Origin of the sequence: Chitinophaga ginsengisoli (assembly GCF_003014595.1) — a bacterium.
Classification (GTDB): domain Bacteria; phylum Bacteroidota; class Bacteroidia; order Chitinophagales; family Chitinophagaceae; genus Chitinophaga; species Chitinophaga ginsengisoli.
This window is the reverse complement of the sequence record NZ_PYGK01000003.1, coordinates 1-57,671: the sequence shown is the minus strand read 5'-3', so window position 1 is coordinate 57,671 and position 57,671 is coordinate 1. Positions and strand designations below refer to the sequence as shown.

The following is a 57,671-nucleotide window of genomic DNA, read 5'->3' as shown; positions in this document are numbered from 1 at the left end:
CTTATTTCCCTACTATTACCTTGGCATGACGTATCAATTTGTCATTCAGGTAGTACCCTTTCTGCATATCGTCAATTACCTTTCCTTTCAGCTCTTCTGAGGGCGCGGGAATCTCAGTGATGGCATCGTGTAGATCAGGATTAAATTCGGTGTGCAAACTCTCCATAGGTTTAAGGCCCTTGGCTTGCAGGGTCGATTTTAATTTATTGAAAACCAGCGCAACACCATCTTTTACGGCATTGATATCGGTCGCATTTTCTATCTGCTTAGATGCACGTTCGCTATCATCCAGTACATCCAGCAAGGAAATGATCACTTCCTTGTTGGCGGTCTGCATCAGTTCGATCCTCTCTTTAGCGGTGCGTTTCTTGAAGTTATCAAATTCCGCAACCAGGCGAAGGTATTTATCCCTTATTTCGTTGAGCTCCTGTTGTTTCTTATCCAGTTCGCTTTCATCCGCCAAGGCATCGTTGAGGTGTGTGGTGCCGCTCATGTTCTCATCAGCATTAATATCCGGCATGCCTTTACCATTTTCGGTGTCCTGTCCGTTTGTCTGCATATCTATTGTATTTTCTTTTATGAAGTAATATTGTCTGCAAAGTTACGTCAGACAATTAACTTGCCAAGATAGAAAGAGGAGACAAATTGACACAAGCCGGAAGAATAGCGGCTGATATCGGTAGCGATAGTATACAGATAGTATACACCTTCCTACCTATAGGCGCTGTAGTCCTACATTACAGGCACTATTCTATAGCGATCGCTATAGGAAGTGCCTATAATGCTATAGTAGAGAGCCTATAGGATATAGCCTCTACCGAACCTCTATACTATCTATACGCTATCTGAAGGCCGTCCAGACCCTAAATTCCCCTTCTTAATCTCTAATTGCCTTACCTTTGCAGCCTGGAAAAAATTGCAATGACCAAAGTTTTTTTAAAGAAAAAGATACAAAACCGTGTGCTGCAGGGCCATCCATGGGTATTTGGGAACGAAGTGGGGACCATTGAGGGACCGGTGACCGCGGGCGATACGGTGGAAGTATTTACACATCAGGGCTTTTTCATCGGCAGGGGATATATCAATCCCCAATCCCAGATCCTGGTGCGTTTGCTTACGCGAGATAAGGATGAACAGATCGATGCTGAATTTTTTTACCGCCGCTTGCTGAAAGCGTGGAAATATCGCCAGCAGCTGGGATATGTGGAAAACTGCCGCCTCGTATTCGGAGAGGCAGACGAGATGCCTGCCCTGGTGATCGACAAGTTCAACGACCATTTTGTACTGCAGACACTGGCATTAGGAATGGACCGCTGGAAAGGCGCCATCGTGGACGCCCTGAACAGGATCTTCTCACCTAAAGGGATCTATGAGCGGAACGATGTACCGGTGCGTGAGCTGGAAGGCCTGGCCCAACAAAAGGGCTTTTTAAGCGCTCCTTTCGACACGAATGTAATTATCAATGAAAATGGCCTGAAGTTCCATGTAGATATCGAAAATGGCCAGAAAACAGGCTATTTCCTCGATCAGCAGGATAACCGCCGTGCCATCCAGCATATTGTGAAAGGGGCCGATGTACTGGAAGCATTCTGCTATACCGGTACCTTCTCCTGCCACGCTGGCCACTATGGGGCTAAAAGTGTATTAGGACTGGATATTTCCGAACATGCGGTAAATACTGCCCGCCGGAACGCTACCCTGAACAACCTGGAAGACGTATGTAAGTTCCAGGCAGTCAACGCATTCGACGTATTGAAACAATGGACCCGGGAAGAGAAGAAATTCGATGTGGTGATCCTGGACCCGCCTGCCTTTACCAAAAGCCGTGAGAACATTCAGAAGGCTATTACAGGATATAAGGAGATCAACCTGCGTGGTATGAAGCTGCTGAAGCCGGGAGGTTTCCTGGTAACAGCTTCCTGTACCAACCTGGTGCCGCCGTCCCTCTTCCTGGAGATCATCGATATGGCCGCAAAAGACGCCAAAAAGAAATTGCGTCAGGTAACCTTCCAGACCCAGGCGCAGGACCATCCGATCCTGTGGAATATTGAGAACACGACCTACCTGAAGTTCCTTATTGTAGAGGTGCAATAAGGGATCAGGTCAACAAATTAAGAAGGGCCGCATAGATCAGTTCCGTGTAAGGACGTTCGTGCGACTCTCACGACCACATTCTGTTTGGGCTGTATACCAGAATAGATATATCCAATTTCAGTCCCGGGATGCGTCGTGTATACGCCGTGTATACGTCGTGTATACGTCGTGTATGAAAGGCGTAGATATTGTGCCCCTCGGTGATAACCGGGAGATATAAAAAAGGGGCCCGTGTAACACGGACCCCTTTTTATTTATAAATAGTTAAAAGGAAATAGCTGATGAATTATTTGACTACGTTGAATTTACCCGACTCTACCAGGTTACCCTGACGATCTCTCAGCTGGAATATATATACCCCGCTATAATATTTATCCAATTCAACAGTAGTACGTGTATTCAGATTTTTGAACTGATCTATTCTCTTTCCCAGGAAGTTAAAGACAATAAGATCATAACCTTGGTCGTTATTGTTCTGTAATTCGAAATTAATCCTGCTGGTGGCCGGGTTGGGATATAGCTTCACGATCTTACTACCCCCATCAGAAAATGGAGAAGTTTTGGCGCTTTGTGCCCATCCCGTCAGGGATGCAAGGCATAGGAAGCAAGTAAGTAATAGTGTAGAGGTTTTCCACATACCCGTAAAGATAAAGATTTTTTCAAATATCACTCTATTTATTTCGCAATATCACCTACGTAAAATTAACAAATGGCGAGCCAAAAAGAAAGGCCCGCCATCACTTTTTTAAAAAATTTAACGCTTTTTGATAACTTTTATTGCAGATTGCTGAGCGCACTCTTAACTGCTTCAAAATCAGGTTGTTCACTGGCGTTTTCTAACACCTCCGCATATCTGATTATCCCTTCTTTATCCACTACAAAGGCTGCTCTTTTGGAAACACCTTTCAGACCCAGGGCAAAAGTCTCATAAAAAGCACCATAAGCTTGTGAAGCTTCCTTATTAAAGTCTGACAACAGCGGGAAATTCAGTTGCTGGTCCGCCTTGAACTTGTTCAGTGTGAAAGGCGAGTCAACAGATATTCCTACTATTGCTGCATTCAATCCATTATAGGTTGCTATATTATCTCTCATACTGCAAAGTTCTGCTGTACAGACACTGGTAAAGGCCATCGGAAAGAATAGAATGACCAGGTTCTGTCCCTTAAAATCCTCCAGGGAAACCGTCTGCTTGTCTGTGCTGACAAGTGAAAAGGCAGGGGCCTTGGCACCAACTGTTATGCTCATCTGTTTATCTGTTTACGTGATTAAAGTCAGATGTAAAGATAACAATTGGTGCTATAATCAGAAGTTGGGACAGCGGATACTTTCCAGCGTACTGTTTCTGCTGCGGAACCCTTTGAATACCAGCGATATTTCAAAACCGCCCATGCTGTGACTCGCGGTCTTCAGCTTTGAAATGTTCGCATCATAGGTCACGCCCACCTCGTACTTATCCATATCAAGACGGAAAGAGGGGATGATCGCATCCTTATAACGCATATAGGCGCCGAAATAAAAGGCTCTTGTACTTTCCAGTCCGTCGTCATACAGGCTGTAACCCAGTAATGCACCCCCCAAATATTCTGAGTAGGCGCCCATATGGATCTCATTGTATTGGGCAATGAATTTCAGCCTTTCCTGCAGCGGGAAGGTGATCCCCGCGTTAAAGGTGAACTTGGGGTCCAGCGCGATGGTCGCGTCCTTGTAGAAGGAGAGCTTTGGACGGTTAAAATGGAACAGGGCTGCACCGATATAATAGGTCACCTGCTCGTCTACTCCCAGGGTGCTGTTAAAGCTGAGACCCGCACCTGCATCCAGGTAAGAGTATCCGCGCAGCGCTATCCTGCCTTCTTCACCTGTAGATGCCGTCGGGTCGAACTGACCGCCGGTATACTGGTTGTTGAAGGTCAGCTTGGTAGCGTCGAACTGTCGCTGCACCATACCTCCGGTAAAACCTACCGACAGGAACATGCTTTTGTCCTGGCTCAGGGATTTGTGATAGTTGACTGCCGGTAACGCCTGTACCGATTGTAGACGGGCTGTACCCGCCCTGTCGTAGGTGAACTGTATACCCGCAGTCACAAAATCCTCACTGTTCCCAACGGGGAACTTCATTTCAGCGCTTAATGCGCCCGTCTGGTATGGTATAGTAACGCTGTTCCATTGGTTCCTGTATACAGCCTGTACACGGTAATCACCATTAAACAGGCCTATCAGTGCAGGATTACGTAATATCGGTGTCTCGTAAAACTGGGACAGGTGAATGTCCTGTGCTACCAGTGATTGTGTGCCACAAACGCACAATGCCACTAACAGGGTTCTACATTTCATTCTCATGCTGGCAAGTTTTTAATATTCATATGGTATTGATGGGATGCTGGCAGGTAAAACTTACCTTACCAGCATTACGTTTCCTTTAAGGGTGAAAGTTTCGTTTGAGTCGCAAACCAGTTCTGCTACGTAAATAAACACGTCCGGATCAACTGGCTGGCCATTCACACGACCATCCCATCCATATACCGGATCCTCCACATTAAAGTTGGTCCTTTCAAATACCTGCTGTCCCCAACGGTTATATATCCTGAAAGATTTGGCTGCTTTTACCCCCTTACCCCTGATGTAAAAGATGTCGTTCGCGCCGTCGCCATTCGGTGAGAAGGTGTTTGGCAGGAAGATAGCACCTGATGAACATACCAGCGTGATGGTAACATCATCAATAGTGGTACAACCATACGCGTTGGTCACTTTTACATGGTAGGTGGTATTTTCTCTTGGTGTCGCTACTGGTGCGAGGCAATCCACACAACTCAGCGAGGCGGCTGGCGACCATTCTATCTGTGTAATATCGCTGCTGCCTGTTACTGGTAACTGTACTACCGTACCTGTCGCAACCTCCATATCCGCGCCTGCATCTACAACAGGAGCCGGATGTACGGTAACGGTAGACGATAGGGTATCAGTAAAGCAATTGTCGTTACCAAATCCTATTACCTGATAAACAGTAGTCGAATCTGGCGTAGCTAATGGATTGGCAATATTCGGATTATTGAGGCCTGTTGCCGGGGTCCATTTATAGGTAACTGCGCCCTGGGCCTGTAACTGTACGGCTCCTCCGGGACAGATATCACCACTATTTACCTGTATCGCAAATGGCTGTGATACAGTAACCTTAACATCTCCCTGCGCGCTACAACCGGTAGCGTTGGTAACTACAACGTGATAAGTAGTATCCATATCAGGTGTAACAACAGGAGAGGCACTTTTAACGTCAGAAATGTTATAGTCTGTCCAGGTAATATCCACACCAGCCTGTGTATTTGTCTGCAGTGTAACAGACTGGCCGCGGCAGATGCTGGCTGCAATTGGTGTTGGCGACAAGGTAGGATAAGCATCTACCTGTACATTCTCAACAGCGGTATCCTTACAGAGACCACTGGCGGAGGTGATGATCAGTTGCGTAGGATAAATACCTGCCTGTGGATAAGTGATAGCCGGAAGTGTCTGTACATTATACTGTTGATTGTTGGTAGTCCAGTTCCAGGTCGTACCCGGCAGGCTCCTGGTGTCTGTTCCTACCAGTTGTACCGGCGTCCCGACACAGACTGAAGTAACAGGTGTTATCTGTGCTACAGGTTTCGCTTCTATTTCTATCTGCATAGTGGTATCCTTTACACAGCCATAATAGCTGGTAGCGGTCATTGTTACTGTGTAAGTACCAGGAGCATCATAGATGAAAGTAGGATTAGGACCGGTCGCTACGTCATCTGTACGACCGCTTACACCAAAGTCCCATACATAAGTAGCTGCCATGCCATCTGTAATAGAAACGCCTTTGGTAGAATCGGTGAATACCACTGTTCCGCCGTCACAAGCCTGGGTCACATCAGCTCCGAAAGCGGGAATGATCCTGTCTACTGTTATTTTCGGACTACCTGCTGCAGGTACGGTACATCCACGGGCATCTTCCAGCAATACTACCGGGTAGTATACCCCTTCTTTCTGATAAGTATAAGATGGAGAAGCAGGAGTGGTAGTACGTACGGAATAACCGTCTCCAAAGTCCCAGATGAATCGCTGTGCAGTTGCCGATACAGCTGTCATAGATGCTGTCAGCGGCCAGCAGCCTGATTCGGGGGTTACAGAGAAGCTACCGTCAGGACCTGCGATTGTGATGTCTTTCGGTCCCGCAACAGGGCTTGCACAACCACCTTCTGAATAAACGGTTAATGTAACCGGGAAGGTGCCAGGCTTGATATAGTTATGTAAAGGATTGTCTTCGTCTGATGCACCGCCGTCTCCGAAATCCCAGGAAGTCTTCACATAATCGGAAGAGTTGTTGGTGAACTGTACTTTCACCGGAGGACAGATATCTCCCGCTACATTCGGGAAGGTAAAGTCTGCGATCGGATTAGGTACTTTCAGGAAGTCTGTGGTAGATGTCTGAGCGGTACAACCGGTAGCGCTGGTCACTACCAGGCCTACCGTATAAGTGCCGGCCGCTGTATAGATGTGCGCCGGATCTTTATCTGTGCTGGTACCACCATCTCCGAATGTCCATGCGTAAGTCAGTGGTTCAGTTACAGAAGCGTTGTCAAACTGGAACGGTATATTCAGACAGGCAATATTGCTTTTTGCACTAAAGCTGGCGGTAATTTCGGGGATTGTCACAGGCTGCGTAGAAGTGTTTGAACAACCTGTGTTATCCGTTACTGTCAGCGTTACGGTATAATCCTGGGCCACGCTGTAAGTATGCGTGATGTTTATTGGCTGAGTGTTATAAACTACCGGAGCGCTACCATCACCAAAATCGAATGTCCAGGTAGCAATGGTGTTGCCGGCGCGCGTAGTAGACTGGTCTGTGAAACTAACTGGCTGGTCTTTACACTGGCGTGGATCTACAACGAATTTTGATACAGAGCCATTTACATCTACTCTCAGCGGATCAGATGCGTGCGGACAACCATTTACGTCCATAGCGGTATAAACAACATTATAAGTGCCTGCGTTTCTGTAAGTAACTACTGGCTTGCTGGTACCACCACCGGTTCTTCCGTCGCCGAAATCCCATCTGAAGGAAGAAATAGTACCGGGAGGGAAAGGATCTACACTGAAGGTGGTTGAAGTACCCAGACAAACCACATTTGGCGTAGCATAGATCACCGGCTTTAAGGTGATGACCCTCACTACAGCAGAGAAAGTGGAAGTACAGGTACCGTTAGATACGCTTAGCACAACAGTATAAGTACCATCCGCAGCATAAGTATGTGTAGGAGACGGGATAGTACTGCTGGTACCATCGCCAAAGTCCCACGAATAGGTGCCTACAATACCGGTACCCCAATTGGTGTTATCTGTAAATACCCGTACGAACGGATTGGCACAATCAACAGTGCCTACAATGAAGTGGGATATAGGAGCAAACGTTTCAATATAATCAGTTTTAGTCAGGCTCTGTGAACAACCGTTGTTGATAACGGTCAGTGTTACATCATGCATGCCGATCGTATTGAAAACATAGGTCGGATTTCTTACTCCGGAGGTGCCTGGTGCACTACCGTTCTCCTCAAATGTCCACTGGTAGGTTAAACCACCAACAGCAGGGGTGGAGAGATCGGTAAATTTGAATATCGTTGGCTGACAACCGCTATTTTGATCAACACTAAAGTTAACATTGATAGGATTGCCGACTCTTACATCGTAAGTGGCTGTCTGTGTACAACCGGTACGGGTGGTAATGGTCAGGATAACGGTATACCTGCCTGAGCTGGCGTACACATGTGACGGTGTTGCTGCATTGGAAGTACTGCCATCTCCAAAATCCCAGGCATATGACACAACCGGATCAGCACTTACGATGGTGGTACCAAAAGTTGCATTTAAAGGTGCACAGCCTCTGGCGGTTCCGGTGATGGCAAGCGTTGGCTTCTGGATAGTAATAGAATTATTAGCAGAATCCTTACAACCAATAGCGCTGGTGGCTATTACTTTTACGTTATATGTGCCTTCTGCGGTAAAAGTGTGCAGCGGGTTCTGTAGCGCACTGGAAGTACCATCAGCAAAGTCCCAGGTCCAGGCAGTAGCACCGGCGCCCGCAGTGGTGAACTGCACATTTACCGGAACCAGACAGGCTGCCGGTGGCGACATGGTGAAATTGATGGTTGGGGGAGCGGAAATAGTAAAGTTCCGGGTAACGATCGCTTCACAGCCATCCGCAGAGATAGATTTCAGCGTAACGGAATAATTACCCGCAGTCGGGAAATTTTTTACCGCATTTTTTGTGGTGATGACTGTGCCGTCTGAAAATGTCCAGTCAGAAGACACAGGAGCTGGCACCGTAGTATTGGTGAAAGTCACATTGTTGCCGGCACAGGCGTCTCTCTGGATGGTAAAATCTGCTACAGCGGTATTTACCACAATATAGTTTGGAGCAGTAAAGGTCTGTGTACAGCCACTTGTAGTGGTAGCTGTCAGTTTTACTGTAAAAGTACCTGTGGTCGTATAGTCATGGCTTGGATGCTGGCTTGGACTGGTGGATCCATCTCCGAAATCCCAGAGATAGGTCATCGCAGGCGGCGCACCCACTGTATTCAGCGTAGTGGTATTGGTGAAATTGACGGTCGTTGGTGCACGGCATCCACCCTGGTTATTGCTTGTAAACGATACCTGTGGGGTAGCATTTATCTGTAGCGTTTGTGAGCCACTGCTTGTACAACCGAAGCTGTTGGTTACAATAGAGGTAGCCGTAATATTGCCCCCTTTATCATACGAATGGGAGGTGGTGGAACCGACAGCGCCGTTACCATCTCCGAAGTCCCAGTTGATGCTGGAGATGCTGCCATCCCCGGCGGTCGACTGGTCCGTGAATGAAATATTCAGCGGAGTGCAGCCTGTAAGCGTGGACGTGGAAAAGGCGACAGTTGGCTTGTTGTAAACGTTCACAACATGCTGTGCGGAGCTAACCTGCCCGTTGGGGAATGTTACCGTAAGGGTGACCGTGAAATTGCCGGGGCGGTTGAACGAACGCGTTGGATTCCATAACGAGGATGTGGCCCCTCCGTCCCCAAAGTCCCATGAGGCAGTACCTACCGGACTTGACTGATTCAAAAACTGTACGAATACTGCACCGCAACCACTCCAGTTGTCGGCGGTAAATGCTACAGTGTTCTGTGCGCGTGCCTTGGCACCAGAAAGCAGAAAAAGCACTATAAAGCATGACGTGGCATACCAGAAGTGCGTAAATTGGCGTAGGTATTGGTGTTTCATTTTCCGGATATGGCTGTTGTCTGTTGACGCCAGCTCAGGGTGAAAAATAGAATGTAAAAAATAAAAAAATAAAATAATATGATAAAAATACTGATCCGTAAAGATTAAAACGTAAACTTTGCACAAAGCGTTTAGGGGCTGTCCCAAAATCACATAAAAGTTATTACTGTGCAGCACTAACGAACAATTTACGGAAGCACAAGCTCAACAATATATTGCAAAAATATGATTTATAAATATTATACATACGTGGTGCTTTTAGGTTTACTTATTTCAGTAATGAGTAGTGCCAGCGCACAGCAGGTAGATGTGACTGTATTTCAACAAGCTATACAGAAAAAGGATGCTCAGGTTTTTGATGTACGGACGGCCGGGGAATTTAATACTGGTCATCTGCATCATGCATTACAGGCTGATTACACGAAAAAAGAGGAATTCATAGAAAGAGTACAATCCCTTGATAAAGAACAGGTCGTATACATATACTGTTTGAGCGGTGGAAGAAGCACTGCTGCCGCAAAGTGGCTGCGGGAGAACGGATTCAGGGAAGTCATTGAACTGAAAGGTGGTATCAATGCCTGGAAACAGGCCGGACTGGCTGTGGAAGGCGTTGCTGACGGACTACAGATGAGCGTAGATACTTTTCATATGGCAGTCGCATCCGGGGATGTGCTGGTAGACGTAGGCGCGGAATGGTGCCCTCCCTGCCGGAAAATGGAACCTGTTATTCAGGCATTTCTGAAAGAAAATAAAGCAGTACGCCTGTTTAAGGTGGATGGAGGGCGTGACCGTGACGTCATGCAGGCCATAAACGCCACTTCCCTGCCCACCTTTATTCTTTACAAAGATGGAAGGGAAGTGTGGCGGAAACAAGGTGTATACGATAAGTTATAAGCCGTAGATGTTGCCAAACTTTTGGGTGGCATACTCCAGGAAGTATTTGAAATCCAACGGCTGACCGGTTATTTTCTCGCACAATTCATTGGAAGTGTAGTAACGGCCATGGCGGTGTACCTGCTGACGTAACCAGCTTAGCAGCGCTTCGTATTTGCCTTCGGCGATCTGTCCGGTCAGTCCGGGAATCTGCTGCTGTGCCGCTGTAAAGAACTGGGCGGCGTAGAAACTGCCAAGGGAATAGGTGGGGAAATAACCGAAACTGCCATGCGACCAGTGGATATCCTGTAAAACACCCTGTGTATCGTTTGGTACGTCAACATGTAAAAATTCCTTATAGTAGGAATTCCATATCTCACGGAGGTCTTTTGTCTGATAGGTACCCTCCAGTAATCCTTTCTCAATTTCGTATCTCACCATCACATGAAAATGATAGGTTAGTTCATCGGCTTCCGTACGGATAAGGGATGGCTGTACCAGGTTAATAGCTTTATAGAAGTCCTGCAGGCTGACAGTGCCCAGGTTATCAGGAAATAGTTGCTGCAACTGTGGGTAATGATGCTGCCAGAATACCAGGCTTCGGCCTACATTATTTTCCCAGAGCCTGGATTGTGATTCATGGATGCCCAGGCTGGCAGCCTCGCCAGAAGGTAGTCCGTAAGCTGTTGTATCAAGTCCCTGCTCATACAGGGCATGACCGCCCTCATGAATACAGCTCCAGGTCATATTTCCGAAATCATTCTCATCGATACGGGTGGTTACCCTCACGTCCTGCGGACTGAAACTGATAGTGAACGGGTGTTCTGATACATCCTGCCTGCCGGCGGTCATATCATAGCCCATATCTTTCAGCAGCTGGATACCAAACTCCCATTGACGGTTACGGTCATAGTGCAGGTGCAGGAAATCTTTCTTCACCTGTGGACGTTGTTCAATATTGCGTAACAGGGGGGTAAGTGCCGTTTTGACATCGCTGAATATCTTGTCAAGCATGGTCGTGGTAGCGCCTTTTTCATATTCGTTCAACAGGGCATTATATGGGTGGTCCACATACCCAAGGAGGTCTGCTTCCTTTCTTTTCAGCTCTACCATTCTGTTCAGTACCGGTTGAAAAACAGCATAGTTACCTTCTTTCCGGGCATTGATCCAGGCATGATAGCATTCGTTGGTGGTCTGTGATAACTCCGCTACGAAGCTGGCCGGGTATTTCTTATTCTTCTGGTAATCTTCCAATGATAGTGTAATGTTCTTTGCAGCTACCGGTTCGAGGGTTTCTTTTTCCCTGTTGAGGGCGTCCAGTAACTCGCCCAGCTGGGGGGCGGTGAACAGTTCATGGGCAAGCGTACTGAGGGTAGTGATCTGTTGCCCGCGGAATGCCGCTCCTTTCTCCGGCAGGTAAGTCTCCTGATCCCAGCCAAGTACGGCAATTGCATGCCGGATATCAGCCACCTGCTGCATCTTTTGTTTATACGCGTCGTATCGGGTTATCGTAGATGAGGTCTGTGCCATGCTTTTGATTTTGTGCAAAAGTAGGGGTAAATTACCGTCAATATGAAGATCAGGGATATTACCAATGCCATTGCGGCCTTTGCGCCTTTACAATACCAGGAAAGTTACGACAATGCCGGACTGCTCTTTGGCAACCCGGACTGGGAGGCCACCGGCGTATTACTGACGCTGGATGCTACCGAAGCCGTAATAGACGAGGCTATTGCCAGGAAATGTAACCTGGTGGTGGCCCATCATCCTATTGTTTTCGGGGGATTGAAAAAAATCAATGGTAATAACTATGTAGAGCGGGTGGCTATCAAGGCTATCAAGAACGATATTGCCGTTTATGCGGCGCATACCAACCTGGATAATGTAAGGAACGGGGTTTGTGAGATGATGGCCCGGAAGCTGGCCTTACAGCATTGCAGGGTACTGTCGCCCAAAAGAGAGCTGCTACGCAAACTCTATACATTTGTGCCACAGGCAGACGCAGAAAAGGTGCGTACTGCCCTCTTTGCAGCCGGCGCCGGACATATTGGCGCATACAGCGAGTGTAGTTATAGTGCGGAAGGAACAGGCACTTTTAATGGGGGAGAAGGCACCAATCCCTATGTGGGCAAGGCCGGAGAGCGACACCATGAAGCAGAAACAAAAGTAGAGGTGATATTTCCCGTATATTTGGAACAATATGTGATCAGAGCATTACTTGACAGCCATCCTTACGAAGAAGTGGCTTACGATGTGGTGAAACTGGAAAATGCCTATGCGGAAGTAGGTTCGGGACTGGTGGGAGAACTGAAAGAGCCGATGGATGAGGAAACCTTCCTGCGTTGGGTGAAACAGCAGTTCGATACAGGATGCGTGAGATATACACCACTCAGGGGAAAACCCGTTAAAAAGGTGGCCCTCTGCGGAGGAGCAGGTAGCTTCCTGCTGAAAAAGGCGATATCAGCAGGGGCAGATGCCTATATTTCAGCTGATTTTAAATATCATGAATTTTTTGACGCTGAAAATCAGATCGTTATAGCGGATGTAGGTCATTTCGAGAGTGAGCAGTTTACGGTTGAATTATTTTATCATATATTGACCGAAAAATTCCCTAATTTTGCGCCTCTTAAATCTACAATTCGTACAAATCCGGTAAATTACTTATAAAAACATACATGGCTACTGTAAAAGAATACTCCGTAGAAGAAAAATTGGCGTCTGTGCTTAGGCTACAGAAGATGGACTCCAGACTGGATGAGATCCAGGTGTTGAAGGGAGAGTTGCCAATGGAAGTAAAGGATCTGGAAGATGAGATTGAAGGACTGAACACCCGTCTGTCTCATGTAGAGGATGAAATCCGTGGCATCCAGGACTTTATTGCCAATAAGAAAGCGGCAATTAAAGAGTCAGAGGCCCTGATGAAGAAATACGAGAAGCAGCAGGATAACGTTAAGAATAACCGTGAATTTGAAGCCATCACCAAAGAGATCGAAATGCAGTCGCTGGAGATCAAACTGGCTGAGAAGCACATTAAAGACGCGAACGAAGAAGTAAAGGATAAGAGCCGCAACCTGGATAGTGCCAAGAAGCAGATCGCTGATAAAGAATCTAACCTGAAGCACAAGAAAGGTGAACTGGAAAAGATCATCGCTGAAACTGAGAAAGAAGAGAAAGGTTTCCGCAAACAGAGCGATGAAGCCCGTACCAAGGTAGAAGCCCGTTTACTGGCGGCTTATGAGAAGATCCGCACCAACTACCGTAACGGTCTGGCTGTGGTGACTATCTCCCGCGATTCCTGTGGTGGTTGCTTCAACGCTATTCCTCCTCAACGCCAGGCTGAGATCCGCCAGCGTAAGAAGATCATCGTTTGTGAGCATTGTGGCCGTATCCTGGTTGATAATGACCTGGACGCAACCGTGACTATCTAATAGTACGATATACCTTATTCAAATAGTATAGGAAAGTCCCGGCTTTTATGCCGGGACTTTTATATTCAGGCCCGAAGGAAATGTAAAATTTGGTTTGGAATTTGGTAGATAGGCCCGGAGTTAACAATCAGATATCTTTGTTTCATGCGCACATCATTCCTGCTGGCATTATTTTTAAGCATTTCGTTTTCGCTAACAGCACGACAAAAGGTTTTCGACTTCAATATCCGTTGTCAGCAAGCCTATGACGCCATCATGCAGTTGCGTCTTGACGCCGGTACAGCCCTGCTGGAAGAAGAGAAAAAGGCGCAACCGGATAACCTCATCCCATATTTCCTCGAAAACTATGTTGATTTCTTCCTCCTCTTCTTTAACGAAGACCCGGCATTGTATGCGCAGAGAAAGCCACTCAGGGCCGAACGCCTGGCCCGCATGGAAGAAGGTCCCACCAACTCTCCCTATTACCTCTACACACAGGCAGCTATCCGTTTCCAATGGGGAATGATCCGCCTGAAGTTCAGCGAACGCTGGGATGCCGTCTGGGATGTGCGCAAAGCATATATCCTGTTAAAAGATAATCAGAAAAAATTCCCCCAGTTCCTGCCAAATAATATGCTGACTGGTTCTATGCAGTCGGTGTTTGGCACTATTCCAGAAGGGTTACGCTGGATCTCCAATACGCTTGGGATGAAAGGAAGTATCCGTGAGGGCATGCAACAAGTGCAGCAGGTGATAGACAGCAATACAGAAGTGGCCAGGTTGTTCAGGGAAGAAGCCTGTTACTATTACTGCTATCTGAAACTATTCATAGAGAACAAACCGGAAGATGTATGGGGATTTATCCAGAAGTATAAGCTGGATACCAAAAATAACTACCTTTTTGCCCTGATGGTGGCCAATATCGCCATGAATAACCAGAAAGCCGCATTGGGCATTAAAGTGCTGACAGAACGGAATGACAGCGTACAGTATGAAGAGATACCGTACGTATATTATTTGTTGGGGCAATTGAAACTGTGCCGGCAGGATGAAGATGCGAATATCTATCTGCAGAAGTTCATAGACCGGTTTAAAGGAAAATTCTACCTCAAGGAAGGATTACAACGACTAAGCTGGTATTATTACCTGCATGGCAATATGGACGCGGCCAACAAATACCGCAGTATGATCCTTACCAGGGGGAATACGGAAACTGATGCAGACAAGCAGGCATTAAAAGACGCTAAAAGCGGTAAATGGCCGAACCCTTTATTGCTGAGGGCCCGTCTGCTGAGTGACGGGGGCTATTTCTCCGACGCACTGAAAATGTTGCAGGCAAAGAAAGCGGCCGATTTCGGATCAATGGAAGAAAAGCTGGAATATGCCTACCGCCTGGGCCGCATCTATGATGAAATGGGGCAGGACGATAATGCCATCATTATGTATGACGCAACGGTGCGTACAGGCGCCAATAGGCCGGAATACTTTGCGGCCAGGGCTTCCCTGCAGATGGGGTATATCTATGAAAAAAGGAACGACAAGGCCAAAGCGCAGCAATGCTACCAGGCCTGCCTGGATATGAAAGGCCATGACTATAAAAATTCACTCGATCAGCGGGCAAAAGCGGGCTTACAGCGTTTAAATGGTGGTTGAACCTGTCACTACGCAGATACAGTTCGTAATATGTGTATTAATTTGCGGAATAATCCAATGTGATATATTCGTATTTCCAATACTCCTTATGCTACAGAAACTAACAATCAAGAATTACGCGATCATTGATCACCTGGAGGTGGATTTCTCCGGTAACCTGAATGTCATTACAGGAGAAACAGGTGCTGGTAAGTCGATCGTGCTGGGTGCGTTGTCATTAATATTGGGAGAACGGGCAGACCCGGGAATGCTGCTTGACAAAGAAGCAAAATGTGTGATAGAGGGGGCCTTTAAAATTAAAAAATCGCAGGTAGCAGCCTTCTTCCAGCAGTATGAGCTGGACATGGAGGAAGATCAGCTGCTTATCCGCCGGGAGATCAGTTCCGCCGGAAAGTCACGCGCATTTGTCAACGATACGCCTGTTAATCTGAACCAGCTGACAGAATTAAGCCAGTACCTGGTAGACCTCCATCAGCAGTTCGATACACTGGAACTGGAGAAATCCGATTTCCAGCGGGAAGTACTGGATGCACTGGTGAATCAGCCTGTCATGATGCAGCAATACCAGCAGCAGTTCCAGCGCTATTCCCAGGTACAGCGCCAGCTGAAGCAGCTGAAAGACCAGCGGGACAGTGCCAATAAGGAACTCGACTATAATAAATTCCTGCTGGATGAACTGGCGGATGCCGCATTTGCAGCTAATGAGATCGAGGAACTGGACGCGGAACTGAAAGTATTAAGCCATGCGGAAGAGATCCGTAACACGCTGAGCCGTGTATATTTCCAGCTGAATGAAGATGAACAGCCTATCCTCCAGCAGCTGAAACAGATACAGTCTTCCGTACAGGCGCTGGCTGCTTTCCATAAAGATGCCCCGGCGGTAGCACAAAGACTACAGTCGGCTTATGTGGAACTCCAGGATATTTCGTCAGAAATAGGCCATATGAACGACCAGGTGCAGTTTGATGGGGCACGTATAGAACTGGTGAATGAACGGCTGTCAACAGGCTATAAACTGCTGAAAAAGCATGGTGTGCAAACAACAACAGAACTGTTACAGATCCAGGAGCAGCTGAGCAACAAGGTAGAGGGCGCACTGAACCTGGACGAAAAGCTGGCAGCGCTGGAAACAGAACTGGAAATATTGCGGGCAGACCTGCAACAGCAGGCCGATACGATCACGGCTGCACGTGTGAGCGCTGCAGCACCTTTCGAAGAAAAGGTGAACGCCCTGCTGGCACAGGTAGGTATGCCAAATGCCCGCCTGAAAGCGTCCATCGCCCAGGGAGGCCTGAATCCTTACGGACAGGATACAATTGAATTCCTTTTCGACGCCAATAAAAGCGGACAGTTTGCACCTATCAGGAAGGTAGCTTCCGGTGGTGAGCTGAGCAGGCTGATGTTGTGTATCAAATCGCTGGTAGCCCAGTCGGTAGCCCTGCCAACACTGATATTCGATGAAATTGATACCGGTATCTCCGGAGAAGCGGCCCGTCAGGTCAGCTTTATCATGGAAGATATGGCGCGTGGTCACCAGATCATCTGCATCACCCACCAGCCGCAGATCGCAGGGAAGGCGGACCACCACTATTTTGTGTTTAAGGATGCCCGTGATGGTAAAATAACCACTAACGTGAGACTGCTGACAAGGGAGGAACGCATCAATAAAATAGCCCAGATGCTGAGTGGGGAGAAGCCAACGGCAGCAGCACTGGAAAATGCAAGGGAGCTGGTGAAATAGCTAATCAATTGACCGCTTTTCAATTAATCTTTTTTTTTCAACTATAACAGCTATTTTTGCCGAAATTAATTTTTGAACCCAATGGCTCATAACTTATTAAAAGGAAAAAAAGGTATCATATTTGGTGCGTTGGACGAGAAGTCTATGGCTTGGAGCACAGCATTACGCTGTGTGGAAGAAGGCGCCGAAATTGTGCTGACCAATGCTCCCATCGCATTACGTATGGGAGAGATCAACAAACTGGCTGAACTGTGTAAGGCTCCTGTTATACCCGCTGATGTTACCAATATGGATGATCTGAAAAACCTTTTCACTAAATCCATGGAGCATTTTGGCGGCAAAATAGATTTCGTACTGCACTCTGTGGGTATGAGTATCAATATGCGTAAAGGCAAACCTTACACCGACCTGGATTACGATTTCTCTCATAAAACATTCGATATTTCAGCTATGTCCCTGCACCGCGTACTGCAGACTGCATACCAGCTGGATGCTTTGAATGAATGGGCTTCCGTAGTAGCGCTGACCTACATCGCAGCGCAGAGAGTGTTCCCTGACTACAGCGAAATGGCAGATGCCAAATCCATGCTGGAATCAGTAGCACGCAGCTTCGGTTACCACTATGGTTTCAAGAAGAAAGTACGTGTGAACACGATCTCTCAGTCTCCAACCAAAACAACTGCCGGTAGCGGTGTGAAAGGTTTCGATGGTTTCATGAGCTATGCAGAGAAAATGAGCCCGCTGGGTAACGCTTCTGCTCAACAGTGTGCTGATTACTGCGTGGCAATGTTCTCTGACCTGACCAAAATGGTAACGATGCAGAACCTGTTCCATGATGGTGGTTTCTCATTTACCGGTGTATCCGCAGAGGTAATTGAGCAGATGGAAAAATAATTACATCGTATCGTATCAACATAATTTAAAAGCCGTGAAAGAGATGATCCTCTTTTACGGCTTTTATTATTTTATAATAAACGTCATTAACAAACCATAATAGGACTCCTTTAGGAGTCCATTTGTTTGTAGCGCGGGGTTTTAACCCCGGGGATCCGTGTGTGCGGGGTTTTAACCCCGGGAATCCGTGTATGCGGGGTTTTCAACCCCGGGATCCGTGTATGCGGGCCCCCGATGCCTGCGCATGATCAACCCCGGGAATCCAATAACGTACCCGCCCACATGTCGTTTGAGACATAACAATACATCAATCACGCGGCGTTTCCGCCCCAGCGAATGACACGTACATCATCTCACGTTATTTATGACATGAAAACATACCCGGTTTCAAACGGGTAAAGGGAAGATAATTTGGGGCATACAACGCCTGTTCACTCCGTGCTTTTTCAACTGACCAGGTATAGTATAATTTGATCAGGATATAAAAAAAGCCGTTCCTCCTAAGAAAAGGAACGGCTAAACTTTTTAAGCATAGGCGAATTGCTGAGGCAACAATAATGGAAAATAATCCGTCTAATACTCATCCTCGTTGAAGAAAAAGTCGTCTTGCGACGGGTAATCAGACCAAATATCTTCTATTCCCTCATAAATTTCCCCCTCGTCCTCCAGTTCCTGCAGATTCTCAATCACTTCAATCGGTGCACCGGAGCGGATGGCGTAATCTATTAATTCGTCTTTCGTAGCTGGCCATGGAGCATCCTCCAGGTATGAAGCTAATTCTAAGGTCCAGTACATGTTATCGAAATTTTTACTTTCTGAATTTTCGCAAAAGTATTATTTAATTTGAAATAAACAACTATTACTATTTTAAAGGTTAATTACTTTTCTTTGAGTATGCTAACCGCACGCAATCTTACCAAAAATTATTCCAACTTACACGTCCTGAAAGGTGTAAGTATTTCCGTATCCAAAGGAGAGATCGTTACTATCGTGGGGTCTTCCGGTGCAGGCAAAAGTACGCTTTTGCATATACTCGGTACGCTGGACACCCCAAGTTCCGGAGAAATCTGGTTGAATAACGTTAACCTGGGACTGCTGAAAGGGAACGCACTGGCTGATTTCAGGAACAAACATATGGGTTTCATCTTTCAGTTTCACCACCTTTTACCGGAGTTCACTGCATTAGAAAACGTCTGTATCCCCGGGTATATTGCAGGCAGCCGCAAGGCGCAGGTAAAAGAAAGGGCAGCCTTTCTGCTGGAAACCCTGGGCCTTTCCAACAGGTTGGAACACAAGCCGAACCAGTTATCCGGAGGAGAGCAGCAGCGCGTAGCGGTAGCCAGGGCCTTGATTAACCAGCCGGATATTGTCATGGCGGACGAACCTACCGGGAACCTGGACTCTAAAAATGCCAGGGAACTGCATCAATTATTCATCGAACTCAGGGATAAATTCCAACAAACCTTTATCATTGTTACCCACAACGAAGAGCTTGCTCCTATGAGCGACAGGCAATTGGTCATGAAGGATGGGGGGATAGTGGGGGAGTTAGTGTAACCTTCAAGTCCACCCTTACGTCTGGTATGCGTCTGGTATACTTCGGGTATAAAGCATATCTGGAGGCAAACATCAAACATCATAACAAACCATAATAGGATTCCGCTGGGAATCCTATTATGGTTTGTAGCCTGGGGTGCAACCCCGGGATCCGTATGCAGGGTACAACCCCGGGAACCTCACATCCTCGCCTTCCAGGGTATTTCCGCCACCTGGAGCTGATGTCCCGCCCAGCGGGCTAATACGAACAAATAATCGCTCAGCCGGTTCATATATTGCAACACCAGCGGTTCGATGAACTGCTGCTGTTCCTGCAGTCCCACACAGAGGCGTTCTGCCCGCCTGCATACACAACGGGCAATATGGCAGGTAGATACGGCAACATGGCCGCCGGGGATAATGAACGACTTCATTTCCGGCAGCACCTCATTCATTTGATCTATACTATTTTCCAGTAATGTAATATCCGCCGCCTGGAGGTCGGGAATACGCATTTTGGTATCCTTTTCAGGATCACATGCCAGGGAGGAACCGATCGTGAACAGACGGTCCTGTATTTCCCGTAATAAGGCTACTGTGTCGCCGTAGGCAGACAGGTAGTCGCTTACCAGGCCAATATAGGAATTGAGCTCGTCTACGGTACCGTAGGCGTCTATGCGAAGGTTACTTTTAGGCACTTTGGTGCCTCCGATCAGCGCGGTTTTGCCCTGATCGCCTGTTTTGGTGTAGATCTTAAATGACATCAGTGAGTTGTTTACTGATTGGATTTTACGGCGTGAGCGAGTAGTTCTTCATTTAGCCTGTCAGATTCTATCAGGCCGTCACGCAGGCGCACTACACGGCGGGCGTGGGCGGCGATATCCTCCTCATGGGTGACGAGTACGACGGTGTTGCCGGAGGCATGTATCGTTCCGAATATCTCCATGATCTCAATGGAGGTTTTGGTATCGAGGTTACCCGTAGGTTCATCCGCCAGTATCAGGGAAGGATCATTGACCAGGGCACGGGCGATAGCCACACGCTGACACTGACCACCGGAAAGTTCATTGGGTTTGTGTTTGTAACGCTGTCCCAGACCTACTTTTTCCAGCATAGCCCGGGCCTTGTCCTCCCGTTCCTTTTTGGAGATACCGGCATAGATCAGCGGAACGGCTACGTTTTCCAGCGCGCTGAGACGCGGCATCAGGTTAAACTGCTGGAATACGAACCCGATCTCTTTATTGCGCACCCTTGCCAGGGCATCATCTTCCATTGTGCTCACATCATGACCACTTAGGATATACCGGCCGCTGGTAGGCGTGTCAAGACAGCCCAGCATATTCATGAGCGTGGATTTGCCGGAGCCTGAAGGGCCCATCAGCGCTACATATTCATTCTTAAAAATGTCCAGGTCTATACCTTTCAGTACGGGCAGTTCATTTTTACCAATGAAGTAGCTTTTACGGATGTGTTCCAAATGGATGACAGAATGTGGGCGCATAGATTTATAGCATTAACAAGGTTGATTCTATTTCTTGATAACTTTCGGTACCTGGAAATATTGGTCGTTGGCAGCAGGGGCGTTCTTTAAACCTTCTTCCCGGGTTATGGAAGGAACTACAGTATCTTCTCTAAGCACGTTTCTGTCTGCCGTCAGGTGTAATAATGGTTTCACGTGAGTGGTGTCCAGCTCATTCAGTTTCTCCACGAAGGTGATCATCCGCTGCAGATCTCCCTGAATCTCCTTTTTCTCCTGTTCGCTGAATTCGAGCCTTGCCAGGTCTGCCAGTTGTTGTACCAGCATCGCATTCACTTCCATAAATCAAATTAAATGAAAAAATAATAATTATCGGATATGTCCGCGTTAAAGTTACCTTAAATAGTCGATAGTCCATAATGGGCAAATTCCTTATTTTGCACCCCATTATGGCTACATCAAAAGAAATAGTGGTGAGCGGCATCCGCTCTACCGGGTATTTACACTTAGGCAATTATTTTGGCGCTATCCGCAACTACATCAGGATGCAGGAAACATTTAACTGTTATTTCTTTGTAGCTGACTGGCATTCCCTTACCACCCATCCTGATCCTAAAGACCTGCGCGCCAATGTTTTTCGCGTGCTGGCAGAAAATATTGCGTCTGGTCTGGACCCTGAAAAGGTAGCCCTGTACGTACAGAGCGATGTGCCTGAAATCGCAGAATTATACCTGTTACTCAATATGATGGCTTATAAGGGAGAACTTGAAAGAGTGCCTACCTTTAAAGATAAAGTACGCCTGCAGCCGGATAATGTGAACGCCGGCCTGCTAACTTATCCTGTACTGATGAGTGCAGATATACTCATTCACCGTGCTGTGAAAGTACCGGTGGGTAAAGACCAGGAACAACACCTGGAAATGGCCCGTAATTACGCACAACGTTTCAACGAGCGCTATGGCGAGTTGTTCCCGGAACCGGTAGCATTCAACTTTGGAGATGACCTGGTGAAAATACCAAGCCTGGATGGCAGTGGAAAAATGAGTAAGAGCGAAAACCAGATGGCAACCCTGTACCTCGCCGATACAGATGACCTGATCCGTAAAAAACTGTCGAAGGCAAAAACCGATAGTGGCCCTGCTGAACCAGGTGCGCCCATGTCGGAAGCTGTTACTAATCTTTTCCTGCTGATGGAACAGGTAAGTACCCCGGATGTGATCAAACATTTCCGCGATACCTACGATAATCAGACTATCCGTTACGGGGATATGAAAAAGCAACTGGGAGATGACATGGTGAACTTCATCGCTCCCATCAGAGAGAAAGCGCTCGCGTTACAGAACGATCCAGCTTACCTGAACCGTATCATGAAAGAAGGTGCAGAAAAGGCAAGGGAAAGTGCGGCACAAACTTTGCAACAAGCGAGGAAACTCATTGGAATTCACTATTATTAATCACTCGTTATATTGCCATGTTGGCAATGGTGGCAAGTTTTTTCAGTTGATAACCAAATAATTTGTAAATTTTAGGTTAGTCAACTAACAACTTGCTGCCACCAGCTGGCTGCAATTGAAGGATTAGTGACCCCTGATACTATCATGGCAAAACAAAGCAAGATCAAACACATCGCTATAGCCGGAAACATTGGCGCCGGAAAAACCACACTGACTGAGCTGCTGTCTAAACACTATAAATGGGTGGCCCAGTTTGAAGATGTTGAGCATAATCCCTACCTCAATGATTTTTATGAAGATATGCCACGCTGGTCGTTCAACCTGCAGGTATACTTCCTGCACGGCCGTCTGAAACAATTACTCGACATACAGAACGGCAATGAAATCGTGATACAGGATCGTACCATCTATGAAGATGCACACATCTTTGCGCCCAACCTGTATGAAATGGGACTGATGACCAAACGTGATTTCGATAACTACTTCAACTTCTTCGAAACACTGAAGTCGATGGTGAAACCGCCTGACCTGCTCATCTATCTGCGTGCATCCGTGCCTACACTGGTAGCACAGATCCAGAAAAGAGGAAGAGAATACGAAGAAAATATCCGCCTGGATTATCTGAAAAGGCTCAACGAATATTATAATAACTGGATAGAAAAATATTCGGAAGGACCGCTGCTGATCATAGATATCGACAAGAATAAATTCCCGGAAAGTGAAGAAGATCTGGGAGAGATCATATCGAAAATAGACTCAACATTGTATGGTCTGTTCTGATCATTATGATGATAGTTTTTTTAATAAAGATTAATTTCCTAATATTGTCTCCTCACACATGTGAGGAGATTTTTGTTTGTTAACACGTTGACCCGCACTACATAACATCCCCCCTGAAAGACTAACTAATCCAACCATTTGAAGCAAATGAAAAAAATCATTGCGACCATCGTCTGCACCATGTGCACGGCAGCTATCTGCGCGCAACTTGTATGGCTGTCTGTCGATAAACAGCCCTTTGCCGGCACTTACAGCCGGAACTTCCAGCAGTTACTGACTGCATTACAAAACCAGGCGGCACTTGCCTATATACCTGTTGTGACGGCAGGTGTAAGCACGGAACGGCGTTTCCTGTTAAAGGCCATCAGCACACATGCTGCCGCACTGGCAGTACCTGTCAGGCATGGCGCATTTGGATTGCATTTACAGCAATCCGGGTATACTGATTACAGGCGACAGGCCATTGGTTTTTCCTATGGCAGGACCTTAGGCGACCGGTTCAGCATAGGCATGCAGGCAGATTATCTGTCAGAGATCATTCCGCAGTATACAACAACTGCTACGGTTGTTTTTGAATTAGGATGCCTTATGCATCTTACGTCACAATTACACATGGGATTACATGTATTTAATCCCACCGCAGGTAACACGCAAAGCCTGGGTAAAAATAAGGTGCCTGCTATTTACAGCGTGGGCCTCGGATATGAAGTAAGTGCCAACTTTCTGCTGAGTACAGCAGTCACGCAGGAAACAGATGCAGCAACACTTGCCAAAGTGATGTGCGAGTACCGCATTATAAAGCAATTGTCCCTGCAGCTGGGCATGTCTACTGATCCGCAGCTGAATAGTATGGCTATCGGTATTTCATTGCGACTGCTGTATATACAGCTTTCCGTGAGTCATCATCCGCAATTAGGTCTCACTCCGGCAACCGCGATCGTATGGCAATTAAAGCAGCGGCAATGAGGGTATTAGTGGTAATGGTCATTAAGGTCGCGCTACTCTTCTTGCTGCTTCTGCACAAAAACAGCTGTGCACAGCAGCCCGAGCCTGACCTGAATGCAGTGGCAGAAAGTCAGTTGGAAGGATATACAGCCAATACAGATCAGATACCGGAGGATGACGGTCACTGGCAACAACTACAGGGATATATGCGGCGGAAAATCGACCTGAATACAGCTGATGCGACAATCCTGCAATCACTGGGAATCTTGTCTCCCCTGCAGATCCGCCAGTTCCTGGCCTACCGGCAGCAATTGGGCAAACTGGTCAGCCTTTATGAATTGCAGGCCGTACCAGGCTGGGACGAGCAACTGATCAGTAGTATACTACCTTATGTACGCGCAGGCAATGATCTGGAGCCGCAGCATACGCTTAAAGACTATCTGAAAAAGGGAGATCATACCCTGCTTTTCCGCTATGGCCGGCAACTGGAAACCAGCAGGGGATACTTGCATACTGACACCACACCTGCACATTACCTGGGTAGCCCTGACAGACTGCTATTGCGTTACCGGTATAATTTCCCGCGGTATATAAGCTGGGGAGTGGTCATGGAGAAAGACGCGGGAGAAGCCTTTTTCAGAGGAGCGCAGAGAGGCGGCTTTGACTTTTATAGTGTACACCTGTTTGTAAAACAATATAAATGCATCCGGGCACTGGCCCTGGGCGACTTTACCGTGAATATGGGCCAGGGGCTGCTGAACTGGCAATCCCTGGCCTTCGGAAAAGGCGCAGCCATTATGCAGGTAGAAAGGGAGGGAGAGCTGTTGAAACCCTACGCCTCAGCGGGAGAATATAATTTTTACCGTGGTGCAGGTCTCACACTGGCACTGGGAAAATGGGAAGGAACCGCTTTTGTATCTTCCAGGATGCTGGATGGCAGTACCACAGAAAACAGCGGTTATCACCGGTCTTTGACAGAACTGGCTAAACGGCACACGTTGGAACAATTTACAACAGGCTGCAACCTGACTATTAAAGGGCGTGACTGGAAGGCTGGGCTGAATATGATACAACACCAGTTCTCCCGGCCAGTGCAAAAAGGGGGGACTCCCTACCAGCTTTTTGCGTTTGAAGGTAAAACGCTGACTGGGGTAAGTGCAGACTATGAAGTCAGCTGGAATGGTCTGCACTTCTTCGGTGAAGGGGCGATGAGCGGCAATGGAAAAACAGCCTGTATCGGCGGACTGCTGGCCAGTGTCACTGCTAATGTGGATATGGTGCTGCTGTACCGCAACTACAACAGGGCTTACCACTCGCTTTATGCAGATGCCTGGGGTGAGTTTTACAGACCTGTCAATGAAAACGGCATCTATACAGGCATTAGCCTGAAGGTGAACTCCCATCTGAAGATAAACGCCTACGCTGACCAGTTCCGGTTTCCCTGGTTGCAATACCGTTCATCGGCGCCCGGTGGAGGCAGGGACCTGCTGGCAGCACTGACCTATACACCCGACAAACAGACGGAGGTCTTTCTCAGGTACAATTACACAGTCAAACAGCAGGATGGGAAAGAGGATGTATCCTTTCTTCCACCGCCTGTACAGGTAGACCATCAGAGCTGGCGCCTGCAGGTAAAACTGGCAACGAAAAAGGGCATGACACTGAAAAACAGGGTTGAGCTGAGCCGGCGCAGGGAAGAGGGTAGGATGCAGCGGGGCTTCCTCCTGTTCCAGGAAGTGCTGTACCAGTGTGCCCGCTGGCCGCTGCAACTGTACATACGTTACACGGTGTTTACAGCAGGAGAAGCAGAAAGTATGTACACCGTTACTTCAGGTATGTTGTATGAATATGGGGTTTCCCGGCTATCAGGAGAGGGACAGCAGTACCAGTGCCGCATACGTTGGAAATTCAGGAAAGGGCTGATAGGCTGGATACGCTATCAGCAAACAGTGTATGCGCAGGTAACCAGTATCGGAAGCGGGTGGGATGAAGTGAAGGGTCATAAGACAGGTTTTATATACTGTCAATTGCAATACTTATTCTAATAGACGCAATCAATGTTAAATTTTATTCGATAGAAAGCTGTAAAATATAGACGTACATATATGGTTTTTTTTCTCTCTTAAAAAAAGGTTAAATTTTTCTTGGTACAGAGAGAAAAAAAACTCTAAATTGTGGGTCTCAACCAAAATCTAAATCGTAATATGAAAGGGGTCGGAATCTCTTTGTTCTGTCTTACTGCAAGTTATACAACAATGTCAACCTGTGCTCGACGGTATCCTATTTCCGTTGGTAAGATGGAAGAGTTTATTTCCGTACCACAAACAACCATCCAGGTTCTTGCCGCCTTCACCCCGGATGGTTATTTCAACAACAAATTTTTTAGTAAACATAAAGTGGTTTTTGCAAGTTAGGGGCTTGTACAGGTAACGCTATGCCAATTACTTACTACAGGCCTTGGGACTGATTATTTTTTTTATTGTCAATTAAATCTAAATCGTTTATGAAGAAAAGAGCATTACTCTTTCTCAACGTGCTTATGGTGAGCGCTACGCTGACGTATGCTCAACAACGTCAGGTTTCGGGGAAGGTCACCGGCGCAGATGGGTTACCTATACCATTCGCTACAATTCAAGTCAAAGGAACAAATACGGGAACCACTTCAGACCAGGATGGAAATTTCAAACTGAATGTAAATGGCAGCAATGCAGTGCTGATTGTTAGAAGTGTGGGCTATGTAGCGCAGGATATTGCTGTTGGTGGAAATGCAAGCCTGACTATATCACTAAAAAATGACGATCAGAGCCTTCAGGAGGTTGTAGTAACCGCCCTGAACGTGAAAAGAAATAAAAATGAACTTCCTTACTCAGCCCAGATCGTAAATGCAGAAGAGCTGAACAGGACCAGAGATGCAAACGTGGTAACTTCCCTGTCTGGTAAAGTATCCGGTCTGGAAATCCGCAAAAACAATACCCTGGGTGGTTCTACCAATATCGTACTGCGCGGCGCCAAATCACTGACTGGTAATAACCAGGCATTGTTCGTTGTGGATGGTGTGCCCGTGGATAACTCAAACACAAACAGTAAAGACCAGCGTACAGGTCGTTCTGGTTACGACTATGGTAACGCTGCTGCGGATGTCAACCCTGATGATATCGCTTCTGTGAGCGTACTGAAAGGTGCAGCTGCTACCGCGCTGTATGGTTCACGTGCTGCGAACGGTGTTGTGATGATCACTACCAAAAAAGGTAACCGTGGTCTGAATGTTACTGTGAACAGCGGCGTTAACATTGGTAAAGTAGATAAAAGTACTTTCGTAAAATATCAGAAAGACTATGGTGCTGGTTACGGCGACTACTGGTCTGAAGAAGATATCGATGGCGATGGTACTGTCGACAAGATCGTGAATACCGTAGATGACGCTTCTTACGGTCCTAAATTCGATCCAAACCTGCTGGTGTACCATTGGGATTCCTTCTATGAAGGTTCTCCAAATTATGGTAAGAAAAGGCCTTATGTAGCAGCTGCAAATGATGCTACCCATTTCTTCAAAACTGCAATCGGAACCAGCAACAGTGCTGTGATCGATGGTGGTAGCGATAAAGGCAACTTTAAACTGGGATACACCAAGAGCGTTGACCAGGGTATCATGCCGAACAGCCGTATCGGTAAAGACCTGATCAACTTCAGTTCTTCTTACAACCTGACTTCCAGACTGACTGCCAGTGCAGCAGTAAATACTTCCCTGATCAAGGGCGAGGGCCGTTACGGTACTGGTTATGATTCTAAAAACCTGATGACTAACTTCAGGCAGTGGTGGGAAACCAACACCGACGTGAAAGATCAGGAAGCTGCTTATAAAAAGGAGATGAGAAACATCACCTGGAACCAGCAGTATCCTGGTAGCCTTGCTCCTGCATATTGGGATAACCCATACTGGACAAGATACGAGAACTATGAGAACGATCACCGTACACGTAACTTCGGTAACATCGCATTGAACTACAATGTGACCGACTGGTTAAATGTACTGGGCCGTGTGTCTTTGGATACTTATAATGAAATGCAGGAAGAAAGAATCGCAGTAGGTTCAATCGATGTGTCTCAGTACCAGAGATATGAACATACTTTCAGTGAGTATAACTACGACCTGATGCTGAATTTCAATAAGAATATCTCTGAAAACCTGACCTTCAAAGGTATTCTCGGTGGTAACGTCAGAAGAACAACGAACAACTCCATCCTTTCTAAAACAAATGGTGGTTTGCTCATTCCTCGTCTGTATGCACTGCTGAACACTGCAAACCCAATGGAAGCGCCAACTGAGATCGCTACACTTGAAGAAGTGGACGGTATATTCGGTTCTGCTAACCTGGGTTACAAAGAATTATTATTCCTGGATCTCTCTTTGAGAAGAGATCAGTCTTCTACCTTGCCTAAAGGTAATAACAGCTACTACTATCCTGCGGCTTCATTAGGTTTTGTATTCTCAAAACTGATGCCTCAGGCTACATGGCTGTCAAGCGGTAAAGTAAGGGTGAACTACGCGCAGGTAGGTAACTCAGCTCCCGCATTATACACCAAAAATTACTATCAGGTGTTAACAGGTATCGACGGTAATCCGCTGGCATCTGTTGATGGTACCAAATACAATCCTAACCTGAAATCAGAGCGTACAAAGAGCTTTGAAGCAGGTCTGGAAATGTCCTTTCTGCAGAACCGCCTCGGTTTTGACGCGACCTACTACAGACTGAATACTGTAGACCAGATCGTGCCACTGCCGGTATCTACTGCTACTGGTTTCGACTACAAAGTGATCAACGCTGGTGATATCCAGAACCAGGGTATTGAGTTGTCAGTTTTCGGTACACCGGTAAGAACGAAAGACTTCTCCTGGAACGTTAACGTGAACTGGTCACGCAACCGTAACAAGGTGAAATCTTTACCAGGTATCAGTACACTGCAGCTCGCGAGCTTCCCTGGTAACATTACCGTTAACGCTTCTGTAGGTAAACCTTATGGTACTATCATTGGTACAGACTACGTGTACAATGACAAAGGTCAGAAGCTGGTTGAGGATGGATACTACCAGATCTCTCCAACTTCCAACAACATCATCGGTAACGCAAATCCTGACTGGATCGGCGGTATCACCAACACACTGAAATACAAAAATTTATCCCTGAGCTTCCTGGTTGACGTTCGTAAAGGCGGCGATCTGTTCTCTCTGGATATGTACTATGGCCTGGCAACAGGTATCCTGCCAGAAACAGTGGGTAAAAACGACCTGGGTAACGAGTCAAGAGCTCCGCTGACCAACGATAGCAAATCCGGTGGTATCATTGTACCTGGTGTAACTGCTGATGGTAAACCTAACACTACCAGGATCGCAAACGAATACGGAACATACGGTTACGTATCCAATCCTGATAAAGCATTCGTATACGACGCAAGTTATGTGAAACTGCGTGAGGTATCATTGACCTACTCACTGCCTGCTTCTATCACCAAACGTATGGCGCCTTTCAAAGGTATCGACTTCTCCCTGATCGGTAGAAACCTCTGGATCATCCACAAGAACCTGCCTTATGCAGATCCTGATGATGCTATCAGCTCCGGTAACTACCAGGGTTATATCGGTGGTAGCTATCCTTCTACAAGAACGTTCGGTGCTAACGTAAGATTCAGGTTCTAGTAGGTGAATTAAACTCAAAAAAAGTAAAATGAAAAAGATATTCTTATACGCATCACTCTCTATAGCAGGTATGGTTTCGACAGTATCCTGCACCAAAGACCTCACTTCACTTAACAATGATGTGAAAAAACCAGAGGTAGTAGCTGCTTCTGCACTGTATGCGAGTGCGACCAAAGAACTGGCTGACCTGTTGACCAGTACAAGTGTGAATCTGAACGTGTACAGATTGATCGTACAACAATGGACAGAAAACACCTACCTGGATGAGTCTAACTACAACCTGATCAAAAGGAGTATTCCTGATGCGGTGTGGAGCGCGCTCTATACAGACGTATTGAAAGATCTGAAAGAAGCGAAGAAAGTAGTAACAGCTGATGCATCCATCAGCGCTGCTACTAAAAAGAACCAGCTGGCACAGATCGAGATCATGTCAATTTTCGCTACATCAGTAGCTGTAAATACATTTGGTAATATACCTTACAGCAAAGCGCTGGATGACGAAAACCTGTTCCCGGTGTATGAAGATGGTCTGACTATCTACAACGACCTGCTTACCCGCCTGGATGCAGCGCTGACATCTTTTGATGCAAGTGCAGACGGTTTTGGCGGAGCTAATATGCTGTTCCCTGGCGATGAGATCAATAGCTGGATCAAATTTGGCAACTCCCTGAAATTCAGATTAGGTATGACCCTGGTGGACGTAGCGCCTGATAAGGCAGCAGCTGCTGTTACCGCGGCAGACCCTAAGGCTTTCAACACCCAGGGTGAATACGCAAGGTTCCCTTATTCAACCGTTCCGCCAAACACCAACCCACTGTGGGAAGACCTGGTACAGAGCGGTCGTCATGACTTCAACGCTACCACGCTGATGATCGATCAGCTGAAAGCACTGAATGATCCAAGGATCGGTCAGTTCTTCACTACCATTAACGGTCAGTTTGTAGGATTAAAATATGGTACCAAAGGTTCTTACGTAGCCTACTCTCACCCCGGCGATAAACTGGAAAGAAAAGATCTGCCAGGCGTATTTATCGATTATTCCGAAATAGAGTTCTTACGTGCAGAAGCGATCGAAAGAGGCCTCTTGACAGGTGTCGCTGCAACGCATTATAACAACGCTGTTACTAACTCTATCGTTTTCTGGGGTGGTACAGCTGCTGAAGCAACCACTTACCTGGCTCAGCCTTCTGTTGCCTATGCAACTGCTGCCGGTACTTACAAACAGAAGATTGGTTTACAGAAATGGCTTGCCCTGTACAATCGCGGTTTCGATGCATGGGTAGAAGCAAGAAGACTTGATTACCCGGTATTCGTACCTGGTCCTACTGCAAGAAGTGCATGGCCTGTACGATTCACCTATCCGGTTTCCGAACAGAACCTGAACAAAGCTAATTACGACAAAGCTGCGAAAGATCTGGGTGGCGATGGTGACAAAGTAACAACAAAGATCTTCTGGGATAAATAATATCAATATCCGGGAGATACTAAGAAAACAGTAACTGCATAAGATTAGAATTGATAACAAGGTCCTCCTCAATTTACTTTGAGGAGGACCTTTTTTGTTAATCCACTGAACCCTGCCCCCGCATTTTTGTTATACAGGAGAAACCATTGTAAATCAATCAACAGAAAAACTAAGATTGGATTTTAACTAAACGCAAAATTCGTTAAACGGCATACCCGGTTTTAAACTCTTTTTGGCATTGTTTTATTCACGCACCTCTCCGGTGTAAAAAATAAATCCGAACCGTTATGTTTAAACATTTACTCTGCTTGTTAATTCTTATTTGCTTAACGACAGGACTTTACGCACAGCAACGTGAAGTAACTGGTAAGGTGACAGGAACCGATGGTGTGCCTGTACCTTACGCTACCGTACAGATTAAAGGTACCAACAAGGGTACCACTGCCGACCAGAATGGTAACTTCCATTTAACAGTGGACGGCAATAATAATGTGCTCCAAATCAGAAGCGTGGGTTTTACGCTTAAAGAAGTTCCTGTGGGCTCAGCCGCTACTTTTGACATTACCCTGACACAGGACAACAAAAACCTACAGGAAGTAGTAGTTACCGGTATAGGTATCAAACGTGAGAAAAAAGCGTTGGGATATGCTGTACAGGACGTAAAAGGTGACGATCTTGTAAGGGCCAGCCAGGGTGATGCACTCAGGGCCCTGTCTGGTAAAGTGGCCGGTATGCAGGTAATTGGTTCCGGAGGAACTCCAGGGGCGGCCACCTTTATAAAACTCAGAGGTACGAACTCCCTGACCGGTAATAACCAGCCCCTCTTCGTCATTGATGGTATCCCGGTAGATAACTCACAAAACTACTCCGGTGATCCTGCCGATGCTACAAACAACCTTTTGCAGGGGGCTACCAATACTAACCGTGGCGCGGATATCAATCCGGACGACATCGAAAGTATTTCCGTGCTGAAAGGTCCCGCCGCCGCCGCGATTTATGGTATTGACGCTGCGAATGGCGCCATTATCATTACTACTAAAAAAGGTAAGGCTGGTAAGGTTAGTGTAGATTTCAGTACGGGCATCTCCTTTGACAGGGTGAACAGGTTGCCAAAGATCCAGAAACAATTCTCGAAAGGTACAGGTGGCAAACTGGCGCCATTCAGTTCAACTACCCGCTATTCCTGGGGCGCAAATATTGACACCCTGTTCTGGACAGGTGTCCCCAATGAATCTGATTTCCATGGTGATGTGGTAGGTGCATCCAACCCCAACGCCAATATTAAATTCGTGCCTTATGATAATACCAAGGATTTCTGGAGAACAGCTGTTACTTATAATAATAGCCTGTCATTTACAGGTGGAACAGAGGCGGCTACTTACCGCATGTCCGTCTCCCATAACTACCAGAACTCCATTGTGCCATTACAGTATCAGCAACGTACTGCTATTGCACTGGCCGGACAGTTGAAAATTTCTGAAAAGATCAGGACATCAGCTAACCTTAATTTCAATGTTACCAACGGCGCCATGCCACAAAATGGTAGTAACCTGTCTGGTATCATGCTGGGGTTAACCAGAACGCCTGTAACTTTTGATAACTCAAACGGTGGACTGGCTGCTGATGATCCCCGGACTTATCTGTTATCCAACGGGTTACCGCGTTCTTACCGGAACGGTATATACGATAACCCTTACTGGACTATCAATAAGAACCCTTACACGACTGCAGTGAACCGTATCATAGGAAGCCTGCAGGTGGACTATGATTTTATAAAAGACTTCACACTCACTTATCGCATTGGTACGGACATATATAGTGACAACCGTCACCAGTATTACGAAATACAATCCGGCGCCTATAATGGCGGTCGTCTGTATGACGACAGGTACACTTATAAAAGTGTGAACTCAGACGCGATCCTGACCTATAACAAACAGGTGTCCAAAGATTTCAGGGTAAACCTCAGGGTGGGTAATAACCTATACTCACGTAAATTGGATGAGCTGTATGTACAGGGCGACGGTCTGACCTCTCCGGGATATGATAATATCAGTAATGCCACTGTGCAGAAATCATATAACTATGTCACTCCTTACAGGAGGATATCGTTTTATTTTGATGCTAACTTCGACTATCAATCCATGTTGTTCCTCGAATTGACGGGGCGTAATGACTGGTCATCCACCCTGCCAGCAGGTAACAACAGCTTCTTCTATCCATCAGCCAGCTTAGGTTTTGTATTTACAGAGCTCGGCGCCCTGAAAGGAGGAAAGGTGCTCAGCTTTGGTAAGATCAGGTTTTCAGTTGCCCAGGTGGGTAAAGATCCAGGTTCTTTCCTGACAAAATCTTTCTCAGTGCCGACCACGTATCCCGATGGCTACACTACAGGTGTTTCCTTCCCGTATGATGGAAAAGGCAGTTTCTCACTGAACAACGTATTGGGCAACCCCAACCTGAAACCTGAAAAGACGCTCTCTTATGAAGCCGGCCTGCAATTACAGTTCTTCAATAACCGTTTTGGAATTGATGCGACCGGTTATCATACCAAGGGTACTGATCTGCTGGTAAGAGCTCCTATAGCAGGTTCTGCGGGATACCAGTATGTGAACCTGAATGCAGCGGCTATCAGGAATAATGGTCTGGAAATCACCCTGAGTGCCAAACCAATAGTTGGCAAGGCCTTTACCTGGGATATGTTTGTGAACTACAGCATGAACCGCAGTAAGGTACTGGCCCTGGCTCCGGGCATCAACCAGGTAACAGTGAACGGTTTTACCGGTACGGTGATAGCACACGTGCCGAATGAACCTGCTGGTATTATCTATGCTTATGGCTGGCAGCGGGACGCACAAGGTCGCATTGTTGTCAGTGATAACGCAGACGACTTCGGTTATCCTGTAGTCTCTACCGAACAGAAAAAGGTAGGTAACCCTAACCCGGTATTCCTGATGGGTATCGGTAATACTTTCAGCTACAAAGGATTCTCATTGTATACTCTGGTAGACTGGAAACATAAAGGCGACCTGTGGAATGGAACACGCGGGTCTCTTCAGGCTATTGGTACATCCTACTATACAATAAACAGGGGTGAGATGCACGTATTCCCGGGTGTATTGGGACATTTGAACGATGCAGGTCAGGTCGTGCATAATGAAGGTGGTGCCGAGAAACCTGGTGGAGGTGCAGTAAATACTACCTCAGTACCCCTGGATGAAGCCTGGTACCTTGGAAATGGTGGCGGTTTTGGTGCACAGACAGAGACATTTATAGATAATGCCTCTTTTGTGAAATTGCGTGAAGTGACTTTATCTTATGATTTTCCGACAGACAAGTTCAAGAACTCAAGATTTGTTAAAGGCGTTACTGTTAGCGGATTTGCCCGTAACATCATCATATGGACACCGTATAAGGGTATAGACCCGGAAACTAGCCTGACAGGGGCTACTAATGCACAGGGTATTGACTACTTCAACATACCCGGTACCTCCAGCTATGGCTTGAACTTTAAGTTTAAATTCTAACCCTTTAAAACGAATGACCATGTTACGGATTACTAAATATATACTGCCATTATTACTCCTGTTAGCCATCTCGCAGGGATGCAGGAAAGACTACTTCTATAATGGCATCAATGACGACCCCTCTCAGCTGAAGAATCCAACAGCATCGGCGCTGCTGCCAGGAGTGATCCTGCAGAGTGCTTATACCTGGGGGGGAGATGCTTCCCGCTTCCCGTCTATCTTTATGCAACAGGTAACTGGAGACGCTAACCAATCAGCCAACGCCAATGCGTATAATATCACGCCAGACGATGTGGATAACATGTGGTACGCCGGTTTTTATGGCGCTATTATGACGAATATTGATACGTTGATATCTGTTGCTACTGCCGCCGGACAAAAACACTACGCCGCAGTAGGTAAGATCCTGATGGCAAATGATCTCGGACAGGTAACTGACTTCTGGGGAGATGTTCCTTTTACAGAAGCCTTCAAAGGTCTGGCCAATACACAGCCCAAATATGACAATCAGCAGGCCATTTACACCGAGCTGCACCGCCTGCTCGATGAGGCGATTGCTGATCTTGTAGTGGATGATGGCGCTGCTTTCCAGCCAGGCTCCAATGATGATCTTTTATTTGAAGGGGATCTGGATAAATGGGTAAGGTTTGCACACTCACTGAAGGCGAAGTTTTACCTGCACACTATCAAAGTAGATAATACTGCGCTGACCAAAGCGCTGGCAGAAGCTGACAAGGGTTTCCATACCGGAGAAGCCGCTTTTATCAAATTTGTAGGTAGCTCTGCCACTACTACCCAGGCGCCCTGGTATCAGTTTAATACCCAGCGCGCCGATATTATCTTCACCGGCCACCTGAATGATATCATGAACGCCGCCGGCGATCCCCGGTATGCCGTGTATTTTGACCCTTCAGATAATACTGCACTGGGTCCATTATACGGTTCTGCCAACTCTCCGGTTTATTTCATGTCCTACGATGAGCTGAAGTTTTTAGAAGCAGAACTACAATTCCGGAGTGATAATATGACGGCGGCAGCCGCGGCCTATAATGAAGCGGTAAGGGCGAATCTCGTCAGGACCATCAACGATGCCAGCTACCTGACCGAAGTGGACAGGACAGCTGCTAATATTACGCTCAACGACATTATGACGCAGAAATACATCGCCCTGTTCCTCAGCCCTGAGGTGTGGACAGACTGGCGCAGGACCGGTTTGCCAGTGCTGACAGCTCCTGATGGAAATGTATTGGGAGGTCAGTTGCCAAGATCGCTGTTCTACCCCAGCAGTGAGGTACGCTACAATACCAATACACCTGCCAATACAAGGCTGACACGCCGCGTCTGGTGGGATGCACAATAAACCATATTACTTCCTTGTACCGACGTTTGAAAAAGAGACCTTTCATTTTAAGGTCTCTTTTTTACATTTGTACCGCAAAAGCAAAATAATATGGAAAATCAGCAGGAAGAACAGAATCAGCTTAATATTGAGTTGAGCGAGGAAATAGCAGAAGGTGTGTATGCCAACCTGGCTATCATCACCCATTCCAACGCAGAATTTGTAGTGGATTTTGTAAATGTGATGCCCGGATTACCTAAGGCTAAGGTAAAATCCCGTATCATACTGACTCCTCAGCATGCCAAGCGTTTCATGAGAGCCCTGGTGGACAATATCAAGAAATATGAATCTGTGCATGGGGCCATTCAGGACCAGGACCCTGTTTCCCTGCCCATGAACTTTGGCGGACCTACTGCACAGGCATAATCATTCTGAGAAACGCTGAACGGAAACCATACCCGAAACAGGATTTAAGCAACAATGAGTCAAACATTCTCTTATCCCCATCTGCGGGAATTTACCAGGGAAGTATTTATAAAAATGGGGTGTCCGCCACAGGATGCCGACATTGCCAGTGAAGTATTGTTATCTGCAGATCTGCGGGGAATAGACTCTCACGGTGTAGCCCGCCTCACCGGTTATGTACGTTTGTGGGAAGCCGGCAGGATCAATGCCACGCCCAACGTACGTGTGGTGCATGAAACACCCAGTACGGCCGTTGTAGACGGGGATGCCGGTCTGGGACTGGTAGTAGCCCCCTTTGCCATGAAAGTGGCCATTGAGAAAGCTGCGGCCGTAGGCAGTGGCTGGGTAAGCGTTAAGAATTCCAATCACTTCGGTATAGCAGGCCAGCATGCCATGATGGCCCTGGAAAAAGATATGATCGGGATGGCCATGACCAATGCCAGCCCACTGGTAGCCCCGACATTCGCCACCGAGCGTATGCTGGGTACCAACCCCATTGCCGTAGCCATACCAGCCAAAGAACAGCCGCCTTTTGTGGCTGACTTTGCAACGACTACGGCTGCCAATGGTAAACTGGAGATCCTCCAGCGGAAAAGCGAGGAAGCGCCTACCGGCTGGATCCAGGACAAAGACGGCCATTCCAGTACCAATCCGCATGAACTGAAATCAGGTGGTGCGCTCTTGCCGCTGGGTGGCGATCGTGACCACGGTAGTCATAAGGGATATTGCCTGGGAGCGATCGTGGATATCTTCTCTGCAGTACTCTCCGGCGCCAATTACGGCCCCTGGGCGCCGCCTTTCGTGAGCTTCCTGCCACTGGCGCCCGATCCGGTAGGAGAAGGCCTGGGACATTTCCTGGGAGCCATGCGCGTGGATGCCTTCCGTCCGGCAGATGAGTTCAAAGGGCATATGGACAAATGGATCACCCGCTTCCGTCAGGCTACGCCTGTAGCCGGAGAACAGGTGCTGATACCAGGCGATCCTGAACGGGAAATGGAGAAAGAGAGAAGAACCGCGGGTATCCCCTTACTGGACCCCGTAGTGAAAGATCTGCAGGAAGTAGCAGGAAAATTTAAATTGGATTTTTAAAGTCGCTGTAAACACACGAACTTGCGGCTTTTTAAGCTCAATATCTTGTAGCGTCAAACATATAACAACTCAACAGTAATGAAGATCTTAAAATTTGGTGGTACGTCTGTAGGTAAACCAGAACGTATGCATGCCGTGGCCAGTCTGGTGACTGCTGATAATGCTCCTAAAATAGTTGTATTGTCTGCATTATCCGGTACTACCAATGCTTTGGTAGAAATCGGGCAATCCCTTGCAGAGGGCAAAAAGGAACAGGCAAAAGGCCAGATAGACAAGCTGGAAGCACATTACAGAACTTTTTGCGAAGCCCTGGTCAAGCAGGACGGTACTCGCGCCAAGGCTGCTGCTGTTGTTGACGAACATTTCGAGTTCCTGAACATCATTCTTAAGATATCTTTTAACGAAGCCCTGAACAAGGATATACTGGCACAAGGTGAACTGCTGTCTACCCGCCTGTTCAGCATATACCTCGAAGAAGCCGGCATAGAAGCAGTATTACTGCCAGCGCTGGACTTCATGAGCATCGACGAATACGAAGAGCCTGAGATTCCAAAGATCAAGATCAAGCTGGGTAACCTGCTGGAAAAACACAAGGGTAAAACCGTGTTCGTAACCCAGGGTTACATCTGCCGTAACGCTAAAGGTGAAGTAGACAACCTGAAACGGGGTGGTAGCGATTATTCTGCATCCCTGATCGGCGCTGCCATCCAGGCCAGCGAAGTACAGATCTGGACAGATATAGACGGTATGCACAACAACGATCCAAGGGTAGTAAAGAAAACCTTCCCGATCGAACAGCTGTCATTCGATGAAGCTGCGGAACTGGCCTACTTCGGCGCCAAGATCCTGCATCCTGCTTCCATCTGGCCTGCACAGCACTTCAACATCCCGGTGAAACTGCTGAACACCATGCAGCCGGAAGCAAAAGGTACCATCATCACTGAACTACCCAGCGGTGACGGTGTGAAGGCCGTTGCTGCCAAAGATGGTATCATCGCTATCAAGATCAAATCCAGCCGCATGCTGCTGGCTTACGGGTTCCTCCGTAAGATCTTCGAAGTGTTCGAGAAATACCGTACACCTATCGATATGATCACTACTTCAGAAGTAGCCGTATCATTGACAATAGAGAATACAGCTAACCTGGACCAGCTGCTGAAAGAATTACAGCCTTTCGGTTCTGTAGAACTGGATCATCACCAGACCATCGTTTCTATTGTAGGTAACGAAGTAGCTGCTACTCCTTCCATCCTGAAGAAACTGTTTGAAGCGCTGAATGAAGTACCACTGCGTATGATCTCCTACGGAGGCAGCCGTCATAACATTTCTATCCTGATAGGTGGTCAGTACAAAGAGAAAACATTACAGCTGCTGAATAAAGGCTTGTTCAACCTGGAATAAGCGCTGGAAAAGTATATAATAAGCGACAAAGGGTACATCTTCTGATGTACCCTTTGTCGCTTATTATGATATCGTTCCGTCTTGTTAATTATCCTCAAAGTAGCCGATCTTCCGCATATAGCTTACCTCTATTGAATACACATCATACTCTTCCGTCACCTTTCCCTGCAGGATATAAAACCCTCCTTTCTGAAAAGGATACTGTTTAAGAATATCAGGGAAATGTACCGTGTCAATAAAATCGCCATTCACATCCATGAAGGTGCCAAAACTCATTGGAACGCCTTTACTGGTGTAAATACCCTTCGTGCATACTAAGTATCCCAATGTGGAGATAACCTTGTTTTTATGGGCCTTAAAATGCCTTGCAGGAATATATTCACGCTGGTCATGTTGCAGAATATCAAACGGAGAGCACAAGGGGAAACCCAACAAGGCAATTTCTTCGAACGCATGTTCATGATCATGATAGGACAACATCGGCAACGCGCATTCGGGCACCTGCTCCCGGAATAATGGTTGTATATGTTCTGCATGCGGCCCTCTTTTCTTCAGCAGCAGACTGCTCTTCCACAACAGTTCTTTTTTTGTGTGCTTGTCAAAGTTAAAAGCGCCTATTCTTATCAGTATATCCAACTGTTCCGGCGGAGGTGCAATACGTGCAACGAAGTCTTCCAGGTTCTCGAAAGGCCCATACAGTGTACGTTCTTCCAGTACTGCTTCCATCCATTTTTCTTCCAGTCCTTCGATGTGAATAAAGCCGGTGTATACAATATCACCTGTTATCCGTGTATGATAGGTACTGTTATTAATGCAGGGCGCTTTAATAGTAACACCGGTTTTATATAGTTCACGGAAATATAGTTCCCTGTTGTAAAAACCTCCGAAGTTGTTGATAACAGCTACCATAAATTCCGCAGGGAAATAGGTCTTCAGAAAAAGACTCTGATAACTCTCTACTGCAAAACTTGCGGAGTGTGCTTTTGAAAAAGAGAAGCCGGAGAAGCTGGCTATTTGTCGCCAGAGTTCCTGTGTCACATCATCGGGTCTTCCCAACCGTTTACAGTTGCTGAAGAACTGTTGTTCTATCTTTTGAAATTGCCCCTGTCCGCGGTATTTACCGGCCATGGCCCTGCGCAGGATGTCCGCATCAGCGAGGTCCATGTCAGCATATTCATGTACTATCTTGATCACATCTTCCTGGTATACCATGATGCCGAATGTTTCACTTAATACCTGTTTGATGATCTCGTGCATGTATACCACCTTATCCTGGTTTCGGTAGTTGTGCACATATTGTCGCATCATACCTGATTGCGCTACACCTGGCCGTATCACAGAGCTGGCGGCTACCAGTGTGAGATAATCTTCACATTGCAGTTTCTGCAGCAGCTGCCGCATAGCGGGTGATTCGATATAAAAACAACCAATGGTATTTACTGTTTTCAGTTCATGCTGTACACGTGGATCCCGCATGAATGTTTTCACATCATGAATGTCAATATCTACGCCTTTGTTTTCCTTGATAATGCCAATAGCATCCCTGATATGTCCAAGACCACGCTGACTAAGTATATCAAACTTAAACAGTCCGATCGCTTCTGCCTGATGCATGTCCAGTTGTGCCGTGCTGAAGCCTTTAGGTGGCATATAAGTAGCACAGTGCTGATGAATGGGTGCTTCACTGATCAGGATACCGCCGGCATGAATGCTGAGGTGATTAGGAAATGCTTTCGCGCCGGACATCAGCTGGCTGTAGCGCAGTATGTTCCGCTGTACATGGTCTCCGGTGAGGTCGGGGTTGAAAGGAGTGTCCAGTATTTTATCTATTTCGTGTTTGGGAAGACCATATACCTTACCCAGTTCACGAATGGTGGCATTCTGTTGAAAGGTAGTAACAGTGCCTAATAAGGCCGTGTGTACATTGCCATATTTCCTGAATACATAGTCGATGATCTCATCCCTGTCTTTCCAGGAGAAGTCGATGTCAAAATCAGGAGGAGAGCTGCGGTAAGGATTGAGAAATCTTTCGAAATAAAGATTCAGTTCTATGGGATCAACGTCTGTGATCTTCAGGCAATATGCAATAATAGAGTTAGCACCGCTGCCACGGCCCACATAGAAGAAACCCCGTTCCTGCGCATAGCGGATGATGTCCCAGGTGATGAGAAAATAACAATCGAAATGTTGCTCTCGTACAACGCCCAGTTCCTTTTCAATACGTGCTTTTGCTTCTGCATTGTCCGGGCCATAACGTTTGAGCATACCGTCATATGCTAATTGCCGGAGCAGGGCATGGTCTTCCGTTTCACTGTTCGTAAAATGTTTTTTGTTACGGGGTGTTTTAAAGTTAAAGTCGACCCTGCAGGCATTCATGACCCGCACCGTATTACTGATGATATGAGGATATTGTTCAAAGCTGTCAAACAACACGGCAGGTGGCAGGAACTGTTCATCCGGCTGAGCAGTGGTATAATCCTGCAGCTGACTGATAAGGATGTTCTGATCTATCGCGCGCAATACACGATGTAGCTGGTAATGATCAGCATCCTGGAAGGTGACGGGTTGCAGCATCACCAGTTTGTCGGGGTAGGACAACGTATCCACACGGAACAGTTTATTGATCTCACGACGGCGGATGCCTACCAGTTCGTGTCTTTGCAGATCGTGCAGCGGTATAGTGCCCCAGGCATAGATAGCAAATATGCCGGGAAAGGCAGGCGCACGGTCAGGGAAAGGTATTTCCTTATGCAGATGATCAGATAGGAAACGGTTGATGTAAAACCATCCCTCCATGTCACGTGCGAGGAGAATGTATTTCAGCTGATGCCCGTTCCTGCATTCCAGTCCTATGATAGGCTTGATGCCTTGTTCCTGGCATTCCTTCACGAAGTTCCAGGTATCGGAAGTGATGTTGATATTAGTCAGTGCCAGTGAGGTAACACCTGCTTCACGGGCCATCCTGACCAGGTCTTTTGTATCGATGGTACCATAGCGCAGGCTGAAGAATGATTTGCAATTGAGATACATATAGCCGGCGTTTTATCTCACTTTAGGATAAGGCATGACAGCTGGTTTTGTTACAGCGCCTCTTTTAGCAGGAGGAACTGCATTAGTGCCCTTCATCAGGTATTGCCATCCGAAACGGTTTTTGATGTTGTCGATAGCCTGGTAGAGTGCGATCATTTCCTGTGTGTCATCGAACAAACTGATCTGGTAATTACCCTGTACCAGGTGACTGAAACGCACGCCTATCAGGCGGATGAGCAATCTCCGGTCATAGAGTTTATGAAAGAGTTCTTTTACTTTTTCCAGTAGTACATGATCGCTGCCAGAGTAGGGGATGGTCATTTGTTTGGTAACTGTTTCAAAGTCGGAATAGCGGATCTTCACGGTTACACAACCGGTGAGTTTGTCCTGCTGCCGTAGTTCGAAGGCGATCTTTTCCGTCATGCGTACCAGTTCTGCGTGAATGAACTGCATGTCGATCGTATCAGAAGAGAAAGTATTTTCTGTAGAGATAGATTTCTGTTCATGAAATGGAACAACGGGTGATTCGTCGATACCATTGGCTTTGTTCCACAGGGAGATGCCATTTTTCCCCAACCAGGCTTCGAGGAGGGTAACAGGTATTTCACTCAAAGTTTTGACTGTTTCTACCCCACGGCGTCGCAGCTGACCGGCTGTTTCTTTACCCACCATGGGTAGTTTCTCCACCGGCATGGGAGCGAGGAAGGCTTTTTCTTCACCGAACATGATCTCCATCTGTCCGTTGGGCTTGGCCTCGTTAGTGGCTACTTTAGAGATCATTTTGTTGGAGGCGAGTCCGAAGGAGACAGGTAGTCGTGTTTCCTTCATGATGTGCTGGCGTAGTTCTGCTGTCCATTTCATGGACCCGAAGTATTTATCCATGCCTGTCAGATCCAGGTAAAATTCATCGATGGATGACTTCTCGTAAAGTGGCGCCTTTTCGGCTATGAGTTCGGTGACTTCTCCTGAAAGCTGGCTGTATTTCTCCATGTCTCCTTTTCTGACAATAGCGTGTGGGCATAGCTTGAGGGCCATTTTCATAGGCATGGCGGAGTGGATGCCATAGCGGCGGGCCTCATAGCTACAGGATGCTACTACGCCACGATCGCTTATGCCTCCTATCAGTAGAGGTTTCCCCTTCAGGCTGTTATCATCCCGGCATTCTACTGATACGAAGAAGCTGTCCATGTCAAAATGAGCAATGGACCTGTGCTGCAAAGAAATCATAAGTTACGGTAATGGTTCATGGGCGATGAATAGTACACAGGAAACAGCCTATAGACAGGCGGAATGTGTGCGTGACATAGGTTATGAGGGCGTTGCCTGTCCACCGGCTATCGCCTATGTACTATAGATCTGAAACAAATTTACTAATATTTTTAGTTAATACTAATTATATTAGTATGAATGGCCAGTCGATAACAAATGATGGGGGATAATGGTTAATTATAAGAGTGCCGTAAGCGGGTACAGTATTTGTCAACTTACTTTCAAACAAAACACTTTCTCATGAAAAAGCCTGATATTGGCCAGGAACTGTTGTTATTGTTGTTATTGATATTACCAATGGTCTATCTGGGAATTATCTGGCCTTCCCTGCCAGACGTTATGCCAACAAATTTCAGCGTCAGGGGCGTTCCCGAGCGGGTGGGGGCCAAAAGTGACTTCCTTCTCTTAATGACATTCCTCTTCTTTACTAACCTACTGTTATATTTTCTGTTCCGGTATATTCCACATGTGGATGAGCCGGATATTCAACACAAAGACATGACGGCATTTCACAGGAAATATTATCAGATCCGTTTCATGATCCATATTTACCTGGCTATTTTTACCGCAGCTATCATTTTTATGGCCAGTCAGGGCCATCCGTTTGCGATAGAACGTTGGGTGTTTACAGGAGTGGGCCTGCTGATAGGAGTAATAGGTATTTACCTGAGGCGGCTTGAGCCTAACTATTTCATAGGCGTGCGAACGCCCTGGACGTTAAAGAGTGATGACATCTGGCGGGAGACACATGCTTTTGCCGGTAATCTCTGGTTATATACAGGTATTGTTATGATCATCGCAGGATTCTTCCTGCCGGTAGTGACGGGAGTATTCCTGCTGATCTTTATAGGAGGTATCCTGGCAGCACTGCCTTATATATATTCTTACCGGTTGTTCAACACCGACAAGGGATAAGGTTCCATTGGTGGTCACTATATAAAAGTAAAGGCTGTTCATCTGAACAGCCTTTACTTTTATATAGTGTAATGCGTGTTATATTAATAACCCAGCAGACCTCTTTCCCATGGAATGCGGGATGCCAGCAGGATCAGTGCAATCGCAAAGAAGATGAGGGACGTTTTATGTTTCTTTGCATCCAGTGTTGTCTTTTTCACTTTGGCACGTCCGATGTGTACCAGCGCAATGGCTACGATGGCAACAAATGCATGTTCAACTGCATAATAACGAAGTCCGTCGTTATGCATTACTTCCTTTCCGTATTGCTGAAATGCTTTGATGCCGGATTCGCTGGAAAAGAAATAAAGCACTAAACCTACCAGTAACTGTAAGTCCAGGAAGATCATAAAGAACAGACCTGCTTTTTTATCTGCAGCGATGTAAGGAGTCTTACCGCTAACGCCCTTCAATGCACGGATCACGGCCCATAGTCCTGTCAGTACGATAGCCCACCTTATCAGCGAGTGAATAATTAACAACGTGTTATGCATAATATTGAGTTGGATTTATGGGCAAAAATAAGTTAAGCTGACCGGAATATATTTGGTAATTATAAAAATTATATGCTAATTTTGTTAGTAACGTACTAAATTATTTAGATTATGTCAGTAGTATGCCGCAATTTAAAATTCCTGCGTAAGCAGAAAGGCTGGACACAGCAGGAGTTTGCTGATAAATTAGGGATTAAACGTTCCCTGTTGGGCGCTTACGAAGAAGAACGTGCAGAACCCCGCACAGAAGTGCTCGAACTGGTCAGTGATATGTTCCGTATATCCATTGATGACTTATTACGCCGTGATGTAGGCTCCCAGAAAGAAAGCTTCCTGGAGAAACGCAGACAACAGAAGATGGCAAACGACCGTCAGCAGATAGAGTTTGTACCCGTAAAAGCTGCAGCAGGATACCTTGCAGGCTACAATGATGATGAATTTATTGAAGAACTGAACACTTTCACTCTCCCCATGATGGGTGCAGGCAGCTACAGGGCATTCGAGATCGCAGGAGATTCCATGTTACCCACTCCCTCCGGATCAGTGATCGTCTGCCACAAAGTAGATGGCTGGGAAGAGATCCGCAACAATGAAGCATACATAGTAGTGACCAGCCGCGAAGGCATCGTGTATAAACGAGTGTTGAAAAGCAATCGCACTAAAGGAAAGATCACACTGATGTCAGACAATCCGCAATACGAACCTTATGCTGTTGGCATGGAAGAAGTACTGGAGCTCTGGCAGTCAGATGCGGTGATCAGCAAGACTGGTCAGCAAAGCCGTCTGAGCGTAAATCACCTGGCGGATATGGTGAGCCATCTGCAGGATCAGGTGAGTATGCTGAAGAAGAGGATCAAGGATTAAGAATAAGACAAGATATTGTTGTTGTGAAGTGGAATGCTGTATGTATATGGCGGCAGGGAGGTTATTGCATTGTTGTCTCCAGGTAGATTGTCGGGATAAATCCAGCGTGAATACATAATGGCAGAAGAGAATTACCGGTAGGTACACCCCGTCCAGGAGTTGTTATTACATTGTTATCTCCAGTAGCTCGTCCCGGATGAAATTTCCGGCACTGATCAAAACGTTTGATCTATCCAAATATCTCCCCCGCAACCCTGAATGTATTACAATGCGCATTCACAATATCTCTGATATGCGTTGAATACCCGCCGCCCATTGCTACAGCACAGGGGATATCATGTCGTTTCATCGCCTGAAATACCAGTTCATCCCGTTCTTTACAACCTTGTGGAGTAACCTGCAACTTACCATAACGGTCAGTCTGCAGAATATCTACTCCTGACAGATAAAATACAAGATCAGGTTTTACTTTATTGATCAACACCGGCAGACAGTCCTGTAGTGTACTGAGATAATCGTTGTCATGCATGCCATCAGGTAAGGGAACATCCCAGTCGGATGTCTCTTTATGAAAAGGATAATTATGCGCACCGTGCATGCTGAAAGTATACACGGCCGGTCTGCCGGCAAATAAGGCAGCAGTACCATTCCCCTGATGTACATCCAGGTCGATGATCAGCACCTGTTTTACCAGTTTTCGTTGCAGCAGATAATTCGAAGCAACAGCAAAATCATTCAGGAGACAGAAACCTTCCCCATGATCAGCAAAGGCATGATGTGTACCTCCTGCTACGTTCAATCCTACACCATGATCCAGTGCATATAATGCGCAATCTATCGTTCCCTGGCAGATCACAATTTCACGCAGCGTTAATGCCGGAGACTGTGGCAGACCAATACGGCGTTGCTCTTTATCAGATAGTGTCTGGTGTTGTAGTTTGTACCAATATTCCGGCGTATGGGTGAGGAGAATAGTTGCTTCGTCTGATGGTGCTGGTATATGCACCTGTTTATCGGTGATCACACCTTCCCGTAATAACTGCGCCGGAATCAGCTCATACTTCGCCATAGGGAACCTATGACCTTCCGGTAGCGGGTGTGCATATATAGGATCGTAGGCAACCAGCATTAATTCACTTTTAAGACGCTGTTTTCAGCGATAACGAATACTGCCTCATCTTCTTCTGGCTCCAGGGTCGCAAGGCCCGTAAAGCGTCCGAAAGCAGGCAAAATACTGCAATGCCGTCCGAAGTAGAAACAGGGCAGGCGTAGACGTTGTCTGCCGGCACCGGCAACAACGATCCCCGGATGTAAATGGCCCGAGAAAGTGTAACCCGCTGCATCCTCCTCTGAGCAAGGCTCATGTATGAAATGAATATTCCGGATAATAAGCGTATCAAATACTTCCAGGTTCAGCGCCTCATAGGTAGTAGCAGGCAGTATATCATGATTGCCTTTTACCAGTTTAAAGCGGATATGTGCAAATTGCTGGCGCCAGAGTTTAAAGTAAGGCACATCATTGTTCTCACGGCTATGGAACATATCTCCGACAATGATGATCTGGGAGGGATTGTAGGCGGTAATGAGCAATTGCAGGCGATACAGGTCGTCCTGCCCGATATTGGCCGGAACGGCTATTCCTGCTTTCCTGAAATGGGCGGATTTCCCCAGGTGCAGGTCAGACACGATCAGCGCCTGTTCTTCTTGCCAGAAAATAGCCCTGTGGGCTGATAAATGCCAGGTCTGGTCCTGGTGTCTGTAAATCACTTCCTCCATAATCTCCCGTAAAACTACTGTATCTCTCCTAAACTATATCTGCGGACGCATTTTTTTGATCCTGTCTTCCAGTTTTTCACTGGTAAGCTCTTCCCGGAGACTGTCTACTTTGATCGGGAAACAGAAGGGCGTCAATGCTTCCGGTTCTGTGATGATAATATCGCTGTTGTAAATACGTTCCAGGCTTTCCCGCAGACGTGCCTCTTCCATCTGGTAGAAGAAGGCCTCATTGAACGCCTGTCGTAACAACAGGTTCTGTGGATCGTAATCCCTGAATACATTAAACAACAAAGAAGCGGACGACTGCAGGTGCCGGCTGGCCTTATGTTTGCCGGGATAGCCCTGGAAAATAAGGCCTGCAATAACTGCAATATCCCTGAACTTACGGCGGGCCATTTCTGTCGAGTTCACACTGGCCTGCAGATCATTACTCAGGTTCTCCAGAGAGAACAGATCATGTACATCCCCATCGCTGACCGGTATCGGCTGATCGGAAAGCAGTTCGAAACCATAATCGTTCATCGCCATGGAAAAAGTAATGGGCTGTCGCTTGCTGATACGGTAGGCGAGCAACGCGGCCATCACTTCATGTACCAGCCTTCCCTCAAAAGGATAGACGAACATATGATAACCATCGCGGGTATGGATCATTTCTATCAGCAGCTCATTGTCTTTCGGGATGTGTGATAGTTGTTCCTGCAGGTCGAACAGTGGTTGCAGTATCTGGATCTCCGGCATATCCGATTGGCCGGATAAAGCTTCTGTATAGGTGCGGCGTAATATCTTTCCGAGATTGGCCGAGAGGGGGAGTCGTCCTCCCATCCAGCTGGGCACAATCGCCCGTTTGGCGTTTGATTTACGCACGAGCACCGTCATATCTTTGATCATCGCAAACTCAAGGGTACGGCCTCCCAGGCTGAAAGCATCGCCTGGCTGCAGGCGGGCAACGAACCATTCTTCGATCATACCGATAAATCCTCCGCTCATGAATTTCACTTTCAGCATCGCATCACTGACGATGGTACCGATGTGCAGGCGGTGTCGCATAGCCAACATACGGCTACGACAGATGAAGAAGTCGCCTTCCCTTTCCAGCTTTTTGAACTCATCGTAACTGTACAGGGCTTCTCCGCCGGTCGACAGGAAAGATAATATCCAGCCCCATTCATCTTCCGTCATATCGCGGAAGCAGAAAGTGCTGGTCACTTCCTCCCATATTTCCGGCGCGTGAAAACCATCTGAGATGCCGAGTGTCATCAGGTATTGCAGCAGTACATCAAAGGCCAGCAGAACAGGCATACGGCTTTCGACCAGCTGTTCTTCCATCGCTGCTTTCAGGGCAGCTGCTTCCACCAGTTCCAGGCTGTGTGTGGGGAGGAACCAGATCTTACTGGTGGCGCCGGGCTGGTGACCACTTCTCCCGGCTCTCTGCAGAAAGCGGGCTACTCCCTTCGGACTGCCCACCTGGATCACAGTATCTACTGGCCTGAAATCCACACCCAGATCAAGACTGGAAGTGCAGACAACAGCCTTCAATACGCCGGTGTGCAGGGCTTCTTCAACCCATACACGTAGCTCCGCGTCAATGGAGCCATGGTGAAGGGCAATAGCGCCCGCCAGTTCAGGACATTGACGTAATATCTCCTGGTACCATATCTCTGTCTGGGAACGGACGTTCGTAAAGATGAGGGTGGTTTGACTGTTCATGATCACCGGCAGGGCTTTATATAGCAGCCTTGTACCCAAGTGACCTGCCCATGGATATTTTTCGATCTCATCCGGCAGGATGCTTTGCAGTTCGATCTTCTTACCCAGTTTGGCGCGTACAATCACGGCTTCCGGGTCTGGTGCACCCAGTAGTACATCCAACGCTTCTTCCAGGTTACCGATAGTCGCTGAGATGCCCCACACCTTCAAGGGAGGACGTCCTGCTTTCTTTGCCAGTCCGCGGAGCCTGCTGAGTCCCAATTCCACCATGACGCCCCTTTTGCTGCCCAACAGTTCGTGCCATTCATCTGCTACAACTGTTGTGAGATGTGTAAAGACTTTCGCATATTCTTTCTGCCCCATCAGCAGGTGCAGGCTTTCCGGAGTGATGATCAATATCTCCGGCATCTGTTTCTTTTGCTGCTGGCGGGTAGCGATGGGCGTGTCTCCGCTGCGGATGCCTACCTGCCAGGACATATTGAGTTCCTGCAGCACTTCCTCCATAGCCCGGGCAATATCTTTTGCCAGTGCCCGTAGCGGAGTGATCCACATCATTTGCAGACCATTCTTCGTTTTCTGCTGATAATCCTTCGGGTGTTTATTGATCCAGTCGATCACCACCGCAAGAAAGAGAGAGAAGGTTTTACCATAACCGGTAGGGGCGTTTACAAGGCCTGATCTGCCTTGCAGGTAATGCTCCCAGGCTTCTTCCTGGAAAGCAAAAGGCTTTCTGTCATTTGCAGCGAGCCATTCCGTTATCACTTGCCATCCGCGCGCTTTGTTTTTCATTGGTGAATGAAATTAGGGAAAAACAAAGACATGTCAATGTCTGACAACTTACATTTGCCTGACTTTATGCTCCTGTATGAAAATAGCAACGAACTTCCAATACCTGATTGCAATGATCCTTATAGAATCCTATCTGCGGAAAGGGTTTGATAAGCTCTCTGACACAGAGAACAGGCAACTATATGAACTATCTAAATCGGTAGAAAAATGGGAAATGAATAATTACCTATAGTGCTGATTATTTCCTCTCCAACACTAATGTCCTTGTCTGCACTACCAGTGTATCCTGTGTATGTATCGTTTTTAACGCGCCTGCGTTCAGATAGCCATACGCCAACTTTTCTCGTGAATTACATTCTGCAACTGCGTTCTTCGTGCTGAAATGATAACTGATAATTGGAATAGAAAGCTGATCTCCCACCATCGCTACGGGCATCCGGTATCTTGTTTTGCAGACTAATGGACCGATAGGTGAAGTGGCACAATAGGTAAGTAACGGATGCTTGCGGATATGTATGCTCACATTTGAGCAGCTCAATTCACCATCATCACCTGGTGATCCCGGCAAACTATCGCGGCCCAGTAATATAGCAGTATTGTTATCGTAATAAACCTGGTTAAAGATCAGTTCAAGTCCGCTGCCACCTGAAACTGACCTGAAATAGATACTATCAGCAACCCTGTTATCAAATGTCACATGAACGGGAGATTCCGCCGTACCAGCTGTCAGATCAAAGGTGCCATATATCTGGTTACGTTCAAGAAAAGCCTGGATGAATTTGACATCTGTAATAACTTTATCTTTTGTATACAGTGCTACCGGGTCATTTTTGATATTAGCAGCGCTTTCATAATTGCCGGTTGGGTAGGGTGCTGCGTCATCGCTCCCACAGCCATAACAGCACAACAATACACAGATCAAGAACAAGGATGTTTTCATGTTGAAGGATTATTACTTATAAAGTTTGACAAAGTAGGTTTGCACGGCCAATGTATCCTCCGGGCGTAGTTTTCCAAGAATGTCTTTATTGAAATCATCGCTGATATAGCGTTCATAAGTATGGCAGACCACACCCGAAGCAATAGGGCGGGCGAAATAATATGTCAGTACCGGTATCACCAGGTGATCGCTCTCAACATTCAGCTGCAGCTGTTTATGACCTGTACAGTAACTATCAGGATAGTTGAAATAGCTACATGCATAAGTAGGTGGATTACGACGTACGTATTTCGCCACGTTCGCACAACTTAATTCTCCAATTACAGTAGGTTTAATAATCGATTCCCTATTGGCTACAAGCAGCCTGGTATTGGTAGAAAGAGGATTGATATGGAAAGTGTCCTGGTAGCTGTTGCCCGGATCCTGTGTGTAATAGGCCATGTCACCTTCGATGGTCACCTCTGTAAAGATGAATGGCGTATTGATGCCGGGTTGTTCCCTGAAAGTGCTATCCATCAACCAGTTATTGATCCTTCTTTCCAGGAAATCGTGGATAAATGTCGGTTCAGTGATGGTTTTATCACCTACATACAGGGTGATTGGACCGGCAGTGGCCAGGTTTTTATTGGTATAAGTACCCTCCTGCATGACATGTGTGCTGTCATCTTTTTTACAGGATATAAGGGCCGCGATGCAGAGTATTATTGTGACGTATTTTTTCATGGCAGGGAATTCGCTGGCGTAAGATAGGAAGATGGGGGAGTAAAAACAAGTATGGATATTGAAGGCAAAGTGGTCTTAAGCATAAAAAAAGCGCCTGTAAAAAGGCGCTTTTTAAAATCTTTTATGTTTATGCAATCAAGGAATCATATTTAACTGTTGATTCAAAGATATTGAAACAACACGTTGATCTTCCTCAAGCTTTGCAAGATCATCTTTTTTTACTTCTGAAGTAAAAATAAAGGAGGTAATTTTATTCCGAACCTTTAACCAATTCGGAATATAGTCAGCTTCTTTCACATTAATAATAGCAGAAGTTTTTTCATTTTCATTTAGGAAGCTAACAGCACCCGATATTTTCGATCGTATCAAATTTCTCTTTTCCATATATTGAAGGTACGAAACTTTCCTTCGTGGAAACGTAATCAGGTAAAGAATAAGGGCGCAGATTTTTTCTGAGCCCTTATTCTTTTTATACCAGAGAATAACCTCTTTTAAAGCCTCCTACTCCCTCACCTCGTCCAGCGTCACCTCCGCTTGCCCTACGGTCAACTGATGCATCACACCACACTTCAGCGCATAATTATCCTTCTGATGCCCCACCGGAAAACCAAAACACACCGGATACTTAAAATCCTTCACTTTCTCCATCACAATATCATACACTGTCCTGCCAAATTCTTCTCCCGGATCATCAGGTTTGATGCGGTTAAAACCACCAATGATCAGTCCTGCGAGGTTATCTAATTTATGTGCGCGTTGAAGGCTGTTGAACATGCGGTCAAGGCTGTAAAGATATTCTCCTACTTCTTCCAGGAAAAGGATCTTACCGATGGTATTCAGTTCAGAATTGGTGGCGAGTACGCTCTGTATCATTGAAAGATTACCGCCAACAAGCACACCTTTGGCGACGCCTGGGCGATTCCGGGAATCGGAGAAAGTAGTATAGTGCAGTTGCTGACCTGACAACGCATCTCTGATGGATCCAATAGTTTGTTGTACGATGGACTCTGCTTTATTGAAATCATCAGGAAAGCTGTTACACATCTTTGAATGTAAAGTAGCGATACCGTACAGGCGATTCACATGACAATGCAACACTGTAATATCACTGAAGCCGATGATCCATTTTGGCTGTTGCGCAAAGCGGGAGAAATCCAGGAGATCTACAATACGTGCACTACCATAACCGCCGCGGGCACACATGATCGCTTTGATGGAGGGATCGTCAAGCATTTCCTGCATATCCTGGCGGCGTTCCTGGTCTGTGCCGCCGAAGCTGAAATCTGCTTTATTAACAGTATTGCCTACACGTATTTTAAAACCCCAGCTCTGCATGATGGTGATAGCTGGTCTTATTTCTTCCAGGGTGATGTGTCCTGCAGGACAGGTGATACCAATAGTATCGCCGGACCTGAGGTAAGGCGGGATCAATAATCTTTCTTCATGTGGCTGCAGGGCTGCGGCCGCCTGTTGTAAACGGGTGAGCGCCGGTATAGTGGTGAGTCCTGCTGTGGTGGCCAGTGCTGACAGGAAGTGTTTACGATTCATAACATTAATGTAAGCATAATTTACAAGCGATGTGGCGTGTTTTTTGCCTTTCTTTGCATAAAAGAAGAACTATGAAACACCTTTACTTTTTAGGGGCAGCATTGCTGCTGATGATAGCACCGGCAATGGCACAAACAGCCTGGAGAATAGAACCCGGCCAGTATATCGGGAATACAAAAATAGGCGCTACTGCAGATGATATGGCTGCTATGCTGGGACCCGCAGATGGCGGCGATGCTGCTATGGGAAAGGCATGGAGCATATGGTATAGTCACAAGAAAGATAAGAGCCTCGATTCCACCAGGTACCTGGCGGTTTATTCCGTAAGAGAAGAAACAAACGGAAAGGAAGCAATGGTGGTGAAACAGGTCCGCGTGAACACATCTTCCTTCACAACAGAAAAGGGACTAAGAGTAGGCAGCGCTTACATCGAGATAAAGAAACTATTTCCCGCAATCAAAGTCGTGGCCGAGTATCAGGATAAACTGAAAGGCAGAAAGATCATATTGTACGATGTACGCAAGGAAGGTATCGCATTTGAAATGACGACGGTGAAAGGCGGTAAACAGGTATGTACTGCCATTACTGTACATCCCCAGGGAGAAGATATCAATACCTATATTCTTTTTCCAGGGTATGAGGGCTTAAAGAAATTGTAAGCGGATTAATATACCACCCGGTGCGTAGCCTTGATCACTGACATCACAAATACACTTTCCATGTGACGGATATTATCCAGCTCACCCAGTTTGTTTACATTGAATTCATGATAGGCAAGCATGTCTTTCACCTGTACCTTCAGCATGAAATCGAACTGGCCGGAGATGTTGAGACATTCCATAACTTCAGGGAAAGAAGTGATCTCTTTGATGAACTTCGTACCGGCTTTTTTACCATGCTCCTTCAGGGAGATGTAACATAGTACGGTCAGGGCTTTATCAATCTTGCTGGGATCAACAATAGCGGCATACTGTCTGATAACGCCTGCCTGTTCCATTTTACGGATACGTTCATAAACGGGAGTGGCACTCAGGTTCAGCTTTGCTGCCAGATCGCGGATAGTCATCTTGGCATCTTCCTCCAGTAACTGGAGAATGGCGATATCCTTTTCATCCAGCGCAATGTTTTCAGTCGCGTTATCTTTTTTAGTATTTCCCAGGTTATTCATATCAGTATAGAATAATGTTCCGTTTCAAAAGCAAAATTAAGTACAATATACTAATTCGCTTCAATATTCCTTCAGAAATCCTTATTACTTATGTGTTCGCAGTAGTAACTGCAAATCTTCCAGGGTATTGATCTCTGTCACTGGCTTATCTTTCCGCCAGCGGAGTATACGGGGGAAACGCAATGCCACACCCGATTTGTGCCTGTTAGAGGCTGCAATGCCCTCAAAGCCGATCTCAAATACCAGCTCCGGTTTTACCGTCCTTACAGGACCAAATTTTTCCAGTGAATTCTTCTTCACCCAGCTATCTACCTCGCTGATCTCTTTGTCTGTCAGGCCAGAATAAGCCTTAGTAAATGATACCAGCTGATCTCCATCCCTGACGGCGAAAGTGTAATCGGTATACAGATTAGAGCGACGCCCATGCCCTTTCTGCGCGTAGATCATAACAGCATCAATGGTGAGCGGATCTATCTTCCATTTCCACCAGTCTCCCCGTTTACGGCCTACCTGGTAGGTGGAATCCAGTTTTTTCAACATTAGTCCTTCGCTGCCTTTTTCCCTTGCCTGCAGCCGGAAACGGGCCAGTTCTTCCCAGTCGTGGAAAGTAATGGTGGGCGACAGGCGAAGGGTAGGGTGATTGATCTGTTCCACTACCTGCTCCAAAAGTAAGCGACGCTCCTGCAGTGCAGTTGTACGTATGTCCTGACCTTCCCATTCCAGCAGGTCATAACTGAGGAAGGCTACCGGTGCCTCCTGCAATTGTTTGCGGGTCACATTCTTCCGCCCGATACGCGTTTGCAGGGTCTGAAAGGGCAGGGGAGCGCCATTGGCAAAAGTGAGGATCTCGCCGTCTAATACAGTGCCCTCCGGCAGCAGGTCCAGCAAGGGCTGGTATTCGGGGAACTTTTCGGTGATGAGTTCTTCGCCACGCGACCACACGAACAATTGTCTGTTACGTTTGATGATCTGTCCGCGGATACCGTCCCACTTCCATTCCGCCTGCCATTGCCCGGGAGTACCCAGTTCAGCAGGATCGCCTTCCAATGCGTAGGCGAGGTAAAAGGGGAAAGGCTTGGAGGCATCAGCTTCCGTAATGTTCTCACTGAGCAGAGCCTCGATGGTGGTTTGCTGCGGGTCCCAGTTCCCACTGATCATATGGGAAACAGTAGGGGCGGGGATATTGTAAGTGCTGGCCAGCGCATTCACCATCATCTGCTGCGACACGCCAATACGAAAACCGCCGGTGATCAGTTTGTTGAATACAAATCTTTCACTGGTATCCAGTTCCTCCCAGGCCCGGAGAATGAAGGTTTGTTTGGTGGTTTCGTCTGCCTTTTCAAGTTGTATGAGTTGTTCGATCCAGTAATGCAAAGGGTGGGCGGAGAGGCTTTTACCCGGAGGCAGCAGGAGGGCGATGGTCTCTGCCAGATCGCCTACGGTATGATAGCATTCTTCATATAACCAGGCCGGCAAGGCCGTCATTTGCAGGCACCAGGTGCTTAGCTGGGTGGTATTGACGGTACGTTTAGGTCGCCGGCCGGTGAACAGTGCCAGCACCCATAGACGGTCAGGAGCATCCGCAGCAGCCAGGTAGCGACTGAGTGCATCCAGCTTTTCATTGGTCTTGGTACTGTTACTCAGTATTTTTATGAGTGCGGCAAATTCTTTCATGACGGGTCTTGTTGGTCATTGGTAATGGTTTCCGGCATGCCTGCTTCTTCATCCATATCACCGAATTCTGTTTTCACTTCCTGTGCAGGAATCCCGTTTTCTGTCAGGTAGCGGGCAAAGGCGCTGCTGAAGCCATGGGTGGTATATACTTTCTCAGCACCGGTGGCTTTCACAGCTTGTAATAAACCCGTCCAGTCGGCATGGTCTGAGAGGGCAAAACCGGCATCCGCATTACGGCGGCGCATGTGTCCCCGTACCTGCATCCATCCGCTGCACACACCCAGGGCGTATGGATTGAAACGGCGCATCCAGGAGCTGTCGGCAGCAGATGGCGGTCCGATGATCAGGTTGTTCTTATAGACGGAGGCAGGCGTATCCGGTGTGATACGATGGATCTCCGGCAGGTCCCAGCCATTTTCTCTCAACAGCTGATGTGTAATATAGATCGCTCCATGTGCCCATATCTGTTCTGTGACGCCTCTGAGGTTGTGTAATAGCCGTTGGGCTTTTCCCAGGCTGTAACCCAATAATACGCTGTTCTTGCCGGCCGCCTGGTTGTCCTGTATCCACTGCCGGATATTGCTGAAGATGACGCCTTGTGGCTGCCAGTTATAGATCGGCAGACCGAAGGTGCATTCTGTAATGAAGGTGTTGCAGGGCACCGGCTCAAACTGCCCGGAGATGCCGTCATTTTCCACTTTATAATCACCACTGACCACCCATACCTCGTTTTCCTGCTGTACCCGTACCTGGGCCGATCCAATGATGTGCCCTGCAGGGTGCAGGGATATTGTCACGCCATTATACCGGATATTTTCGCCGAAGGCAACGCCCTGTACGCTGATATCCTGCCCCAGCCTTAACTGTAAGAGAGGCACGCTATCATGATGACAGAGATAATGTTTATTGCCATAGCGGGCATGATCGGAATGGGCGTGGGTAATAACAGCCCGCTCCACAGGTTGCCAGGGATCAATGTAAAAATCACCTGCCGGGCAATAAATACCCTTATCCGTAAACTGTAGTACCTGCATATAAAACAAAGTATGCAATTTTTATGCGGAACATCCGATAGTTCTGATACTATTTTGATATCTGGCCCTAAATCTTTAAAAAAAAGTTATAAAATACCTGTAAACCCACTATAGGTATGCTGTATACATGCCGTATACATGCTTTATACCTGCCTTTAAGTTGGACCTGGAATGTAGTTAAGGGGAAGAAAGAGAGAGAAGTTTGTATTATAACGCGAAGATTTGAGCAATCGCGATGACTATATAGTAAAGAGCAACAAACGAATTATCTACATTATTACCCGGTTTTAAATCCTCAACTTAACCCCCCTCAGCCATACTTCATGAAAAGGGATGTCACCATGGGCATCCTTTTTTGATTTCAGCCGCCTATACGTCCCGACTAAGTCCTGAAACGGGTTTACACTTCAGCCTGATAATCCCGTTTAAAGTTTACAATATGATGGCTTAATCCCGATCTGTTTTACTTCAATATTGTATTTGATAAGGATGTAACTTCGTCTTAATCAGGTACAAACAATGTTTCAGCTATGTTCATCTTACGTTCATCCTACGTTCATGAACGTAGGATGAACGTAAGATGAACATAGCTGAAACATTGTTTGT

The 57,671-nt window shown here is 46.8% G+C and carries 45 protein-coding genes; 22 read left to right on the top strand and 23 right to left on the bottom strand.

Annotated features, from left to right (window positions below; translation table 11 throughout):
- Position 1: 1 nt before the first annotated feature.
- Positions 2-559 carry a nucleotide exchange factor GrpE gene (locus tag CLV42_RS08090; RefSeq protein WP_089828215.1) on the bottom strand — a complete coding sequence of 186 codons (558 nt, stop codon included), beginning with the start codon at positions 557-559 and terminating at the stop codon, positions 2-4.
- Between the two features lie 362 nt (positions 560-921).
- Here CLV42_RS08090 and CLV42_RS08085 point away from each other — a divergent pair, with 362 nt between their 5' ends.
- Positions 922-2,094 carry a class I SAM-dependent rRNA methyltransferase gene (locus tag CLV42_RS08085; RefSeq protein ID WP_106601410.1) on the top strand — a complete coding sequence of 391 codons (1,173 nt, stop codon included), beginning with the start codon at positions 922-924 and terminating at the stop codon, positions 2,092-2,094.
- A 286-nt stretch (positions 2,095-2,380) separates the two neighbouring features.
- Here the strand turns inward: CLV42_RS08085 and CLV42_RS08080 are convergent, their stop codons facing one another.
- The 4 genes from CLV42_RS08080 to CLV42_RS08065 form a co-directional block, all read right to left on the bottom strand.
- Positions 2,381-2,731, bottom strand: coding sequence for a T9SS type A sorting domain-containing protein (locus tag CLV42_RS08080; RefSeq protein ID WP_089828213.1), 351 nt, complete (start codon positions 2,729-2,731; stop codon positions 2,381-2,383).
- A gap of 137 nt (positions 2,732-2,868) precedes the next feature.
- On the bottom strand, positions 2,869-3,339 hold the full coding sequence (locus CLV42_RS08075) for a redoxin domain-containing protein (RefSeq protein WP_106601409.1): 471 nt from the start codon (positions 3,337-3,339) through the stop codon (positions 2,869-2,871).
- Positions 3,340-3,396: 57 nt separating this feature from the next.
- On the bottom strand, positions 3,397-4,431 hold the full coding sequence (locus tag CLV42_RS08070; protein WP_106601408.1) for a PorP/SprF family type IX secretion system membrane protein: 1,035 nt from the start codon (positions 4,429-4,431) through the stop codon (positions 3,397-3,399).
- 54 nt (positions 4,432-4,485) lie between these two features.
- Entirely contained in the window at positions 4,486-9,357 is a 4,872-nt protein-coding gene (locus CLV42_RS08065; protein ID WP_146154338.1) for a PKD domain-containing protein, read from the bottom strand.
- Positions 9,358-9,582: 225 nt separating this feature from the next.
- Between CLV42_RS08065 and CLV42_RS08060 the strand changes: the two genes are divergently transcribed.
- Entirely contained in the window at positions 9,583-10,251 is a 669-nt protein-coding gene (locus CLV42_RS08060; RefSeq protein WP_106601406.1) for a rhodanese-like domain-containing protein, read from the top strand.
- Here CLV42_RS08060 and CLV42_RS08055 read toward each other — a convergent pair.
- Positions 10,246-11,760 carry a carboxypeptidase M32 gene (locus CLV42_RS08055; protein ID WP_106601405.1) on the bottom strand — a complete coding sequence of 505 codons (1,515 nt, stop codon included), beginning with the start codon at positions 11,758-11,760 and terminating at the stop codon, positions 10,246-10,248. The two genes, CLV42_RS08060 and CLV42_RS08055, sit on opposite strands and share 6 nt — an antisense overlap.
- A gap of 42 nt (positions 11,761-11,802) precedes the next feature.
- Here CLV42_RS08055 and CLV42_RS08050 point away from each other — a divergent pair, with 42 nt between their 5' ends.
- The 5 genes from CLV42_RS08050 to CLV42_RS08030 all read left to right on the top strand — a co-directional run bounded on the left by CLV42_RS08050 (position 11,803) and on the right by CLV42_RS08030 (position 17,925).
- On the top strand, positions 11,803-12,897 hold the full coding sequence (locus CLV42_RS08050) for a Nif3-like dinuclear metal center hexameric protein (protein ID WP_106601404.1): 1,095 nt from the start codon (positions 11,803-11,805) through the stop codon (positions 12,895-12,897).
- An 8-nt stretch (positions 12,898-12,905) separates the two neighbouring features.
- Positions 12,906-13,658 (top strand): zinc ribbon domain-containing protein, encoded by a 753-nt coding sequence (locus CLV42_RS08045; RefSeq protein WP_106601403.1) that lies wholly within the window; start codon positions 12,906-12,908, stop codon positions 13,656-13,658.
- A gap of 144 nt (positions 13,659-13,802) precedes the next feature.
- Positions 13,803-15,290 (top strand): tetratricopeptide repeat protein, encoded by a 1,488-nt coding sequence (locus CLV42_RS08040; RefSeq protein ID WP_106601402.1) that lies wholly within the window; start codon positions 13,803-13,805, stop codon positions 15,288-15,290.
- 88 nt (positions 15,291-15,378) lie between these two features.
- A complete protein-coding gene (gene recN / locus CLV42_RS08035) occupies positions 15,379-17,031 on the top strand; it encodes a DNA repair protein RecN (RefSeq protein ID WP_106601921.1) in 1,653 nt (550 codons plus the stop codon).
- Between the two features lie 81 nt (positions 17,032-17,112).
- Positions 17,113-17,925, top strand: a complete 813-nt coding sequence (locus tag CLV42_RS08030; RefSeq protein ID WP_106601401.1) for an enoyl-ACP reductase FabI — start codon at positions 17,113-17,115, stop codon at positions 17,923-17,925.
- A 573-nt stretch (positions 17,926-18,498) separates the two neighbouring features.
- Here CLV42_RS08030 and CLV42_RS08025 read toward each other — a convergent pair.
- The gene (locus CLV42_RS08025; protein ID WP_012794455.1) at positions 18,499-18,720 is read right to left on the bottom strand and encodes a DUF2795 domain-containing protein; all 222 of its coding nucleotides are present in this window, start codon (positions 18,718-18,720) and stop codon (positions 18,499-18,501) included.
- A gap of 99 nt (positions 18,721-18,819) precedes the next feature.
- Between CLV42_RS08025 and CLV42_RS08020 the strand changes: the two genes are divergently transcribed.
- Positions 18,820-19,482, top strand: a complete 663-nt coding sequence (locus tag CLV42_RS08020) for an ABC transporter ATP-binding protein (protein WP_106601400.1) — start codon at positions 18,820-18,822, stop codon at positions 19,480-19,482.
- Positions 19,483-19,661: 179 nt separating this feature from the next.
- On the opposite strand, the gene CLV42_RS08015 is transcribed toward CLV42_RS08020, so the two are convergent.
- From CLV42_RS08015 to gatC, 3 genes are read right to left on the bottom strand one after another with little or no spacing between them, the layout of a single operon-like run.
- The gene (locus CLV42_RS08015; RefSeq protein WP_106601399.1) at positions 19,662-20,225 is read right to left on the bottom strand and encodes a cob(I)yrinic acid a,c-diamide adenosyltransferase; all 564 of its coding nucleotides are present in this window, start codon (positions 20,223-20,225) and stop codon (positions 19,662-19,664) included.
- An 11-nt stretch (positions 20,226-20,236) separates the two neighbouring features.
- Positions 20,237-20,962 carry an ABC transporter ATP-binding protein gene (locus CLV42_RS08010; RefSeq protein WP_106601398.1) on the bottom strand — a complete coding sequence of 242 codons (726 nt, stop codon included), beginning with the start codon at positions 20,960-20,962 and terminating at the stop codon, positions 20,237-20,239.
- Positions 20,963-20,989: 27 nt separating this feature from the next.
- Positions 20,990-21,280 (bottom strand): Asp-tRNA(Asn)/Glu-tRNA(Gln) amidotransferase subunit GatC, encoded by a 291-nt coding sequence (gene gatC, locus CLV42_RS08005; protein WP_106601397.1) that lies wholly within the window; start codon positions 21,278-21,280, stop codon positions 20,990-20,992.
- A gap of 107 nt (positions 21,281-21,387) precedes the next feature.
- On the opposite strand from gatC, the gene trpS reads away from it, so the two are divergent.
- The 11 genes from trpS (at position 21,388) to CLV42_RS07950 (ending at position 39,095) form a co-directional block, all read left to right on the top strand.
- Positions 21,388-22,392 (top strand): tryptophan--tRNA ligase, encoded by a 1,005-nt coding sequence (trpS, locus tag CLV42_RS08000; RefSeq protein ID WP_106601920.1) that lies wholly within the window; start codon positions 21,388-21,390, stop codon positions 22,390-22,392.
- Between the two features lie 144 nt (positions 22,393-22,536).
- Positions 22,537-23,172, top strand: coding sequence for a deoxynucleoside kinase (locus CLV42_RS07995; RefSeq protein WP_106601396.1), 636 nt, complete (start codon positions 22,537-22,539; stop codon positions 23,170-23,172).
- 147 nt (positions 23,173-23,319) lie between these two features.
- Positions 23,320-24,138, top strand: a complete 819-nt coding sequence (locus CLV42_RS07990; protein WP_146154337.1) for a hypothetical protein — start codon at positions 23,320-23,322, stop codon at positions 24,136-24,138.
- Positions 24,114-26,162, top strand: a complete 2,049-nt coding sequence (locus CLV42_RS07985; protein WP_106601394.1) for a ComEA family DNA-binding protein — start codon at positions 24,114-24,116, stop codon at positions 26,160-26,162. Before CLV42_RS07990 ends, CLV42_RS07985 begins: the two co-directional genes overlap by 25 nt.
- A gap of 458 nt (positions 26,163-26,620) precedes the next feature.
- Positions 26,621-29,812, top strand: coding sequence for a SusC/RagA family TonB-linked outer membrane protein (locus tag CLV42_RS07980; RefSeq protein ID WP_106601393.1), 3,192 nt, complete (start codon positions 26,621-26,623; stop codon positions 29,810-29,812).
- A 28-nt stretch (positions 29,813-29,840) separates the two neighbouring features.
- A complete protein-coding gene (locus tag CLV42_RS07975) occupies positions 29,841-31,277 on the top strand; it encodes a SusD/RagB family nutrient-binding outer membrane lipoprotein (protein WP_106601392.1) in 1,437 nt (478 codons plus the stop codon).
- Between the two features lie 287 nt (positions 31,278-31,564).
- Positions 31,565-34,801: a SusC/RagA family TonB-linked outer membrane protein gene (locus tag CLV42_RS07970; protein WP_106601391.1), complete on the top strand. Its 3,237-nt coding sequence runs from the start codon at positions 31,565-31,567 to the stop codon at positions 34,799-34,801.
- A 19-nt stretch (positions 34,802-34,820) separates the two neighbouring features.
- Positions 34,821-36,161, top strand: coding sequence for a SusD/RagB family nutrient-binding outer membrane lipoprotein (locus CLV42_RS07965; RefSeq protein ID WP_170117435.1), 1,341 nt, complete (start codon positions 34,821-34,823; stop codon positions 36,159-36,161).
- Positions 36,162-36,251: 90 nt separating this feature from the next.
- A complete protein-coding gene (locus CLV42_RS07960) occupies positions 36,252-36,566 on the top strand; it encodes a DUF3467 domain-containing protein (protein ID WP_089834682.1) in 315 nt (104 codons plus the stop codon).
- A gap of 54 nt (positions 36,567-36,620) precedes the next feature.
- Complete coding sequence (locus CLV42_RS07955) at positions 36,621-37,694, top strand: Ldh family oxidoreductase (RefSeq protein ID WP_106601389.1); 1,074 nt, start codon at positions 36,621-36,623, stop codon at positions 37,692-37,694.
- A gap of 78 nt (positions 37,695-37,772) precedes the next feature.
- The gene (locus CLV42_RS07950; RefSeq protein ID WP_106601388.1) at positions 37,773-39,095 is read left to right on the top strand and encodes an aspartate kinase; all 1,323 of its coding nucleotides are present in this window, start codon (positions 37,773-37,775) and stop codon (positions 39,093-39,095) included.
- Between the two features lie 84 nt (positions 39,096-39,179).
- Here CLV42_RS07950 and CLV42_RS07945 read toward each other — a convergent pair whose 3' ends face one another.
- Together CLV42_RS07945 and dinB are read right to left on the bottom strand one after the other, a co-directional pair.
- Positions 39,180-42,125 carry a DNA polymerase III subunit alpha gene (locus tag CLV42_RS07945; RefSeq protein WP_106601387.1) on the bottom strand — a complete coding sequence of 982 codons (2,946 nt, stop codon included), beginning with the start codon at positions 42,123-42,125 and terminating at the stop codon, positions 39,180-39,182.
- 12 nt (positions 42,126-42,137) lie between these two features.
- Positions 42,138-43,352 carry a DNA polymerase IV gene (gene dinB, locus CLV42_RS07940; protein ID WP_106601386.1) on the bottom strand — a complete coding sequence of 405 codons (1,215 nt, stop codon included), beginning with the start codon at positions 43,350-43,352 and terminating at the stop codon, positions 42,138-42,140.
- A 282-nt stretch (positions 43,353-43,634) separates the two neighbouring features.
- On the opposite strand from dinB, the gene CLV42_RS07935 reads away from it, so the two are divergent.
- Positions 43,635-44,309, top strand: coding sequence for an SdpI family protein (locus CLV42_RS07935; protein ID WP_106601385.1), 675 nt, complete (start codon positions 43,635-43,637; stop codon positions 44,307-44,309).
- 83 nt (positions 44,310-44,392) lie between these two features.
- Here CLV42_RS07935 and CLV42_RS07930 read toward each other — a convergent pair whose 3' ends face one another.
- Entirely contained in the window at positions 44,393-44,842 is a 450-nt protein-coding gene (locus tag CLV42_RS07930; protein WP_106601384.1) for a hypothetical protein, read from the bottom strand.
- 111 nt (positions 44,843-44,953) lie between these two features.
- Between CLV42_RS07930 and CLV42_RS07925 the strand changes: the two genes are divergently transcribed.
- Positions 44,954-45,706, top strand: coding sequence for an XRE family transcriptional regulator (locus CLV42_RS07925; protein ID WP_106601383.1), 753 nt, complete (start codon positions 44,954-44,956; stop codon positions 45,704-45,706).
- A gap of 229 nt (positions 45,707-45,935) precedes the next feature.
- Here the strand turns inward: CLV42_RS07925 and CLV42_RS07920 are convergent, their stop codons facing one another.
- The 7 genes from CLV42_RS07920 to CLV42_RS07890 form a co-directional block, all read right to left on the bottom strand.
- Entirely contained in the window at positions 45,936-46,835 is a 900-nt protein-coding gene (locus CLV42_RS07920; protein ID WP_106601382.1) for a histone deacetylase family protein, read from the bottom strand.
- Positions 46,835-47,482, bottom strand: coding sequence for a ligase-associated DNA damage response endonuclease PdeM (gene pdeM, locus CLV42_RS07915; protein WP_106601381.1), 648 nt, complete (start codon positions 47,480-47,482; stop codon positions 46,835-46,837). The genes CLV42_RS07920 and pdeM overlap by 1 nt, the downstream gene beginning before the upstream one ends.
- 33 nt (positions 47,483-47,515) lie before the next feature.
- Positions 47,516-49,978, bottom strand: a complete 2,463-nt coding sequence (locus CLV42_RS07910; RefSeq protein WP_106601380.1) for a ligase-associated DNA damage response DEXH box helicase — start codon at positions 49,976-49,978, stop codon at positions 47,516-47,518.
- A gap of 238 nt (positions 49,979-50,216) precedes the next feature.
- On the bottom strand, positions 50,217-50,918 hold the full coding sequence (locus CLV42_RS07905) for a hypothetical protein (RefSeq protein WP_106601379.1): 702 nt from the start codon (positions 50,916-50,918) through the stop codon (positions 50,217-50,219).
- 12 nt (positions 50,919-50,930) lie between these two features.
- Positions 50,931-51,641 (bottom strand): hypothetical protein, encoded by a 711-nt coding sequence (locus CLV42_RS07900; RefSeq protein WP_146154336.1) that lies wholly within the window; start codon positions 51,639-51,641, stop codon positions 50,931-50,933.
- Positions 51,642-51,776: 135 nt separating this feature from the next.
- Positions 51,777-52,025, bottom strand: coding sequence for a hypothetical protein (locus tag CLV42_RS07895; RefSeq protein ID WP_106601377.1), 249 nt, complete (start codon positions 52,023-52,025; stop codon positions 51,777-51,779).
- Between the two features lie 117 nt (positions 52,026-52,142).
- A complete protein-coding gene (locus CLV42_RS07890; RefSeq protein ID WP_106601376.1) occupies positions 52,143-53,189 on the bottom strand; it encodes a S66 peptidase family protein in 1,047 nt (348 codons plus the stop codon).
- 71 nt (positions 53,190-53,260) lie between these two features.
- Here CLV42_RS07890 and CLV42_RS07885 point away from each other — a divergent pair, with 71 nt between their 5' ends.
- Entirely contained in the window at positions 53,261-53,848 is a 588-nt protein-coding gene (locus tag CLV42_RS07885) for a hypothetical protein (RefSeq protein WP_106601375.1), read from the top strand.
- 5 nt (positions 53,849-53,853) lie between these two features.
- Here the strand turns inward: CLV42_RS07885 and CLV42_RS07880 are convergent, their stop codons facing one another.
- The 3 genes from CLV42_RS07880 to CLV42_RS07870 form a co-directional block, all read right to left on the bottom strand.
- On the bottom strand, positions 53,854-54,357 hold the full coding sequence (locus CLV42_RS07880; RefSeq protein ID WP_106601374.1) for an Lrp/AsnC family transcriptional regulator: 504 nt from the start codon (positions 54,355-54,357) through the stop codon (positions 53,854-53,856).
- Positions 54,358-54,441: 84 nt separating this feature from the next.
- Positions 54,442-56,031 carry an ATP-dependent DNA ligase gene (locus tag CLV42_RS07875; RefSeq protein ID WP_106601373.1) on the bottom strand — a complete coding sequence of 530 codons (1,590 nt, stop codon included), beginning with the start codon at positions 56,029-56,031 and terminating at the stop codon, positions 54,442-54,444.
- A complete protein-coding gene (locus CLV42_RS07870) occupies positions 56,028-57,065 on the bottom strand; it encodes a ligase-associated DNA damage response exonuclease (RefSeq protein WP_106601372.1) in 1,038 nt (345 codons plus the stop codon). Before CLV42_RS07870 ends, CLV42_RS07875 begins: the two co-directional genes overlap by 4 nt.
- Positions 57,066-57,671 lie beyond the last annotated feature (606 nt).

Bases quoted from the DNA above. Each gene is read 5' to 3' on its own strand.
- CLV42_RS08025 (WP_012794455.1), bottom strand. From the start codon at position 18,720: ATGTACTGGACCTTAGAATTAGCTTCATACCTGGAGGATGCTCCATGG.
- CLV42_RS07965 (WP_170117435.1), top strand. From the start codon at position 34,821: ATGTTACGGATTACTAAATATATACTGCCATTATTACTCCTGTTAGCC.
- CLV42_RS08010 (WP_106601398.1), bottom strand. From the start codon at position 20,962: ATGCGCCCACATTCTGTCATCCATTTGGAACACATCCGTAAAAGCTAC.
- trpS (WP_106601920.1), top strand. From the start codon at position 21,388: ATGGCTACATCAAAAGAAATAGTGGTGAGCGGCATCCGCTCTACCGGG.
- CLV42_RS08090 (WP_089828215.1), bottom strand. From the start codon at position 559: ATGCAGACAAACGGACAGGACACCGAAAATGGTAAAGGCATGCCGGAT.
- CLV42_RS07930 (WP_106601384.1), bottom strand. From the start codon at position 44,842: ATGCATAACACGTTGTTAATTATTCACTCGCTGATAAGGTGGGCTATC.
- CLV42_RS07960 (WP_089834682.1), top strand. From the start codon at position 36,252: ATGGAAAATCAGCAGGAAGAACAGAATCAGCTTAATATTGAGTTGAGC.
- CLV42_RS07880 (WP_106601374.1), bottom strand. From the start codon at position 54,357: ATGAATAACCTGGGAAATACTAAAAAAGATAACGCGACTGAAAACATT.
- recN (WP_106601921.1), top strand. From the start codon at position 15,379: ATGCTACAGAAACTAACAATCAAGAATTACGCGATCATTGATCACCTG.
- CLV42_RS08050 (WP_106601404.1), top strand. From the start codon at position 11,803: ATGAAGATCAGGGATATTACCAATGCCATTGCGGCCTTTGCGCCTTTA.
- CLV42_RS08055 (WP_106601405.1), bottom strand. From the start codon at position 11,760: ATGGCACAGACCTCATCTACGATAACCCGATACGACGCGTATAAACAA.
- CLV42_RS07955 (WP_106601389.1), top strand. From the start codon at position 36,621: ATGAGTCAAACATTCTCTTATCCCCATCTGCGGGAATTTACCAGGGAA.
- CLV42_RS07935 (WP_106601385.1), top strand. From the start codon at position 43,635: ATGAAAAAGCCTGATATTGGCCAGGAACTGTTGTTATTGTTGTTATTG.
- gatC (WP_106601397.1), bottom strand. From the start codon at position 21,280: ATGGAAGTGAATGCGATGCTGGTACAACAACTGGCAGACCTGGCAAGG.
- CLV42_RS08065 (WP_146154338.1), bottom strand. From the start codon at position 9,357: ATGAAACACCAATACCTACGCCAATTTACGCACTTCTGGTATGCCACG.
- CLV42_RS07890 (WP_106601376.1), bottom strand. From the start codon at position 53,189: ATGAATCGTAAACACTTCCTGTCAGCACTGGCCACCACAGCAGGACTC.
- CLV42_RS08015 (WP_106601399.1), bottom strand. From the start codon at position 20,225: ATGTCATTTAAGATCTACACCAAAACAGGCGATCAGGGCAAAACCGCG.
- CLV42_RS08080 (WP_089828213.1), bottom strand. From the start codon at position 2,731: ATGTGGAAAACCTCTACACTATTACTTACTTGCTTCCTATGCCTTGCA.
- CLV42_RS07985 (WP_106601394.1), top strand. From the start codon at position 24,114: ATGGCAATTAAAGCAGCGGCAATGAGGGTATTAGTGGTAATGGTCATT.
- CLV42_RS07950 (WP_106601388.1), top strand. From the start codon at position 37,773: ATGAAGATCTTAAAATTTGGTGGTACGTCTGTAGGTAAACCAGAACGT.
- CLV42_RS07920 (WP_106601382.1), bottom strand. From the start codon at position 46,835: ATGCTGGTTGCCTACGATCCTATATATGCACACCCGCTACCGGAAGGT.
- CLV42_RS08040 (WP_106601402.1), top strand. From the start codon at position 13,803: ATGCGCACATCATTCCTGCTGGCATTATTTTTAAGCATTTCGTTTTCG.
- CLV42_RS07875 (WP_106601373.1), bottom strand. From the start codon at position 56,031: ATGAAAGAATTTGCCGCACTCATAAAAATACTGAGTAACAGTACCAAG.
- CLV42_RS08030 (WP_106601401.1), top strand. From the start codon at position 17,113: ATGGCTCATAACTTATTAAAAGGAAAAAAAGGTATCATATTTGGTGCG.
- CLV42_RS07945 (WP_106601387.1), bottom strand. From the start codon at position 42,125: ATGTATCTCAATTGCAAATCATTCTTCAGCCTGCGCTATGGTACCATC.
- CLV42_RS07925 (WP_106601383.1), top strand. From the start codon at position 44,954: ATGTCAGTAGTATGCCGCAATTTAAAATTCCTGCGTAAGCAGAAAGGC.
- pdeM (WP_106601381.1), bottom strand. From the start codon at position 47,482: ATGGAGGAAGTGATTTACAGACACCAGGACCAGACCTGGCATTTATCA.
- CLV42_RS07895 (WP_106601377.1), bottom strand. From the start codon at position 52,025: ATGGAAAAGAGAAATTTGATACGATCGAAAATATCGGGTGCTGTTAGC.
- CLV42_RS08045 (WP_106601403.1), top strand. From the start codon at position 12,906: ATGGCTACTGTAAAAGAATACTCCGTAGAAGAAAAATTGGCGTCTGTG.
- CLV42_RS07885 (WP_106601375.1), top strand. From the start codon at position 53,261: ATGAAACACCTTTACTTTTTAGGGGCAGCATTGCTGCTGATGATAGCA.
- CLV42_RS08075 (WP_106601409.1), bottom strand. From the start codon at position 3,339: ATGAGCATAACAGTTGGTGCCAAGGCCCCTGCCTTTTCACTTGTCAGC.
- CLV42_RS07975 (WP_106601392.1), top strand. From the start codon at position 29,841: ATGAAAAAGATATTCTTATACGCATCACTCTCTATAGCAGGTATGGTT.
- CLV42_RS08070 (WP_106601408.1), bottom strand. From the start codon at position 4,431: ATGAGAATGAAATGTAGAACCCTGTTAGTGGCATTGTGCGTTTGTGGC.
- CLV42_RS07905 (WP_106601379.1), bottom strand. From the start codon at position 50,918: ATGAAAACATCCTTGTTCTTGATCTGTGTATTGTTGTGCTGTTATGGC.
- CLV42_RS07910 (WP_106601380.1), bottom strand. From the start codon at position 49,978: ATGAAAAACAAAGCGCGCGGATGGCAAGTGATAACGGAATGGCTCGCT.
- CLV42_RS08085 (WP_106601410.1), top strand. From the start codon at position 922: ATGACCAAAGTTTTTTTAAAGAAAAAGATACAAAACCGTGTGCTGCAG.
- CLV42_RS08060 (WP_106601406.1), top strand. From the start codon at position 9,583: ATGATTTATAAATATTATACATACGTGGTGCTTTTAGGTTTACTTATT.
- CLV42_RS08020 (WP_106601400.1), top strand. From the start codon at position 18,820: ATGCTAACCGCACGCAATCTTACCAAAAATTATTCCAACTTACACGTC.
- CLV42_RS07980 (WP_106601393.1), top strand. From the start codon at position 26,621: ATGAAGAAAAGAGCATTACTCTTTCTCAACGTGCTTATGGTGAGCGCT.
- CLV42_RS07870 (WP_106601372.1), bottom strand. From the start codon at position 57,065: ATGCAGGTACTACAGTTTACGGATAAGGGTATTTATTGCCCGGCAGGT.
- CLV42_RS07970 (WP_106601391.1), top strand. From the start codon at position 31,565: ATGTTTAAACATTTACTCTGCTTGTTAATTCTTATTTGCTTAACGACA.
- CLV42_RS07900 (WP_146154336.1), bottom strand. From the start codon at position 51,641: ATGAAAAAATACGTCACAATAATACTCTGCATCGCGGCCCTTATATCC.
- CLV42_RS07995 (WP_106601396.1), top strand. From the start codon at position 22,537: ATGGCAAAACAAAGCAAGATCAAACACATCGCTATAGCCGGAAACATT.
- CLV42_RS07990 (WP_146154337.1), top strand. From the start codon at position 23,320: ATGAAAAAAATCATTGCGACCATCGTCTGCACCATGTGCACGGCAGCT.
- dinB (WP_106601386.1), bottom strand. From the start codon at position 43,352: ATGATTTCTTTGCAGCACAGGTCCATTGCTCATTTTGACATGGACAGC.